General features: G+C 40.0%; 45 protein-coding genes and 1 tRNA gene (1 of these 46 running past the window's edge). 28 read left to right on the forward strand and 18 right to left on the reverse strand.

Annotated features, from left to right (window positions below; all coding sequences use genetic code 11):
* The 6 genes from Q0M21_RS10800 to mtgA form a co-directional block, all read left to right on the forward strand.
* Positions 1-5,407: choice-of-anchor J domain-containing protein (locus Q0M21_RS10800; protein WP_295338030.1), on the forward strand; the 5,407-nt coding region annotated here is incomplete at its 5' end.
* 38 nt (positions 5,408-5,445) lie between these two features.
* On the forward strand, positions 5,446-6,363 hold the full coding sequence (locus Q0M21_RS10805; RefSeq protein WP_295338032.1) for a type IX secretion system membrane protein PorP/SprF: 918 nt from the start codon (positions 5,446-5,448) through the stop codon (positions 6,361-6,363).
* 19 nt (positions 6,364-6,382) lie between these two features.
* Positions 6,383-8,251, forward strand: coding sequence for an OmpA family protein (locus Q0M21_RS10810; RefSeq protein WP_295338034.1), 1,869 nt, complete (start codon positions 6,383-6,385; stop codon positions 8,249-8,251).
* Positions 8,252-8,563: 312 nt separating this feature from the next.
* Positions 8,564-9,679: an FAD-binding oxidoreductase gene (locus Q0M21_RS10815; protein ID WP_295338036.1), complete on the forward strand. Its 1,116-nt coding sequence runs from the start codon at positions 8,564-8,566 to the stop codon at positions 9,677-9,679.
* Positions 9,680-9,681: 2 nt separating this feature from the next.
* The gene (locus Q0M21_RS10820) at positions 9,682-14,364 is read left to right on the forward strand and encodes a choice-of-anchor J domain-containing protein (RefSeq protein ID WP_295338038.1); all 4,683 of its coding nucleotides are present in this window, start codon (positions 9,682-9,684) and stop codon (positions 14,362-14,364) included.
* Positions 14,364-15,044 (forward strand): monofunctional biosynthetic peptidoglycan transglycosylase, encoded by a 681-nt coding sequence (gene mtgA / locus Q0M21_RS10825; RefSeq protein ID WP_295338040.1) that lies wholly within the window; start codon positions 14,364-14,366, stop codon positions 15,042-15,044. Before Q0M21_RS10820 ends, mtgA begins: the two co-directional genes overlap by 1 nt.
* A 49-nt stretch (positions 15,045-15,093) precedes the next feature.
* Here mtgA and Q0M21_RS10830 read toward each other — a convergent pair whose 3' ends face one another.
* Complete coding sequence (locus Q0M21_RS10830) at positions 15,094-15,468, reverse strand: DoxX protein (RefSeq protein WP_295338043.1); 375 nt, start codon at positions 15,466-15,468, stop codon at positions 15,094-15,096.
* 180 nt (positions 15,469-15,648) lie between these two features.
* Between Q0M21_RS10830 and Q0M21_RS10835 the strand changes: the two genes are divergently transcribed.
* Complete coding sequence (locus tag Q0M21_RS10835) at positions 15,649-16,449, forward strand: TIGR00266 family protein (RefSeq protein ID WP_295338045.1); 801 nt, start codon at positions 15,649-15,651, stop codon at positions 16,447-16,449.
* 47 nt (positions 16,450-16,496) lie between these two features.
* Here the strand turns inward: Q0M21_RS10835 and Q0M21_RS10840 are convergent, their stop codons facing one another.
* The 6 genes from Q0M21_RS10840 to Q0M21_RS10865 all read right to left on the reverse strand — a co-directional run bounded on the left by Q0M21_RS10840 (position 16,497) and on the right by Q0M21_RS10865 (position 24,725).
* Entirely contained in the window at positions 16,497-17,057 is a 561-nt protein-coding gene (locus Q0M21_RS10840; protein WP_295338047.1) for a type 1 periplasmic binding fold superfamily protein, read from the reverse strand.
* An 11-nt stretch (positions 17,058-17,068) separates the two neighbouring features.
* Positions 17,069-19,447 carry a TonB-dependent receptor gene (locus Q0M21_RS10845; RefSeq protein WP_295338049.1) on the reverse strand — a complete coding sequence of 793 codons (2,379 nt, stop codon included), beginning with the start codon at positions 19,445-19,447 and terminating at the stop codon, positions 17,069-17,071.
* Between the two features lie 565 nt (positions 19,448-20,012).
* A complete protein-coding gene (locus Q0M21_RS10850) occupies positions 20,013-21,002 on the reverse strand; it encodes an aspartate-semialdehyde dehydrogenase (protein WP_295338051.1) in 990 nt (329 codons plus the stop codon).
* Between the two features lie 169 nt (positions 21,003-21,171).
* A complete protein-coding gene (gene mscL / locus Q0M21_RS10855) occupies positions 21,172-21,549 on the reverse strand; it encodes a large conductance mechanosensitive channel protein MscL (protein ID WP_290876057.1) in 378 nt (125 codons plus the stop codon).
* 72 nt (positions 21,550-21,621) lie between these two features.
* On the reverse strand, positions 21,622-24,066 hold the full coding sequence (locus Q0M21_RS10860) for a bifunctional UDP-N-acetylmuramoyl-tripeptide:D-alanyl-D-alanine ligase/alanine racemase (protein ID WP_290876055.1): 2,445 nt from the start codon (positions 24,064-24,066) through the stop codon (positions 21,622-21,624).
* Between the two features lie 23 nt (positions 24,067-24,089).
* The gene (locus tag Q0M21_RS10865) at positions 24,090-24,725 is read right to left on the reverse strand and encodes a thymidine kinase (RefSeq protein ID WP_295338054.1); all 636 of its coding nucleotides are present in this window, start codon (positions 24,723-24,725) and stop codon (positions 24,090-24,092) included.
* Between the two features lie 200 nt (positions 24,726-24,925).
* Here Q0M21_RS10865 and Q0M21_RS10870 point away from each other — a divergent pair, with 200 nt between their 5' ends.
* Positions 24,926-25,846, forward strand: a complete 921-nt coding sequence (locus Q0M21_RS10870; protein ID WP_295338055.1) for a hypothetical protein — start codon at positions 24,926-24,928, stop codon at positions 25,844-25,846.
* Positions 25,847-26,548 carry a 16S rRNA (cytidine(1402)-2'-O)-methyltransferase gene (gene rsmI / locus Q0M21_RS10875; RefSeq protein ID WP_295338057.1) on the forward strand — a complete coding sequence of 234 codons (702 nt, stop codon included), beginning with the start codon at positions 25,847-25,849 and terminating at the stop codon, positions 26,546-26,548.
* A 74-nt stretch (positions 26,549-26,622) separates the two neighbouring features.
* Here the strand turns inward: rsmI and ade are convergent, their stop codons facing one another.
* Complete coding sequence (ade, locus tag Q0M21_RS10880) at positions 26,623-28,245, reverse strand: adenine deaminase (RefSeq protein ID WP_295338058.1); 1,623 nt, start codon at positions 28,243-28,245, stop codon at positions 26,623-26,625.
* Positions 28,246-28,370: 125 nt separating this feature from the next.
* On the opposite strand from ade, the gene recJ reads away from it, so the two are divergent.
* On the forward strand, positions 28,371-30,059 hold the full coding sequence (gene recJ / locus Q0M21_RS10885; RefSeq protein WP_295338060.1) for a single-stranded-DNA-specific exonuclease RecJ: 1,689 nt from the start codon (positions 28,371-28,373) through the stop codon (positions 30,057-30,059).
* A 1-nt stretch (position 30,060) separates the two neighbouring features.
* On the opposite strand, the gene Q0M21_RS10890 is transcribed toward recJ, so the two are convergent.
* The 4 genes from Q0M21_RS10890 to Q0M21_RS10905 are packed head-to-tail and all read right to left on the reverse strand — an operon-like array spanning position 30,061 to position 32,257.
* Positions 30,061-30,813, reverse strand: a complete 753-nt coding sequence (locus Q0M21_RS10890) for a UDP-2,3-diacylglucosamine diphosphatase (RefSeq protein ID WP_295338061.1) — start codon at positions 30,811-30,813, stop codon at positions 30,061-30,063.
* A 9-nt stretch (positions 30,814-30,822) separates the two neighbouring features.
* Complete coding sequence (locus Q0M21_RS10895; RefSeq protein ID WP_295338062.1) at positions 30,823-31,275, reverse strand: 6-carboxytetrahydropterin synthase; 453 nt, start codon at positions 31,273-31,275, stop codon at positions 30,823-30,825.
* Positions 31,276-31,312: 37 nt separating this feature from the next.
* Positions 31,313-31,489, reverse strand: a complete 177-nt coding sequence (locus tag Q0M21_RS10900) for a hypothetical protein (protein WP_295338064.1) — start codon at positions 31,487-31,489, stop codon at positions 31,313-31,315.
* A gap of 3 nt (positions 31,490-31,492) precedes the next feature.
* On the reverse strand, positions 31,493-32,257 hold the full coding sequence (locus Q0M21_RS10905) for an enoyl-CoA hydratase/isomerase family protein (protein ID WP_295338066.1): 765 nt from the start codon (positions 32,255-32,257) through the stop codon (positions 31,493-31,495).
* A gap of 173 nt (positions 32,258-32,430) precedes the next feature.
* Here Q0M21_RS10905 and Q0M21_RS10910 point away from each other — a divergent pair.
* A tRNA-Ala gene (locus Q0M21_RS10910) sits at positions 32,431-32,504 on the forward strand.
* Positions 32,505-32,541: 37 nt separating this feature from the next.
* Positions 32,542-32,790: a GIY-YIG nuclease family protein gene (locus Q0M21_RS12365; RefSeq protein ID WP_367273725.1), complete on the forward strand. Its 249-nt coding sequence runs from the start codon at positions 32,542-32,544 to the stop codon at positions 32,788-32,790.
* An 85-nt stretch (positions 32,791-32,875) separates the two neighbouring features.
* On the opposite strand, the gene Q0M21_RS10915 is transcribed toward Q0M21_RS12365, so the two are convergent.
* On the reverse strand, positions 32,876-33,448 hold the full coding sequence (locus Q0M21_RS10915) for a DUF3109 family protein (protein WP_295338068.1): 573 nt from the start codon (positions 33,446-33,448) through the stop codon (positions 32,876-32,878).
* A 161-nt stretch (positions 33,449-33,609) separates the two neighbouring features.
* Between Q0M21_RS10915 and Q0M21_RS10920 the strand changes: the two genes are divergently transcribed.
* From Q0M21_RS10920 to Q0M21_RS10930, 3 genes are read left to right on the forward strand one after another with little or no spacing between them, the layout of a single operon-like run.
* The gene (locus Q0M21_RS10920) at positions 33,610-34,185 is read left to right on the forward strand and encodes a MarC family protein (protein ID WP_295338070.1); all 576 of its coding nucleotides are present in this window, start codon (positions 33,610-33,612) and stop codon (positions 34,183-34,185) included.
* A 38-nt stretch (positions 34,186-34,223) separates the two neighbouring features.
* Positions 34,224-34,421 (forward strand): hypothetical protein, encoded by a 198-nt coding sequence (locus Q0M21_RS10925; RefSeq protein ID WP_290875084.1) that lies wholly within the window; start codon positions 34,224-34,226, stop codon positions 34,419-34,421.
* Positions 34,422-34,428: 7 nt separating this feature from the next.
* On the forward strand, positions 34,429-35,037 hold the full coding sequence (locus Q0M21_RS10930) for an FAD-dependent oxidoreductase (RefSeq protein WP_295338096.1): 609 nt from the start codon (positions 34,429-34,431) through the stop codon (positions 35,035-35,037).
* On the opposite strand, the gene Q0M21_RS10935 is transcribed toward Q0M21_RS10930, so the two are convergent.
* From Q0M21_RS10935 to Q0M21_RS10945, 3 genes are all read right to left on the reverse strand, one after another.
* On the reverse strand, positions 35,038-36,606 hold the full coding sequence (locus tag Q0M21_RS10935; protein WP_295338098.1) for a S41 family peptidase: 1,569 nt from the start codon (positions 36,604-36,606) through the stop codon (positions 35,038-35,040).
* A 25-nt stretch (positions 36,607-36,631) separates the two neighbouring features.
* Complete coding sequence (locus tag Q0M21_RS10940) at positions 36,632-37,060, reverse strand: dCMP deaminase family protein (RefSeq protein ID WP_295338100.1); 429 nt, start codon at positions 37,058-37,060, stop codon at positions 36,632-36,634.
* Between the two features lie 139 nt (positions 37,061-37,199).
* Entirely contained in the window at positions 37,200-37,793 is a 594-nt protein-coding gene (locus Q0M21_RS10945) for a HupE/UreJ family protein (RefSeq protein ID WP_295338102.1), read from the reverse strand.
* A gap of 150 nt (positions 37,794-37,943) precedes the next feature.
* Between Q0M21_RS10945 and Q0M21_RS10950 the strand changes: the two genes are divergently transcribed.
* On the forward strand, positions 37,944-38,375 hold the full coding sequence (locus Q0M21_RS10950) for a TerB family tellurite resistance protein (protein ID WP_295338104.1): 432 nt from the start codon (positions 37,944-37,946) through the stop codon (positions 38,373-38,375).
* A gap of 92 nt (positions 38,376-38,467) precedes the next feature.
* Here the strand turns inward: Q0M21_RS10950 and fbp are convergent, their stop codons facing one another.
* On the reverse strand, positions 38,468-39,475 hold the full coding sequence (fbp, locus tag Q0M21_RS10955) for a class 1 fructose-bisphosphatase (protein ID WP_295338106.1): 1,008 nt from the start codon (positions 39,473-39,475) through the stop codon (positions 38,468-38,470).
* A gap of 141 nt (positions 39,476-39,616) precedes the next feature.
* Here fbp and Q0M21_RS10960 point away from each other — a divergent pair, with 141 nt between their 5' ends.
* From Q0M21_RS10960 to Q0M21_RS11005, 10 genes are all read left to right on the forward strand, one after another.
* Positions 39,617-40,117: a GNAT family N-acetyltransferase gene (locus Q0M21_RS10960; RefSeq protein ID WP_295338108.1), complete on the forward strand. Its 501-nt coding sequence runs from the start codon at positions 39,617-39,619 to the stop codon at positions 40,115-40,117.
* Positions 40,117-41,370: an aspartate kinase gene (locus Q0M21_RS10965; protein ID WP_295338110.1), complete on the forward strand. Its 1,254-nt coding sequence runs from the start codon at positions 40,117-40,119 to the stop codon at positions 41,368-41,370. Before Q0M21_RS10960 ends, Q0M21_RS10965 begins: the two co-directional genes overlap by 1 nt.
* Before the next feature lie 80 nt (positions 41,371-41,450).
* Complete coding sequence (locus Q0M21_RS10970) at positions 41,451-44,849, forward strand: hypothetical protein (RefSeq protein ID WP_295338112.1); 3,399 nt, start codon at positions 41,451-41,453, stop codon at positions 44,847-44,849.
* Positions 44,850-44,911: 62 nt separating this feature from the next.
* Positions 44,912-45,394 (forward strand): hypothetical protein, encoded by a 483-nt coding sequence (locus Q0M21_RS10975; protein WP_295338114.1) that lies wholly within the window; start codon positions 44,912-44,914, stop codon positions 45,392-45,394.
* Between the two features lie 347 nt (positions 45,395-45,741).
* Positions 45,742-46,719, forward strand: a complete 978-nt coding sequence (locus Q0M21_RS10980) for a ribonucleotide-diphosphate reductase subunit beta (RefSeq protein WP_295338116.1) — start codon at positions 45,742-45,744, stop codon at positions 46,717-46,719.
* Between the two features lie 200 nt (positions 46,720-46,919).
* Complete coding sequence (locus tag Q0M21_RS10985; RefSeq protein ID WP_295338118.1) at positions 46,920-49,343, forward strand: ribonucleoside-diphosphate reductase subunit alpha; 2,424 nt, start codon at positions 46,920-46,922, stop codon at positions 49,341-49,343.
* A gap of 252 nt (positions 49,344-49,595) precedes the next feature.
* Complete coding sequence (locus tag Q0M21_RS10990; RefSeq protein WP_295338121.1) at positions 49,596-49,820, forward strand: hypothetical protein; 225 nt, start codon at positions 49,596-49,598, stop codon at positions 49,818-49,820.
* Positions 49,821-49,823: 3 nt separating this feature from the next.
* Positions 49,824-50,330 carry an RDD family protein gene (locus Q0M21_RS10995; protein WP_295338123.1) on the forward strand — a complete coding sequence of 169 codons (507 nt, stop codon included), beginning with the start codon at positions 49,824-49,826 and terminating at the stop codon, positions 50,328-50,330.
* Positions 50,330-50,782, forward strand: a complete 453-nt coding sequence (locus Q0M21_RS11000) for a GNAT family N-acetyltransferase (RefSeq protein WP_295338125.1) — start codon at positions 50,330-50,332, stop codon at positions 50,780-50,782. The genes Q0M21_RS10995 and Q0M21_RS11000 overlap by 1 nt, the downstream gene beginning before the upstream one ends.
* A gap of 81 nt (positions 50,783-50,863) precedes the next feature.
* Positions 50,864-52,198 carry a deoxyguanosinetriphosphate triphosphohydrolase gene (locus Q0M21_RS11005; RefSeq protein ID WP_295338127.1) on the forward strand — a complete coding sequence of 445 codons (1,335 nt, stop codon included), beginning with the start codon at positions 50,864-50,866 and terminating at the stop codon, positions 52,196-52,198.
* A gap of 196 nt (positions 52,199-52,394) precedes the next feature.
* On the opposite strand, the gene Q0M21_RS11010 is transcribed toward Q0M21_RS11005, so the two are convergent.
* Positions 52,395-54,182, reverse strand: a complete 1,788-nt coding sequence (locus tag Q0M21_RS11010; protein ID WP_295338129.1) for a 1-deoxy-D-xylulose-5-phosphate synthase — start codon at positions 54,180-54,182, stop codon at positions 52,395-52,397.
* Positions 54,183-54,219: 37 nt separating this feature from the next.
* Here Q0M21_RS11010 and Q0M21_RS11015 point away from each other — a divergent pair, with 37 nt between their 5' ends.
* Positions 54,220-54,663 carry a nucleoside deaminase gene (locus Q0M21_RS11015; RefSeq protein WP_295338131.1) on the forward strand — a complete coding sequence of 148 codons (444 nt, stop codon included), beginning with the start codon at positions 54,220-54,222 and terminating at the stop codon, positions 54,661-54,663.
* A 129-nt stretch (positions 54,664-54,792) separates the two neighbouring features.
* Positions 54,793-57,671, forward strand: partial view of an alpha-2-macroglobulin gene (locus Q0M21_RS11020; protein ID WP_295338133.1) — the 5' portion only. It continues 2,767 nt past the right edge of the window; only the first 2,879 of its 5,646 coding nucleotides appear in the window; it begins with the start codon at positions 54,793-54,795; its stop codon lies off the right edge, out of view.

Consider the following 57,671-nt stretch of genomic DNA (forward strand, 5'->3'; position numbering starts at 1 on the left):
CAACTGTCCGCCTCCAACAACATTGAGTGCCTCAGGAATCACTCAAACTTCTGCGAATTTAAGCTGGGGTAACCCGGGAGGAGCAACTTCTTGGGAAGTTGCTGTTCAAACAGCAGGTTCACCTATTCCTTCTGGATCAGGCGTACAAACAAACTCAAATACCAATTATCCTGCAACAGGTTTGACAGTAAATACAGCTTATCAGTTTTATGTTAGAGCTGATTGTGGTAATGGTACATTCAGTGCTTGGGCAGGTCCATTCTTGTTCAACACGCTATGTGCTCCTTTCAACGTGCCTTTCCAAGAAGGTTTCAACAGTACATCTACAACTGAAAACTGTTGGACCGTATTAAACGTTAATGGAGATACCGACTTATGGAATATGAATTACGCTACTAATCCATTTGAAGGGAATCAGTGTGCGGCTATTACTACCGACTTTAATAATGGTGCCAATAATGATTGGTTAATCTCACCTCAAATCATTTTGACAGGAAACCAAAGGTTGAAATTCCATTACAGAGTGCAATCGACCGGCGAGCCAAATGATTTCAGAGTGATGTTGTCTACCAATGGTACCAGTCCGGCAGATTTTACTACAACTTTGTTGCCGTTAGCCTCTTACAATAACACTACTTATATTCAAAGAATAGTGAGTTTAGCGGGTTATACAGGGCCGGTTAATATTGCTTGGCATGTACCTCAAGGAGGTCTTGACGGATGGAGATTGTATATTGACAATGTAATTATTGAAGATTTACCAACATGTCCAGAGCCAACTTCCATAACGTCTAGTAATGTGTTGTCGACTTCTGCCACTGTTTCATGGGTAAACGGAAACAACGAAACTTCTTGGGAAGTAATAGCTTTGCCTTGTGGTTCCCCTGCTCCAACAACAGCTTCAGTAGGGACTGTTGTAACAACAGGAAGTCCTTACACTCTAACTAATTTAAATCCTACCACTTGTTATGATGTTTATGTAAGAGCTATTTGTTCGGCCTCTGATGTTAGTCCGTGGACGGGTCCGGCTACTTTTACAACACAAGTGGCTCCGCCAGTATGTGGTGGTTTGTTTGTTGATGCAGGCGGACCTAATGGAAACTATCCCAACAGTTCAGATTCCACAGTTACTATTTGTCCTACGCCGGGTAATGTAGTTACCGTTACATTTACTTCTTTCAATACTGAAACTAACTGGGATGCTTTGTATGTTTTTGATGGAAACTCTATAGCCTCTCCGCAAATAGCCAGCACCAATGGAGCAGGAAACGTTCCGGGCGGTTTACCAGGTGGTTTTTGGGGGACTGCTATTCCAGGACCATTTACATCATCAAGTACAGACGGATGTTTAACTTTCAGATTTAGAAGTGACACTTCTGTAAATAATCCGGGATGGGTTGCCAATGTAACCTGTGATCCGGCTCCAAACTGTTCTAAACCAACAGCATTAACTGCCACTCAAATCACAACTACATCTGCTCTTTTAGGTTGGAACGAAGCTAGTGGAGATGTGACACAATGGGAAATAATTGTTTTGCCTGCAGGTTCTCCTGTTCCGCTTCCAAGTGCAACCGGAATTATAGTTTCAACCAATCCTGCTCCGTTTAGTGGATTAAATCCCGGTACACAATATACATTTTATGTTAGATCTATTTGTCCTACATCAGGGACAAGTTTATGGTCTAATGGATTTAACTTTAATACATTATTGGCTAACGACGAGTGTAGTACAGCAATCTTTGCACCGGTTAACTCTTCAGCCGTTTGTCAACAAGTAACTCCGGGTTCACTTGCAGGAGCTACTGCTTCTGCCTCTCCGGCTATTGCTCCATGTATCGGTACTGCTGATGATGATGTTTGGTATCAGTTTGTTGCTACTAACAGTTATTTGAATGTGGCTCTACAAAACGTGACCGGTTCAACAACTAACTTGAATTTTGCAGCTTACTCAGGACAATGTGGAACTTTGACACAAATCTTTTGTAGTGCAGCCAACTCTTTGTCTGGCGTTTTGAATAATTTAGTTGTAGGTAACACTTATTACATTAGAGTTTATTCAAATTCCGCGACTCCTCAAACCTCTACTTTTAACTTGTGTATTTCAACTCCGTCAACTTGTCCTACCGCATCTACGGTTTGTAATTTGACAGATTATGCTAATACAACAGGAGTTACGAGTTTGGGAACTATAGGTTGTTTGTTTTCATCGCCAAATCCGGCTTATTTTACAATTCAAGTTGGAACTACCGGAGCTATTAACTTTACTTTAACCCAATCAACTCAGCCATCTGTAAATGGGATTCCAGGTCCTCCAAATATCGATGTAGACTATGCTGCTTGGGGGCCATTTACCAGCCAAGCTGCTGCTTGTGCTTTCATTGGGTCATCAGCACCATTTGCAGCTCCGGGAATTGGAGTACCTGTTACACAACAAACAGGGTGTAGTTATTCTGCCGCTCCTACGGAAACGTTAAACATTGCTAATGCACAAGCAGGACAATTTTATATCATTCTAATTACTAACTTCTCCAATCAGGCCGGGTTTATTACTTTAACACAAACTAATTTACCTGCTAATCCTAATGACCCTATTCCTCCAGGAGTTGGTACAACAGTATGTTGTCCGGATGCTTACTTTACTTATAACCCTGTGGCTTACTGTAAAGATCCGTCTACACCAAATCCAATACCTGTTATAACAACAGGATCTATAGCAGGGGTATTCTCTTTGTCTCCTTCTTCACCAACCGGATTAGTTTTTGCTAATACAAGTACAGGAGAAATCGACTTACAAGCGAGTGCGCCGGGTAACTATGTTATTACTAATACAGTTGCTGCAACCGCAAGTTGTGATGTGAAAGAAAAATCATTTACCATCAATATTACTGCTCCTTCAACAGCAACTATAGAATACGGTGCTGCAGCTTATTGTAAAAACATAAGTACACCTCAAACCGTAACTATCAATGGAACTACTGGAGGTACTTTCTCTGCTACTCCTAACGGTGGATTAAATATTAATGCTAATACAGGAGCTATTGACCCAAGTACTAGTGCTCCGGGGATATATACTGTAACTTACTCTCTACCGGGCTCTACAGTTTGTGTTAATGCTAACCCAAGCACTCAAGTGGAAATTTTACCATTACCGAATGTAGTTCAACCGGCTTCGGTTCAAGCATGTGATTCTTATACTTTACCTGCGTTGTCTGTTGGTAACTATTTCACACAATCTCAACTAGGCGGAGCAACTACACCAATTGATATTGCTACACCGCTGACTTCATCACAAACAGTTTATGTTTATGCAATTGATGCTAACGGATGTTATAATGAGAAGTCTTTTGAGGTTACAGTTAATTCAGTGCCTACACCAACTTTCACGGCTACACAGTCTGATTGTGCTGCGGCAAATGGTACTATTACAGTGACTTCACCAACTTCTCAAGCTGGTCCTATTCCTACAGACTTGTTTATTTCTGAAGTTACAGATGAGAGTACAGGTTCGTTAACCTATATTGAAATTTTTAACGGTACAGGTGCCCCGAAAAATTTGGCTAACTATAAGATAAGAATTCATACTACTGTAACCGGAAACCCGGCTTGTGATTTGACATTATCAGGTACTCTAAACAATAATGCTACCCATGTTGTAGCTGTTGGAAGCAATGTAAACCAAGGTGGAATTGTTCCAAACCAAGTTTTTGCTTCTTGTGGAGGTGTTAATGACAATGATAACATCAGATTAACAAATTCTACTAATACATTGATAGATATTTGGGGAAGAACTGATGGGGTTTCTTTTACACCAGGTAATCAACCGGGTTACACCTACAGAAGAAATACTGATGTTGTTGCTCCAAGCACTACATTTAATTCGGCTGATTGGACTGCTTTAGATCCGCAAGACTACACTAATGTTGGAACTTACAACTACTTTGTAAGTAATTATGAATACAGTATTGATGGCGGTACAACGTATCAATCTTCAGCATCCTTTACAGCAGTAGCTCCTGGAGATTATGTTTTAGTGGTTAGAGATATTGCCACAGGCTGTACTTCTCAACCAATAGATGTATTTGTAGCACCTACAACATCAACACCGGCAGTTACTACTTTTGATTACGGAACAGGTGTTTTCTGTCAAAATGCTACTAATCCAACTCCTAACACGAGCATTACCGGATTCACGACAGGCGGAACTTTCTCTGAATTTAATACAACCGGTTTGGTGATTAATCCTTTAACCGGAGAGATTGATTTAGCAGCTTCTACTGTTGGTCAACATACCGTAAGATATGAAGTGGCTTTCAATCCGGTTACTTGTCAATTAGCTGGTTTCACTGATGTAACAATTGAAATAGTTGGCATTATTAATCCTGTGGTTGGATTTACTTACAATACAACTTCAATTTGTATTAATGCACAAGCTTCTTTGACACCTCAGTTGGATTCAGGATTTAGTTCTTTTGCTCAATTCTCTGTAACTCCTTCAACAGGATTGTCTATTAACTCCACTACAGGGGTTATCAACTTGGCGGCGTCTACTCCTGGAACTTATGACATAGTTGTTAATGTTACTGCTGATCCTGCAACTTGTAGAGTTGCTGCAACTTCAGCTACATTCACTTTAGAAATCAAGCCAGTTGTTACGCCGATTGTATCATTCAGTTACAATTCACCGGTATGTGCATTCAATGCTGATAATTTACAATCTCCTAACTTAGCGCCTAACTTTACCTTAGGTGGGGTGTTTTCTTCTACAGCCGGATTGGCAATTGATCCGGTTACAGGGGTAATCACTGTTTCAGGAAGTTCTCCAGGAACTTACATTGTTCGTTACCATATTGATGCAGTTTCTTCAACTTGTCAATTAGTAGGAGATAGTGAAACCACAATTGTTATTACACCACCTGTTGCTATTGAAGTAAGCGGAGGCTGTGAAGGCGTAAGCTATATTTTGACTGCCACCCCGGTTGATGGTTCATTTAACCCTGAAAACGTGACTTATTCTTGGCAGAATGAATTAGGAATTGAGGTGGGAACTACCCAAAGTATTACAGTTACTGAACTTGGTTCATACATTGTCACTATCAATGACAACGGATGTACCAGTGAGTCTGCTTCATTTACTGTAGATGCCATAACTTGTGTTATCCAGAAAGGTATTTCTGTTAACAATGATGGTTTAAATGATACTTTTGACTTGAGAGGATTCAATGTTAAAAAGTTAACCATTTTCAACAGACACGGAATGAAAGTTTACAGCCGTGCTAATTATACCAACCAATGGGGAGGACAATCTGATGATGGCGATGAACTACCTGACGGAACTTATTACTATGTTATTGATAGAAATAATGCCGAGACTAAAACAGGTTGGATTTACATCAACAGAGCACAATAGGACATTTAAAATTGGCATTCAAAATAAAACAAAACAAAATGAAGAAAATATATTTCATTGCAATATTAGCTTTAGGTTTAACAGAGTTAAACGCACAGCAAGACCCTCATTACACTCAGTACATGTACAACATGAGTGTAATGAATCCGGCCTACGCCGGCTCAAAAGAGGCTGTTTCAGGCGGGGTTCTTTATCGTAAACAATGGGTTGAGATTGAAGATGCTCCTACTACAGGTACATTCTTCATACATAGTCCTGTTGGAAGAAATGTAGGTTTAGGGCTTTCTGTGATTTCAGATAAAATTGGTCCTGTTGAAGAAAATAACGTTTATGCTGACTTCTCTTATACCTTAAATTTAGGAGGAGAACACCGCTTGGCTTTTGGTTTGAAAGCGGGTTTGACTATGCATAAAATCGACTTCAATACTATTTACCCAACGTTACCGGATTTAGGTGATGACGTTTTCGGTTCCGGTAATCCAAACGAAACATTCTTAAACATTGGTTCGGGGGTGTTCTACTATACTGATAAGTATTATGTAGCTTTCTCAGTTCCTAATATGTTAAAATCAAAATATTTAGATTTTGACGGAAGAGAATACGGGACAGAAGAATTACACTATTTCTTAACAGGAGGTTATGTGTTTGATATTAATCCGAATTTAAAATTTAAGCCTTTTGCTATGATTAAATCATCGCTTAATGCGCCTACCTCAGTGGATTTATCAACCAATTTTTTACTTTACGATAAGTTAGAATTAGGTGCAACTTACAGATTGGAAGACTCTTTCGGAGCCATGATCAATTTTGCAGTTACACCGTCATTGAGAATCGGATATGCTTATGACCATATCGTTTCCGACTTGAATGTAGTGACTCCGGCTTCTCACGAGGTGATGTTGTTATTTGATTTGAATTTCCCGAAAAAAGTATCACGTTCACCAAGATATTTCTAACCTATAAAGAATCTTAAAAATGAAAAATCTATATATAACCTTAAGTTTTGTTGCCCTAAGTTTTTCTCTTTCGGCTCAAAATAAAGATACTAAAGCCGCCGATAAGTTGTTTGCCAGATTCGAGTATGTTGATGCTGTCAAAGCCTATCAGAAATTGGTAGAGAATGGTAAAGGCGATGCTTATGTTTACAAGCAATTGGCCGATGCCAACTACAATATGTTCAATTCAACAGAAGCAGTAAAATGGTATGCTAAAGCTACTGAAACTAATCAGGATGCTGAAACCTACTATCGTTATGCACAAATGTTGAAAGCTAACGGTAAATACGAAGAAGCCAACAAGCAGATGCAAAAATTTGCCGCCGCCGCTCCTAATGATAACCGTGCTAAAGCATTCAAGGAGAATCCAAACTACATTCCGAGATTGTTAGATAAAACCAAATTGTACAATGTAAATGCTTCTGATATCAGCAGTGATAAATCTGATTTTGGTGCCGTATTACACGATAACAGTTTGTATTTTGCCAGCGCTCGCAACGGTGCACGTAAGAACTATGGATGGACAGACGAACCTTTCTTAGATATTTACAAAGCGGATTATAACACCGACGGTACAATTACCAATGCCGGAACAGTAACCGAATTGAATTCAAAATGGCACGACGGTCCTATCACCATTACTGCTGATGGGAATACTGCTTATTTTGCCAGCGAGAGTTACAAAGAAAAAGAATTTGAGAAAGACAAAAAGAACAATGCCCGATTCAGTCAGGTTTATTTGTTCAAAGCTACTAAAAACGGTAGCACTTGGGGAGATATCACCGAGTTGCCTTTTAACGACAAAACGTTCTCAAACAGTAACCCATGTGTAAGCCGAGATGGTAAAACGTTATATTTCTCTTCTAACAGACCGGGAAGTATTGGTGGTGTTGACATCTGGAAAGTGGCCATCAATGCCGATGGTACTTACGGTGAACCTCAAAACTTAGGAAATAAAGTCAATACCGAAGGCAACGAAAGCTTTCCGTTTATTGCCGATGACAACAAAACGTTATACTTCGCTTCAAGCGGCAAACAGGGTTTTGGTGGTTTAGACGTGTATCAAATCGATTTGTCTAACGGTTCAGAAGCGGTTAACTTAGGCAAGCCGGTTAATACAGAAAAAGACGATTTCGCTTTTACTTTTAACGAGGCTAAGAAAGTTGGTTTCTTATCGTCTAACAGAGGCGGAAACGATGATATTTTTGCTGTTAGTCCAATTTGTGGCGTAGACGTCATAATCGTGGTTACCGACGCCAAAACAGGCGCTATTTTAGCCAATGCCAGCGTATCTATTTTAGACGACAAGAAAAACGTAATCGCTACGGAAATGTCTAACGCTAATGGAGAAGTAAAATACCGTGTAGAGTGTGATCGTCCTTATGTCGTTCAAGCTTCTAAAGACGGTTACGAAGGCAATTCATTTGCTGTTACTTCAAGCAAAGGACCAACTGCTAAAGTGGATGCTGCCTTACAACCTATCGATGTAATTGTTACGGAAACAGAAATTATCTTAAAACCGATTTATTTTGAATACGACAAAAGCAACATCACTCAAGAAGGTGCTTTTGAGTTAGATAAATTAGTTCAGGTAATGAAGAATAACGACAAAATGGTCATCTTGGCTAAGTCGCATACCGATAACAGAGGTACTGATAAATACAACTTACGATTATCAGACAGAAGAGCTAAAGCGACAGCACAATACATTATCTCTAAAGGAATCGATCCTAGTCGTATTTCGGCTAAAGGTATGGGTGAATTAGAGCCTAAAGTGGATTGTGGTGCAGCTTGTACTGAAGAGCAACACGCTCAAAACAGACGCTCAGAATTCTTGATTGTGAAGTAATTTTTCAGCATTTAATAATAAAAACCCCATCTTGGACAACAAGATGGGGTTTTTATTTTATTAGTATTTAGCTTATTTCCATTTCATAGAAAGAAGATTATAAGTGGTTTTTAATGACTTCTAAAAGGTTTTCCCTTTTCAAGCTTTCAAAGTAAAATATTCAGAATTCGTCTTTTTAAAATCCTTATTCATTAAGTATCAATACTTATTCAATTTTTTTACTAATGAATAAATTAAGCCTTTTTGGAAAAAAATGTGCTTTTGATGGCAGCATATATTTGAAAAAAAGTATTTTTAATAAAAAATTTACAAATGAACTTAAGTTATTGGGAACTCAAAAATTGGTTTACCCATGTCGACTTTACCATAGTAGGAAGTGGAATTGTTGGCTTGCATTGTGCATTAGCATTGCGAGAGCGATTTCCGCAAAGTAAAATTTTGGTTTTAGAAAAAGGAATTTTGCCACAAGGTGCCAGTACTAAAAATGCCGGATTTGCCTGTTTTGGCAGTCTTTCGGAGATTTTAGATGATTTAAAAACTCATAGTGAAGAAGAGGTTATTCAGCTCATACAAAAGCGTTGGAGTGGATTGCAGTTGTTGCGCAAAAATCTAGGTGATGACGCTATCGATTTCAAACCTTATGGTGGTTATGAGTTATTTTTGAAATCAGACGAGAGCAGCTATAATGAATGTTTGCAGCTCATGTCATTTGTCAATGAAATTTTAAAACCTATTTTCAGGAATGAAGTATTTTCCAAAGAAGTGGATCGTTTCGACTTTAGCGGTGTACAAGAATACCTTATTTTTAATCCGTATGAGGCCCAAATCGATACCGGGAAAATGATGCACGCTTTGTTGAAGAAAGCTATTGCAAACGATATTTTAATTCTCAATCAAATCGAAGTCACCGCTTTCCAAGAAAAAAGCGATAGAGTGATGGTAACGGCAAACGATTTTAGTTTTTCAACACACAAGCTATTGTTTGCTACTAACGGTTTCGCTGCCGAGTTAACCAATAATCAAGTAAAGCCGGCCAGAGCTCAGGTTTTAATTACCAATCCGATATCCGATTTAGACATTAAAGGGACGTTTCATTTAGAACAAGGTTATTATTATTTCAGAAATATCGATAACCGAATTTTATTAGGCGGAGGAAGAAATTTGGATTTCAAAGGGGAAACCACCACCGAGTTAGGTCAAACGGAATTAATCCAAAATCGTTTGGACAACTTGTTAAAGGAAGTAATTTTACCACAAACCGAATTTACTGTGGCTCATCGCTGGAGCGGAGTCATGGGTATGGGTTCCAGCAAAAGACCCATAGTAGAACAGTTATCAACGCATGTTTATTGCGGGGTGCGTTTGGGCGGTATGGGTGTAGCTATTGGAAGTTTAATAGGTCAGGAGTTGGCCGATTTATTAAATTAATTATGAAGAAAAGTCTTTTAGTATTATTCTTTTTGCTGTCAATCCGTCTAAGCGCTCAAAATACATCCTTTACCATACAGCAAGAAATCACAGGTTTAGCCAAAGTGACCGTTAATGCCTTTGGTTTTACTTCAATGGAAATCAAGTGTTGGGAATCTGCTTTGGATGAGTCAACAGCTACGTTCTACAATTCAGGTACTTATAATACTTATTGGGTCAAACTTAATCCCTTCAAGAATTGGAGCTTTAGGGTTAGGGTTAATTTTGGAGCAGTTGGCGATTGGTCTCAAATAGAAACTTTAGATAACAGTTGTACACAATTCCCCAATTATGTGGGTTTAACAGAAAGTTTCAGTGTTAATCCCGTTTTGAGTTGTTGGAGAGGCTATTTTGTCGATTCTTATTCCGGTAGTGCAGACTATATACTTTATTCCACTTCAGGATTTATACAGATGGCGTCGCAAACCGGTTCCAAAGTATTAGTGTCTCCAAAATTAGAGGATTTGTCTACAGATAAAAAAGTGAAATTTAGATTCCGATCCAATACAACAATCTCAGGCTATTCCATTAAAGTAGGAACAATAGAAAACCCCTATGATTTGAGTACTTTTCACCAATTGGGTTCTTTTAACGTTTCTTCAGTAAATCAGTTTGAAACCAAAACACTTTACCTAAGCAACTATAACGGAGTTGATAAATACATTGCTTTCTTGGCAACCGGTGGCAATACCACGGTTTACAGCTTAGATGATTTTAGCTATGAGCAATCTGTGAACTGTTATGATGCTACCGCTATTGCATTCAACAACATTACTACGAATTCTGCAACAATGGATTTCAATTCAAGTGGTCAAAGCACCTGGGAATTGAAACTGAAAAATACCATTACTAATGTTACTCAAACCATTCCTGTTTCTTCGGGAAATGTCAATTTTACAGGCTTAAATCCAGGGACAACTTATGAAGTTACTTTAAGAGCCAATTGCGATGTCGGATTGTATTCCAATTGGTCACCTGTAAGCACTTTTACCACAGCATGTCAAGAAGTAAGTGTCGGATATTATACAGGATTTGATCAGTTTTCATACCTTGACCCGTGTTGGAAAAGGATTATGACCGGTAGTGATGAAATTATGGTTTATAATAATGCTACTTCTGTGTCATCACCAAACCATGTTAGTTTCAAGGGTACCAATACTTCAACCACCATTTTAGTATCGCCTTATGTGACCGATTTGGTTAATAAAAGAGTTCGCTTTAAATTACATGATAACAAAAGAGCTAATTTTTTAAAGTTTTCATTTACAGTCGGGGTATTATCAAATCCTACAGATGCTACCACTTTTATTCCGATAAAAACATTTACTAACGAAGAAATCAACCCCATAGGTTTGTTTGATTTAGGATCGTTTTGGCAACAGTATATAGTAGATTTTAATGCAGTATCTGCCAATAATCATTATATCGGATTTAAAATCGGAAATGCGTCTGTCAATTTCGGCGAGCAAAGTATTTTGTTGGATGATATTTATTTTGAAGAAATCCCGCAGTGTAAAGAACCAACCAACATACAAATCATCAATTTTGATTATGAAAAAGCCACCATTTCCTGGGATAGTGATGTTTCAGTACCATCTTGGGAAATAGAATACGGGCCTACAGGCTTTCTCGCGGGAACAGGAACCATTACTTCGGCCAATACAACACCATTTACACTTACCGGTTTGAGTTCAGATACAGGGTATGACTTTTACGTTCGTGGTGTTTGCTCAAGCGGTACCAGCCTTTGGTCGATTAAGCGCTCTTTTAAAACCCGATGCGAAGGGGTTTATGTAGGTTACACTTCCGGTTTTGAGACCGAAACATTCGATCCATATGCTACTTGTTGGCAAAGAACATCACCATTGCTTCGAAATTATTCGTATAGTCCGAATTATTTTATAAACAGATATAACAATGGTCAGTTTGGCTCACAAACGGCTCATACGGGGGCCAAATTTATAGTTATGAAAGGAGGAGCAGATTCTCCGGATACTAATGAACAAGACAAGACCATTTTAGTTAGTCCAAGATTAATTGATTTAGACAATAGTAAGCAGGTAAGTTTTTGGGTTTATTGTCCCAGCAATGGTTATTCTACCCTACAAAAAATTGTTGTTGGAACGCTTTCTAATCCCGACGATTACAATACTTTTACCCAACATGAAGTGATATCCGGACCATTTACATCAAACCAATGGAGACAATACACGATTGATTTGTCCTCTTTTTACGGAACAGACAAGTTTGTCGGTATCAAACAAATTTCTTCAAATGGAAATTATTTTCTTTACATAGATGATTTTGAATACACTGAAAATCCTTGTCAAAGACCAACCAATTTGATGGCTGTCCAATCCGGACAAAACAGCGCAACTTTATCTTGGAATTCTAATATTGCAATTGATGGAAGTACCACTTGGCAAATTGAATACGGTGAAATGGGATTTACTCCCGGGACAGGAACAGTTATAACAGTGAGCAACAGTCCGTATGTGTTGAATAATTTGATTTTAAATAAAAAGTACCAATTCAGAGTCAGAAATAATTGCGCTAACGGAGTTATAAATTGGAGTAATCTGTATTCCTTCAAAATATCTTGTACTGTCAGCGTACCTTTTTATGAAAATTTTGATCAATTCCAGCCGGTTGCAAACTCAATATTTTTACCCGCAAACTTATGTTGGAGTTCTCAAAATTCGATGTCAGCGGCGCTATATTCTTACTCATTGAACAACGTTAACAGTCCTCCTAATGTTGGCTTTGTAGAATCCAATAGTGCGGGCGAAGGTGTTTTCGTATCGCCTTATCTGTCTGATTTTGACAATACGAAAAGGATAAAATTTTGGACAAAACTTCAAGTACTTACGTCTACTCAAAACTTGAGCATAATTGTAGGAACAGTCAAGAATCCGTTAGACCTTTCAACATTTGAACCGTTTCAGGTTTTCCCGTTGAGCGGATCATATCAATCAGGACAAGAGTTTACGGTTGATTTTTCAACTTACACGGGCGATAGCAAACACATAGCGTTTAAAACTTCAGGCTATGTTAGTGACGGTGGTTACACTACCAATAGAATTTTCTTTGACGATATTTATTATACTACTATACCGGATTGTTCGGAACCCATAGATGTTACTTTTTCTCAAACCAATCACAATTCAACATTGCTGCAATGGGAGAATATAGGAACAGTACAATCAACAAGAATTGAATATGGTTTAAGCGGTTTTACACCGGGAACCGGTACGGTTTTGGATTCCAATGCCAATCAGCTATTGATAACCGGTTTGAATCCAACTTCAAATTATGAATTTTACTTAAACGCTGTTTGTGACGGTAATAATTCTGCACAAGTTGGCCCGTATGCTTTAATAACCACTTGTATTCCAAATACCGTTCCTTGGACTGAAACATTTAACAGCCTAGGTCAATATGGTCAAAATATGCTTCCTCCATGTTTCAAATTACCCGGGAATAATTCCATTTTTACCAGAAATGCACCAATTACGTTAAACAGCGATTTGTTCTCACCGGATAATACTTTAAACGGTTTCGATGATAGCTTTTATTTGCATGCAACCACTAACACTTTCCTTTTTACACCTATGTTTCATCTTGAGCAGGGCACTTCATATAAGTTCAGTTTACAAGCAAGAAAGCGGTATGAATATGATTTTTCCAATATCAAAATGGCAGCTTACAGAGGTCAGGAAACTTATGCTCATGTCGCCGATTTGAATATTACATCTTTCCTCTCGGAATTCAATTATAATGAAGGGATTTATTTCTACACACCAATTGAAACAGGAGATTACAGTTTTTTACTCTTCTATAATAATTCCGGAAGTTTAGAGATAGTTAGTGATGTGTTTGCTTTGGAGGAAGGCTATACAAGTCTTGTTAGCACCAATAGGTTTTTTGACTTTAGTCAAGGATTGGGTAACGATTTAATTACTGAAAAAACTGAAAATACAAATGTAGCTTTAGAGAATCTCAACAATAATATGGTTTTGAAATTTACAGGGTCTAATGATACTTCAGCTTTTACAGCAAACGGTAATGTATGGAGCAACAATCAAAACAGTATCTCGAAAGTTAATTTTAAAATCAATAACGATAATTTTTCAACCCTATTCTTGTCTTTTAAATTGAAACAAACCTATAGTGAACAGAGTTCTCATTCGGCCTTCAGACTCATTGTCAACGGAAATGATATTGCAGGGGTTATTTATCCAAATTCAGCCAATCAAGACGAGTACCAAACCTATGAGTATGATTTAACGAGCTTCTTGGGTGATGACTTGAAAATATCATTACAACATTTAGGTAAAAGCACTACCGATAATGCCTTTTTGGATGATTTATCAGTTAATCAAAACAGCTTGTCAAGCCCGGATTTTAATCCATTAAACGGATTAAAAGTCTATCCCAACCCTACAAATACGATTTTGAATATCAAAAGCGATTATTTGTTTAATTCTGTAAAAGTATATAGTGTAAGCGGACAGCAATTACAGGAGTTAAGCGGACAATTTTACAATCAGACCTTAGATATGTCGAATTACAGCGCAGGATTTTATTTCATAAAAGTGATTTCTGAATACGGAAGTAAAACATTTAAAATATTCAAAAGAGATTAATGATAAAAAAGATTTTACGTTGGCTAAAAAAAGCCATGCTTTGGTTTTTTGCCATATCCATTTTGCTGGTTATTGTGTTTAAATGGGTGCCGATTCCGTTTACGCCGTTAATGGCTATTCGAGCTTTAGAAAATAAATGGGATGGAAAAGACGCGGTCTTGAGTCACGATTGGGTGCCATTGGAAGAAATCTCTCCGAACCTGCAAAAAGCGGTGATTGCCAGTGAAGACGGAAATTTTTTAAACCATTATGGTTTCGATTTTCAAGCGATGCAAAAAGCGTTTAAAAACAACCAAAAGGGCAAACGTATTAAGGGCGGAAGTACTATATCACAACAAACGGCCAAAAATGTATTTCTGTGGCAAGGACGAAGTTATCTTAGAAAAGGATTGGAAGCCTATTTCACAGTGCTAATTGAACTTATTTGGGGGAAAGAACGCATTATGGAAGTATACCTAAACAGTATTGAAATGGGCAAGGGAGTTTATGGCGCCGAAGAAGCTGCCAAACATTGGTACCGAAAATCAGCGGTGAATTTAACCAAAAGAGAAGCCGCCGGAATTGCCGCCATTTTGCCCAATCCGTTAAAATATAAAGCCACCAATTCGTCTTCGTATATTGAAAGAAGGAAAGACAAAATCCTCCGCAATATGAGGCATGTTGGGAAATTAGAATATTAAAAAAACCGTCTCTTGAATAGAGACGGTTTTTTATTTTGGAGAAAAACTGCTAATAAAAAAGCGGTTTGTATTGTTGCCAATGCTTGTAAATTAAAATCACGTTAAAGGCTAAAATAGCGACTGCTACCGGTAATCCTGAAATTCCCAAAAACAAATGAAATAACAAAATATTGATGGAAATAGGCGCTAATAAAATCAAAGCAAAAGCAATCCATTTTTTTAACAACAACATGATTCCGATAATCATTTCCAAAACACCTAATACCGGGAAAATATACCCTGTGGCATTTAGCGAACTCATAAAATCACCGGCAGAACCAGTTGGAGCTTCCATAGGAAGGAAAGTAAATAATTTGTTGGCGCCAAAAACCAAGAGCGCTAATCCTAAGACGATTCTAACAATGGTGGTAAACATGGAATTCATAGGCGGATGATTTTAATTAGTAATATGGTAAAAATAACATTAAAAAATTAAATCAATTACATTGAAAAAGTTAAATTATTAACATATTTCCTCTTAAACTCCTTTTATGATGGATTTTTTTCGAATTTGTAACTTTTTTTAAAGACCACAAACTAATAGGGAAAACAAAATACATTGACTATGAAAGCACACGAAATCGATTATCATATTTATGGGGAAGAAATGCAATACGTTGAAATTGAACTCGATCCGCAAGAAATAGTAATAGCCGAAGCCGGAAGTTTTATGATGATGGACAACGGCATCACTATGGAGACAATTTTTGGCGACGGTTCTCAACAAAAATCCGGTTTGTTAGACAAATTATTGTCCGCCGGAAAGCGCGTACTAACCGGAGAAAGTCTTTTTATGACGGCTTATATCAATCAAAACAACACCAAAAGCAAGGCTTGTTTTGCCTCGCCTTATCCCGGAAAAATTGTCCCTATAGATTTATCACAATTCAACGGGAAGTTTATTTGTCAAAAAGACGCTTTCCTATGCGCTGCCAAAGGGGTTTCCGTTGGAATTGAATTTTCCAGAAAACTAGGTCGCGGATTATTCGGCGGCGAAGGTTTCATTATGCAAAAAATTGAAGGCGATGGAATGGCTTTCGTTCACAGCGGCGGCACTTTAGCCAAAAGAGAATTGGCTGCCGGCGAAATACTGAAAGTCGACACCGGCTGTATAGTTGGCTTTACCAAAGACGTGGATTACGATATAGAATTCATCGGTGGCATTAAAAATTCGTTATTTGGCGGCGAAGGTCTGTTTTACGCCACTTTACGCGGTCCCGGAACGGTTTACGTTCAATCATTACCATTTAGCCGTTTGGCGGACCGAATTATAGCTTCGGCACCTAAAGCCGGCGGAAACGGTAGAGAAGAAGGCAGTTTGCTGGGCGGATTAGGGCGAATGTTAGATGGCGATAACCGATTTTAAACAAAAACGTCCCGAATGACCGGGACGTTTTTTATGCTAATTGTGATTTAATTTACAGTTAGCGGATAAGTTACTGAAGCATCTGTAGCGCCACCCGCATTGGTGATGTCTCCAGTTGCTACGCCTGCCGCGGATTTATTAGGTAAATGTCTTAATATTACCGTTAAGTTACCCGTTCCGGCGTTTCCGGTAGTAAGTGTGAAATTAAGCCCTACGGGTTTTCCGTTCAGATCCGTATCAGTGTAGACTACAGTTCCTAAAGCGGTTGGAAGTTGGTAAAAAATTTGGTGCTCTTCACCTTCAGCTTCTACTTCTACCGTAATATTATCGGCTGGCGTTACGGTTTCGTTTAAAAAAGAAACTTCACCAACATAAGTGGTGTTTACAGCCAAATTTCCGGAGACTGTAACGGTAGGAGCGTTTGGTCCATCGCCGTCTAAATCTCTTGAAGTTAATGTAATTACTTGTCCGCCTCCGGTTAAGGTAGTAGTTACCGTAGTGATAAGCTCTTCCTCATTTACCGGGCCATTGTCGTCGCTGCTGCATGACATTACTAATAGGGAACTTACTAATAAGATGAATGATTTGGTTGGATTTAAATATTTCATAAGAGTTAATTTTAATAGTTAATTTTTAATTGAATTTGAAAGTTTCGGCCTAATTCATCGGCATAGAAACGCTGTCTGTTTAAATAATCTCTGTAGTTAGTGTCTAAAATGTTGAATACAGCAAAGCCTAGTGTAGCCATTGAGTTAGCAGCTATTTTAAACTCAAAATCAGAAGTAAAATGCAAAAGATGGTACGCTGCCGGTGGTGTGCTTATGTCTACACTAACCGGTGTTAATTCTCCGTTTACAATAATGTTTGTTGTGAAGTTGTTGTCTGGGAACTGAGTCTGTCTGAACACCATTTCACTTTGTAATTCCATCGTTAAATTCTTCCAATTCTTATGGTTGAACTGAATCCTGTTGTTAATGTTTAAAGGTGGCATATCGATTATGGCGTCGTCATTGGTTTTGTCTTTGCCATGGACATAAGACAGCAACAAACGATGTTGCCAATGCTCGTTAATCTGCCATTCGGAATTAAAATCCATACCCGTCAATAAGGCATTGGTTTGTTGGTATTCCCAAACCGGGAAAGCACCGCGAATAGTAGTTTCAAAGCCAACAGGTCTCAAAAACATATATGCTTCAATATAATTCAAGAACGGATTGAGATTGATTTTAAAACGAGACCATTTTTTTTGAATGGAAGTACTGATTTTATTTGACTTTTCTTGCTGTAATCTCAAATCGCCTAATTCAATCATACCACTTGAATGGTGTAAACCATCACTAAAAAACTCGGATGGATTCGGATTTCTGACGGCACGGCTAAGGTTGAAATACCACTCGTAATCTTTACCAAAGGAATATTGCATTCCGATACTGGCTGAAAAATTGTGGAAGGTAAAGGTAGGCTTGGTAAACCATTGCGTACCAAAATCGCCGGCAATAAAGGAATCGAATTCCGGGCTGTAATCGCGTTCTTCCCAACGCGATTTCAAATAATATTTAGTAGCTTCAATGGTCGAAAAATCATATCGAATTCCCGCTTCTACGGAGAAATTATCTGAAATATGATGATCAGCAATGGCATAAATGCCGGCGTCAAACTTATTATAACTCGGAATTAACGGGCGAACACCGGTATTAGGATTCGCCGCATTGTTTTGGTATAATCCCATCACACCAGATTTAAAATCCCAATCGTCTTTACTCAATTTATAATCGGCATTTAAAGTATGTGTTACCAAGTTTAAATCCAAAGCCGGTTTGGAATCAGCAACACCGGTGCGCAAATCAAACTCTTTTCTGTTGTTGAATTGAAAAGCATACTGCAAGCCTAACGTTTGTCCCTCTTTGAGGTAATAATTGTAATTCAGCTTGGCCAAATGGTGTTGTACTTTTTGTTTCGGATTTTGGATGGAATACGTAAAATCTTCAATCACCGAAGGGATTTCATCATTAATTGAGTAGTACAAGTCATTCATGTTTCCAATGTGGGAAGCACTCAAAATCCCAAGGGTGGCATTGTACAAGCTGTAATAAGCTGCAAAGTCAAATTTCTTACCGATATATTTCAAATCACCCGAAAAATTAGCTTCACGATTTCCCGTGTTCGACAGTACATAATCGGGGGATTCTCTGTCGCCATAATATTTGAAACTGCCTTGTGCATTCCAGCTCCAGTCACAAAAGTTTCCTTTGTGCAAACTAGACGAAATAGTGCCGCCACGACCATTAGATTCCATAGTCATAATTGTTTTCCCGAAAAGCGTGTCTTTTTTGGTGCTGAAAGGCTCGATGATTACAATCCCTCCAATGGCGTCTCCGCCGTATTGTAACCCGGAAGCACCTTTTAAAACGGTAATTTTACCGGCCGCATTCACGTCAAAATTGGGAGCATGTTCCATTCCCCATTGTTGGTCTTCTAGTTTTACATTGTTTGTATAAATCCCAACGCGGCTGCTGTGTAAACCATTAATTACCGGTTTTACTACAGTGTTGCCGCTTTTTAACACCGAAACTCCGGAGACTTCTTTTAACAGGTTTCCCAACGATTGACTGCTGAATTTTTCAATGGTTTTTTCTTTGATTTTTTGTTCGGAAACCGAATGATTGAAATAATTGTTTTTGTGTTTTACTACAATTTCTTCCAATTGTTCGTTCTTTTGTCTCATAACAAAATTGATCTCCAAATCACTGTTGACAACAATAGTAGTGTCAATAGGTTTGTAACCGACATAGGTAATTAAAACCTTTGCCGAACCATTTGGAATATTGCGAATAACGAAAGAGCCGTCTTTTTTACTGTTAGTTGATTTTGAAGAAATATGAATATGGCTTTTTTCCAATCCCATATTGTTCTCATCAACTATTTTTCCGCTTATGGTATTTTGACAGTAAACACCACCAAAATACAACAAGCCAAAAAATACAATGATTTTTTGCATTTTGCTGTTTGCTAATTTGTTAACACTAAGTTTAGGTCAAAAAAATTAAACAATCGGCGGACCGCGAAGCAGGAATGAACTTCCGTTGAAAATCGAAATATGCTCGGAAGAGTAGCTAAAAAGAGATCTTTTGAGGAAAAATTTATTGACGAATGAAATAGAATGAGACCCTGCTTTAACCGAATGACTGAAAGCAAACTCACAAGTAAAACACTTTTCTAATCCGTCATGACCATGATGTAATTCCGTTTGATGATCGTGATACACATGATGACAGTGTGACTTGGAAAACTGTTTCACTAAATGGTTGAATGAGTGTGCCGACTGAAACAATATTGCCAGCAATATCATCAGTCCCATAACTGCATTAACTAAGCGTAGTTTTCCTTTCATGTTCACAAAAGTAGCGCAAAAACAGATAAAATCAGCCCAATTTTAACAAACTTTAGGATTTGTAAAAACCCGGACATTTTTTTAATGAAAAAGCCACAAATTACTCAAATTAGCACAAATTAACTCGTGGTAATTGGTGAAATTCGTGGCTAGTATTAGTAGCTCAACTTTGTTAAACTAATTTATTCGCTACCAAATATTCGGCAATCTGAATGGTGTTGGTTGCGGCGCCTTTTCTTAAGTTGTCGGCTACAATCCACATGTTTACGGTGTTGGGCTGACTTTCATCACGGCGAATTCTACCCACAAAAACATCGTCCTTTCCTTCTGCATATAAAGGCATCGGATAAGTATAAGTGTCCGCATTGTCTTGAACAGTCACGCCATTGGTATGGTGTAATATTTTACGCAATTCGGCGATGTCAAAATCGTTGGTGAATTCAATATTTACCGTTTCACTGTGTCCGCCAACGACCGGAATACGTACTGCAGTTGCCGTCACCGCGATGCTGTTATCACTCATGATTTTCTTGGTTTCGCGTACCAATTTCATTTCTTCTTTGGTGTAATCGTTGTCTTCAAAAACATCACATTGCGGGATAGCGTTGCGGTGGATTTGGTATTTATAAGCCATTTCTCCTTGAACACCGGCGTATTCGTTTTCCAATTGTTGCACCGCTTTCACACCGGTTCCGGTGATAGATTGGTAAGTGGAAACCACCACGCGTTTGATATTGTATTTTTTATGCAAAGGCGCTAAAACCATAACCATTTGAATAGTAGAACAATTAGGATTGGCTATGATTTTATCGGCAGTCGTTAATTCGTGGGCGTTGATTTCGGGTACGATCAATTTTTTAGTCGGATCCATTCTCCATGCCGAAGAATTGTCGATTACTGTAGTGCCGGCTGCTGCAAATTTAGGAGCCCAATCCAAAGAGGTTTGTCCACCAGCCGAAAACAAAGCGATATCGGCTTTCATGTCGACTGCTGTTTGTAAGCCAACCACTTTGTACTTCTTGCCTTTGAAATCGATTTCCTTACCTACCGATTTTTCAGAGGCTACAGGAATTAATTCGGTTACCGGAAAATTTCTTTCTGCTAAAACTTGAAGCATCACTTCACCAACCATACCGGTGGCACCTACTACAGCAATTTTCATATGAATAGAATTAAGATTTTTTAAAAATTGAAATACAAAAGTAATCAGAAAACAACTGCTGTTTTTGTTTTTACGGTAAAATTTTCTGATTTCTAAATTGGCTTTTCGCTATAAAGAAAAACCGCCCCAATGACGAGGCGGATTAGTTAGAATATATAGTGTAACGGTACTACTTTTTAAGCAAATCTCTGATTTGAGTCAGCAATTCTTCTTGTGTCGGACCAGCCGGTGCTGCCGGAGCCGGTTCTTCTTTTTTCTTCATGGAGTTGATCGCTTTAACCATGATGAAGATGACAAAGGCAATAACTAAAAAGCTGATAACTGCTGCTAAAAATTTACCATACAGAATTCCGTTGTCGGTTTTTAAGTCGGCTAAATTTTCTACTTGTGCAGCTTTCAAAGCCGGATTTAACAAGGCCGGTGTAATTACATCGGCGACTAAAGAGTTAACGATGGCGCCAAACGCAGCTCCAATGATTACTCCAACGGCTAAATCCATTGCATTTCCCTTTGCAATAAAATCTTTAAATTCTGAAACCATTCCCATAATTTGTGTTTTTTTAGTTGATTAATAGTACTAAAATAGTTAAATTTTTGAAAAACCGAATAGGGTTTTGAATTATTCTCGGAAGAACACCCTTTTAACGCGTTGTGAAATTCCGGTCAGGATTTCATAAGGTATGGTGTTCAAAGCCTTAGCCATCAGGTTTACCGAAGGATTTTCTCCGAAAATAATCACCGATTGACCTTCCTTGCAATCTATTTCAGTTACGTTCACCATCAGCATGTCCATGCAAACACTTCCTACAATTTTGGCTTCTTTGCCATTGATAACCACATAGCCAACTTCATTGCCCCAACTTCTGCGAATTCCGTCGGCATAACCAATGGGAATAGTAGCGATTTTAGTTGTTTTTTCGGCCATAAATCTTCGTCCGTAACCTACGCTTTCGCCGGCTTCTATGGTTCTGATTTGCGAGATAACCGATTTTAAAGTGCCCACATTTTCCAAGAATTTTTGTTCTTCTTCATCGTTGGAAATGCCATACAATCCTATTCCCAAACGCACCATATCATACTGCGCACCGGGATAATTCGAAATGCCGGAAGTGTTTAAAATATGGCGAATCGGTTTGATTTTTAACTCGGTTATCAGTTGAGTTGATAATTGTTCGAATAATGCAATTTGTGATTGGGCAAACGCATCTTGTTTCAAATCGTCACTGGTGGCCAAATGCGATAAAATACTTTTGATTTGAACCGTCTCGTTACTTTTTAGAATCGCAATTAACTCGGATAGCTGCTCTTCTTCAAAGCCCAAACGGTGCATTCCGGTGTCGATTTTGAGGTGAATCGGGAAGTATTTGAGTTTCTTCTGCTCGGCTATTTTTAAAAAGGCTTTCAATCCTTTAATCGAATAAATTTCAGGCTCCAATTGGTGTTGGATAATCGCCGAAAAACTGGTGGTTTCCGGATTCATCACCATAATCGGCACGTTGATACCGGCACTTTTTAAGCTTATTCCTTCATCGGCAAAAGCCACGCCCAAATAATCTACTTTGTGGTGTTCGAGCAATTTGGCAATTTCAAATCCGCCGTTGCCGTAGCCAAAGGCTTTTACCATGACCATCAGTTTGGTTTTGGGTGCCAATTTCGATTTGAAGAAATTCAGGTTGTGACTAATCGCGTTGAGGTTGATTTCCAATACCGTTTCATGCGTTTTCTCTTCCAACATCGAAACAATTTGTTCAAAGTGAAAATCGCGCGCGCCTTTAATTAGTATGGTTTCGTTTTCAAAATTCAAGCGGTCGAAAGCATTCATAAATTCGGCTACATTTTTAAAAGTAGTGCCGTTAATGAACTTGTTTTTGTACTGCGAAATGGTTTCGCCTATACCAATAACGCGGTTGATTTTATTGGAGATAATCAATTGCGAGACTTGTGAGTACAACTCATCATTGTTCAATCCGCTTTGAAATATATCCGAAAGTATGATGGTTTTCTTTTTGTGTTGCTTTTGGTGCTCTAAAAAGTCGAGGGCAATTTTCAACGATTGGAAATCGGAGCTGTAACTGTCGTCGATAAGTGTACAATTGTACATTCCGTTTTTCACTTTCAAGCGCATTTCCACCGGATACAATTGTGCCATTCGGGTTTGAATCACTTTTGGATTGTAGCCGAAATACAACATCACCATCATACAATGAATAGCGTTTTCAATCGATGCTTGGTCCTGAAACGGAATCAGGATCGGGAATGTATCTTCTTTGTAAGTGACTTGCAATTCGGTTAAATCACCTAAATTTTTCTTGGTAATATAAACATCGGCACTTTTGTTATCGGAACACCAGCTAAAGGTTTTGATTTTGGGGTTGATAAAGGCCTGTATGGTTTTATTTTTGTTTAAAATCAGCACATTGACCGAAGTAAACAGCTTTAATTTTTCTTTGATTTTATCAGCCACGCTCGAAAAACCTTCATCGTGCGCCGAACCGATATTAGACAAAACACCAATGGTTGGGCGAATGATTTTCTGCAGTTTTTCCATCTCGTACATCGTCGAAATACCGGCCTCGAATATCCCGAGGTTGTGCTTTTCTTTAATGCCTAGAATGGATAATGGAACGCCGACTTGCGAATTGTAACTTTTCGGACTGCGGATGATGTTGTAATCCGGACTCAGTAAAAAGTTCAACCATTCTTTGATGATGGTTTTTCCGTTGCTTCCGGTAATCCCGATGATTGGGAAATCGAATAAACTTCGGTAGTAAGCGGCAAATTTCTGCAATGCATCCAAAGTGTTTTCCACCACTAAAAAGTTGGCTTTGCCGGCAACTGTCTCAGGAATGTGCGTCACTACAAAATGGCAAACACCTTTGTCAATCAGTTCGTTAATGTAAGTGTGTCCGTCATTGTTAGGTCCGGAAATGGCAAAAAACATCGTGTTTTCACCGTTTTGCAAAGAGCGGCTGTCGATGGATATAGAGTCGATTACCGCTACATCATTTTCACCAACCCAATGGGCTTTGAGGATGGGAATAATATTTCGTAAGGTTAGTGTCAAAGTGTTGGGGATTTATAACTGCGTCAGTTCGCTACGCTCGGGTCTTCTGAAGACAAATGTTCAGGGTCTTTAACTTCCATGTTTTCGCGCATGGCTTTAAAATAGGCGGCGCGACTCAAAGGTTCGTATTCTTCAGTTTCGCCTAACAAAACCAACTTATCACTGTCGGTTTTTCGGAAACTGTAATGGGCTAAATTTCCGGTTCGGGTACAAACCGCATGTACTTTAGTGACATATTCCGCCGTAGCCATTAGCGCTGGCATCGGTCCGAACGGATTGCCTTTAAAATCCATATCCAATCCTGCCACGATAACGCGAACACCCGAATTGGCCAAATCGTTACAAACGGCAATAATCTCATCGTCGAAAAATTGGGCTTCATCAATCCCGACTACGTCGCAACCTTGCGCCAAAATACGGATGTTGGCCGCCGCTGGTACCGGAGTAGAGCGAATTTCGTTTTTGTTGTGCGAAACCACCATTTCTTCGTCATAGCGAACATCAATGGAAGGTTTGAAAATTTCCACTTTTTGTTTGGCAAACTGAGCGCGTTTCAAGCGGCGTATCAATTCTTCGGTTTTGCCCGAAAACATGGAGCCGCAAATGACTTCAATCCACCCAAATTGTTCTTTATGATTTACTGTATTTTCGAGAAACATTTTGTATTTTTCTTGCGCTAAAAATGAATAGTTTTTATTACTTTGTAACGAAAACCAATCGACTTGAATAATTGCTATTTTTACGTCGATTCAAATGTAGAAAAATTTTAATTATGGTTCCCGCTTCCCGAAGGTAAATAAATGTTTCGGAAGTGAATTTAAAAAACAGACCAGCGTATTTCCTATAATTACAAACCATCATGAAAAAAAGAGTAGAAGCCGAATTAATCAGCATTGCCCACCGAATTTTGAAACTCAAAAACAAATCGGATGTGGATCAATTGTATAAAGAAACCCAAAAATTATACGAAACGTTATCGGTTTTAAAATTTTACCAGGACAATTACGAAGTCCTAAAATCGGAGGTTGATGCCGCCGAATTGGAAGAAAAATTAGAAACTGCTTTTGATGCTGAAACACCTCAGGCTATCGTGGCTGAAGTGAAAGCGGAACTAGTGGTTGAAACCGAAGCACCTGCTGTTGAGGTGGAAACTCTTGCAGCCGAAGACGCTCAAGAAGAACCGGTTGTAACTGAAGCCGAAACTGAAGTTGAAACGGTTGTTGAGGAAGAAGCTGAGGAAGAAGTTGCAGAAATGGCACCGGAAGTTGCAGCAGAACCAGCCGCTACCGAAGCACCGCTTTTTACGCCGATATTTGAATTGGCCCAAGAAGAAGCTGAAGAAGAAGCACCTGCAGCAGAGACGGCATCCGAACTAAAACCAGATACCAAACACATAGCTTTAGAAGATTTATTAGGCGAAAATTACGTAGATCCGATTTTCGTAAAGCCGAATGAAGTCTCCCTTTTTCCAACGGAAACTAAAGAAGAAAAGGCTTCGGAACCGGAAATAGCGCAACCTAAACCGGCAGCGTCTTTAAACAGCGCTTTTGCCAAAACCATTGAAATTGGATTGAACGACCGCATCGCTTTTGTAAACCATTTGTTTGGCGAAAGCAACGAAGATTTCAACCGCGTAATCTCGCAATTGAACACCTTTGATACCCTGGAAGAAGCCAAAACTTTCTTGAACGAGATGGTGATACCCGACTACAATTACTGGGTTGGCAAAGAGGATTATATAGAGCGTTTTATGACTGTGCTTGAGAATAAATTCAAATAAATGGGCAAACTTTACCTTGTTCCCACACCAATCGGTAATTTGGAAGACATGACTTTCCGCTCCATCAGCGTTTTAAAGGAAGTGGATTTAATTTTGGCCGAAGACACGCGCACCAGCGGCAAACTGTTGAAGCATTTCGATATTGCCACACACATGCACAGCCACCACATGCACAACGAGCACAAAACGGTGGAAAATATTATCAAGCGTTTGCAAGCCGGAGAAAACATCGCCTTAATCAGCGACGCGGGAACGCCGGCCATTTCCGACCCCGGATTTTTACTCACCCGAGCTTGTGTAGAAAATAATATCGAGGTGGAATGTCTGCCGGGAGCTACGGCTTTTGTTCCGGCTTTGGTGAATAGTGGTCTGCCTAACGACCGTTTTGTATTTGAAGGTTTTTTGCCCGAAAAAAAAGGAAGACAAACCCGTTTTTTAGCGTTGGCCGAAGAAACCAGAACCATGATTTTTTATGTTTCGCCTCACAAATTAGTGAAAACTTTGGGCGAATTTGTGCAGTATTTTGGCGCCGACCGACCGGTGTCGGTTTCACGTGAATTGTCAAAACTCCATGAGGAAACCATCCGAGGTACAGCCGCTGAGGTGTTGCAACATTTTGAAGCCAAACCACCAAAAGGTGAAATCGTCGCGGTAGTTGGCGGGAAAATCGAAACCAAGGAAAGCAAGAAAAACCAGGAGTAATATTGGGGCGTTGCCTGCGGCCGGGCTTTCCGCGCTACACGGTAGCTTGCTGCAATCCCTAACGCATTATTTCCTTACGCTACCACCAAATCCGTAAACGCAAATTGTTTTCCGCTGAACAAACCTTTATCCGACAATTTTAAATCAGGAATTACCAGTAGTGCCATAAAAGACAACGTCATAAAAGGCGCTTTCAAAGTACTGCCTAAGTCTTTGGCCATAGCATCAATTTCTTGGTACAAACGTCCGGCTTCCCAACCGTTTTGGTCGCTCATAATCCCGGCTACGGGTAAGGCCAACGATTTTTGTTCGGCACCGTTTACGGCACAAATACCGCCGGTGTTGGCAATGAGTAAATTCACCGCATTCAAAATTTCTTCATCTGAAGTACCAACCACGACTATATTGTGACAATCGTGTGCCACTGAACTGGCAATCGCTCCTTTTTTCAAACCGAAATTTTTGATAAAAGCCACAGCCACCGGCGCATTTTCATACCGATTGACTACGGCCATTTTCAAGACATCATTTTCGGTATCGGAAACTAAATGACCATCCTGAATTTTAGGCGAACAATGAACTTCATTGGTAATCAATTGTCCTTCCAAAGCCTCGATAACGCGAATGGTTTTGGCCGAACTCGCCACTTGAAAATCGGCTAAAACTTTAGGGGAAGTATTGAAATTATTGGGTTTCTCAAAGGCAACATGCTTCACAAAAGATTGCCCGTTTTCAGCCACTAATTCTCCGTTAATGTAGGTTTGTAACACTTTAAAATCCGTCAAATCTTCCACTACGATAAAATCGGCGGCATCGTTAGGTTGCAATAAACCTACGGTCATGTTGTAATGCTTCACCGGATTGATACAAGCCATTTGCAAAACTTTAAAAACGTCATGTCCTTTGGCCACTGCCCGAGCACACAATTGGTTGATGTGGCCCACAATCAAATCGTCCGGATGTTTGTCATCGGAACAAAACATTAGGTTTTCAAAATGATCCGGCAGTAAGCCGATTAACGCTTCAAAATTTTTAGCGGCACTGCCTTCTCGAATAATGACTTTCATCCCTAAGGCTAATTTTTCAGCGGCTTCGTCATAGGTAAAGCACTCGTGATCGGTTGTAATTCCGGCGGAAATATATTTTTGGACGGCTTCGCCACGTAAACCAGGCGCATGACCGTCGATGGGTTTGTTAAAGTGTTTCGCCCAAGCTATCTTTTTCAACACTTCTTCATCGTCAAACAACACACCGGGATAGTTCATCATTTCGGCCAAATAATAAATGTCGGGATGCGCCATCAGTTCCTTAATTTGCTCCGAATCGATTACCGCTCCGGCAGTTTCAAAAAAGGTGGCCGGAACACAGGATGGCGCTCCAAAATGAAACTTCAACGGGACTTTTTTGCCGTTTTCAATCATATAATACACACCGTCTTTTCCCAATACATTGGCAATTTCATGCGGATCGGAAATGGTTCCGACGGTACCGTGTAAAACCGCTATTTTGGCAAACTCGGAAGGCACCAACATCGAGCTTTCGATATGAATGTGTGCGTCGATAAAACCCGGAAGGATATAGTTTTTGTTATCGTGTTGTTTTTCAATTACCGAAACAATTTTACCGTTTTCAACCCTAACTTCGCCGGAGTAAATGCGGCGGTTTTCGATATCGACTATTTGACCTTGAATATGCATTTTGATTCAATTTGAATTTCAAAAGTAACGAATAAATACACTAAAACTGCAATCAATCTGATGTAGCTTTTGCTATTTTTGTGGTTTACGCTTCGTAATTCCTAATTCTCAATTCGTAATCTAACATGCGCTGGACACTCCAACCCAAACCATCATCCGAAAAAGTCAAAGCTTTAGCAGCCGAACTCAAAGTAGATGAGTTGATTGCGATGCTTTTGGTACAGCGAGGTATTGAAACCTTTGAAGCCGCACGCCAATTTTTTCGTCCGAGTTTGTCTGATTTACACGATCCGTATTTGATGAAAGACATGGACAAAGCTGTGGTTCGCATTGAAACAGCTATTGCCAATGCCGAAAATATTTTAGTCTTTGGTGATTACGATGTGGATGGCACAACAGCGGTTTCCCTGGTGTCGAGTTATTTGAAAAGTTTTTATCACAATGTGGCGACTTATATTCCGGATCGCTATAACGAAGGTTACGGCGTTTCGTACCAAGGGATTGATTTTGCAGACGATAATGGTTTTACCTTGATAATTGCTTTGGATTGCGGCATCAAATCTATCGATCATGTGGCCTACGCCAAAGCTAAAAACATCGATTTTATCATTTGTGATCACCATCGCCCTGGAGATACACTACCGGAAGCTGTAGCTGTTTTAGATCCTAAAAGAGCCGATTGCACGTATCCGTATGATGAATTGTGTGGCTGCGGCGTTGGGTTTAAATTGATTCAGGCGCTTGCGCAAAACAGGAATCAAACTGTTGAAGATTTAGTGCCTTATTTAGATTTGGTGGCGACTGCGATAGCCGCGGATATTGTTCCGATGACAGGAGAAAACAGGGTTTTGGCCAAGTTTGGTTTGGAAGTCATTAATAGTAATCCGCGTCCCGGAATTAAGGCTTTGGTCCAAAATGTCAAAAAGAAAACGCTCACCATAACCGATGTCGTTTTTATCATTGCGCCACGAATTAACGCCGCAGGCAGAATAAAACACGGTAACGAAGCCGTTGCTTTGCTTACGGAATACGATTTAGAACAAGCTGAATTTTTTGCTTCCGAAATAGAGCAACACAACAGCGATCGCAAAGATTTGGACAAACAAATTACCGCTGAAGCCTTATCGCAAATCACAGAAAATGAGGAAACTAAAAAATTTACGACGGTCGTTTACCAAGAAAACTGGCACAAAGGCGTTATCGGCATTGTAGCTTCGCGATTGACAGAAACGTATTATCGTCCTACGATAGTGTTCACTAAAAGTGGCGACAAACTCGCGGCCTCAGCGCGTTCGGTGAAGGATTTTGATATTTACAATGCTTTAGAATCTTGTGCCGAACACTTGGAACAATTTGGCGGCCATATGTATGCGGCAGGAATGACTTTAAAGGAAGAAAATTATGCTGCTTTCAAAGAAGCCTTTGAAAGAACGGTGGAAGCAACAATACATCCTGATTTGCTGACTCCTGAAATTGCAGTGGATGCCGAAATTAATTTGACGGATATCAACGAAAAGTTAGTCCGGATTTTAAACCAATTTGAACCTTTCGGTCCGCAAAACATGACGCCGGTTTTTATGACCAAAGGGTTAAAAGATTCGGGTTACGCTAAAGGAATCGGTGCCGACGAAGACCATTTGAAACTATACGTCAAGCAAAATAATTCCCAGGGATTTGGCGCTATTGGTTTTGGTTTAGGAAAGAAATTGGATTTGGTCAAAAACCAGCAACCTTTTGACGCCGTGTATTGCATAGACGAAAACGAATTCAACGGCAAGGTTTCGGTGCAGTTGCGGTTGAAGGATATAAGGTAGTTTAGTATTTCTTCAACTCAAAAGTTTCACCATCAAAAACGCCATACGTAAAATAGCCAATCCAATCGCCTAAGTTGATGTATTCGGCATTTTCGCCTACCGTAATTACCATCGGCAAATGACGGTGACCAAAAATCAAATAGTGGTAATGCTTGGTTTGCAGTTTTCGTTTGCAGTATTGTATCAACCATTCGTTTTCTTCGCCTAAAAATTTCACATCGGCTTCCCCCGAAATCAGTTTGTTTTTAACCGATAAATATTGGGCCAATCTCATACCGATATCCGGATGCAACCAACGGTAGAGCCATTTGGAGAATGGATTGGTGAAGACTTTCTTCATGCGTTTGTAGCCTTTATCGCCCGGACCTTTACCATCGCCGTGACCGATTAAAAACGTTTTACCGTTAAATTCATACTCTTGATTGTCGCGATAGATCGGAATGTTCAGTTCTTTCTCGAAATAATCATGCATCCACAAATCGTGATTGCCTACAAAAAAGTAAATCGGAATACCACTGTCGCGAATTTCTGCTAATTTACCCAGAACACGGACAAATCCTTTCGGAACCACGGTTTTGTATTCAAACCAAAAATCAAACAAATCGCCTAGCAAGAAAATCGCTTCGGCGTCTTGCTTTACTTCGTCCAACCAAGCCACAAATTTTTGCTCACGAGGAAAACTCGCTTCCGCAGTCGGAGCGCCAAAATGTTGGTCGGAGGCAAAATAGATTTTTTTGTTGGGTGTAATTTGCATGTAGCTTACTTATGAATTATCCGAGGCATACCATTCGGCAAAGGAAGTGTCGGTTTCTTGGAGTTTTAAAGAATGTAGTGCAATGTTTTGCGGTAAACGATTTTTTATTTTTTGCGCAAAATCAGTAACCATATTTTCGCTGGTAGGTTGGTAATCTACCAAAATCACATGATGACCGCGGTCTTTGAGTTCGTTGGCTAATTCTATATGAGGTGTGTTTTGATTGAAAACTGTCGCATGATCGAATACATCCACAATTTCTTCTTTCACAATTTTTTTCAAATCCGAAAAGTCGATGACCATTCCAAACTTCACATTCGAAGTGTCGGTTATAGGTTGACCAATTACCGTTACCGATAACTTATAGCTGTGTCCGTGCACATTCTTGCATTTACCGTCGTAGCCGTAAAGCGCGTGCCCGGTTTCGAAAGAGAATTGTTTGGTAATTCGGATGTTACTCATGAAAAAAGTTTTAATGCTGCAAATTTAGTAAATATTACTACAGCTCGTCCTGTCTTTTTTTAGCTTTGCGGTACATCAACCAAGCCAGACCGGCTAAAATTGCAAAGGGTAAAATGTAACCTATCCAAACGCCAACCAAATACCCGCTATCCGGAGCATTTTTGATTTTTTCATCAATAGTTGCTTGCTGTAAAAGAGAAATAAGGAGTAGCATGATTTACTTTTTAAATTCGTTAAGCGCATTTTTGGTAAAATCGGAGAGCGCCAATAGGCCTGAGATGGCTGCACGTTCGTATAACAGATTGTCCCAATGCTCAGTGCCTTCCCAAAACACTTTTTTCATAGCGGTCAAGGCATCCGGGTTGTAACCTGCTAGTCTTTTGGCCATTGCTAAAGTTGCATCGTTTAATTCGCTGTAACTGTCGAAAACATCTGCATAAAGTCCTTTTTCCACAGCCCAATCTGCGGTGTGCCAATGGTTGGGTTGAAGAGTCAAGACTGACATGGCCGTTTTGCCGATTTTTCGTGATAAGGCCGGTTCAATCACAAACGGTCCGATACCAATGGCGATTTCGGATAACTTGATTGAAGCGTCTTGGTAAGCATAGGCAAAATCACAAGCAGCAGCTAAACCAACACCGCCACCAACGGCTTTTCCATGTATTTTTCCGAGTATGATTTTAGAACAGTTACGCATCGCATTGATAACGTTGGCAAAACCGGAGAAGAATTTCTTTCCGTCTTCTAAGTTAGCTACAGAAAGCAGTTCGTCAAAAGAAGCACCGGCACAGAAGTTTTTTCCATCGCTTTGCAATACGATTACGTTGACCTCGGCATTGTTACTGAGTGCATTGAGTTCATCGGTGAGTTTTTGTAATAAATCACTCGGAAAAGAATTACTGGCAGGATGACTGAAAGTAAGAAAGGCAATTTTGTGGTCAATTTGGGTTTGGATAAACCCGGAGGTATTTTCGGCAGACATAAAAAATGAATATTTAGGGTAAATTTACAACAAATCTCAAAAAAAGATGCTCCTTGAGTTGTTTTTTGTTTGGATAAAATTATATATTTGTCGTCTCAAAAACCGGGATGTAGCTCAGTTAGCTAGAGTGTCCAGATAGCCATCGGGAAGGGCGGTTTTGAAATTCAAATATTGGGGATGTAGCTCAGTTGGCTAGAGTGCTTGACTGGCAGTCAAGAGGTCGTGGGTTCGAGCCCCATCTTCTCCACAAAGTCCTGAGAAATCAGGACTTTTTCTTTTTGAATATGTTTTACGTTTATATAATTTATTCCGAATTGCTTAATAAATACTATGTTGGTTCTTGTCAAAATATTGATGAGCGCCTACGTGACCATTTGAACAGTCGCAGTAAGTATACCAAATCAGCTAAGGATTGGAAATTGAAGTATTCAGAATCATTTTTCTCAAGAAGTGAGGCTTATCAACGTGAAATGCAGATTAAGAAAATGAAAAGCAGGACTTATATTGAGAAATTAATCGAAAATAGTTACTAGAGTGTCCCGATGGTAATCGGGAAGGTCGTGGGTTCGAGCCCCATCTTCTCCACAAAAAAGCCTGAATCATCGATTCAGGCTTTTTTTATTTCTCGTTCTTCAACTCTTCAGCTACTTTTTCCAATTCGGTATACCAATCTTGACCGAATTTTCGAATCAAAGCTTCTTTTACAAATTTATACACAGGAACTTGCAATTCTTTTCCTAAAGTACATGCATCGTTGCAAATGTCCCAACGGTCGTAATTTACAGCGGCAAATTCACTAAAATCTTTCACACGAATCGGATACAAATGACAAGAAACCGGTTTTTTCCAGTCGATTATCCCTTGATTGTAGGCTTGCTCAATACCGCAAAGCGCTGTTTTTCCGTCAAAAATTACATAAGCGCAATCTTTGTTGTCAATAAGTGGTGTTTCTAAATCCTGATCGGTGCCGACTACCCAAGTGCCCAATTTTTCTATGGCTTCAATGCCTTCTTTGCGCAAGAAAGGTTTCACTTTCGGATAAATGTCTTCCAATATTTTGGTTTCGGCTTCACTCAATGGCGCACCGGCATCGCCGTCTACACAACAAGCGCCGTGACAGGCCGATAGGTTGCAAACAAAATCTTTTTCGAGTATATCCTCCGATACGATGGTTTTGCCTAATTGAAACATTTGATAGTAAGAGGAGGAAGCCCAGTGGGCTTCAGATATTTTAAAATAGATTAATTTTTTTAGCTACGGCTAAAAGCCAAAGCGTGATTTTTAATGCAAAGGTAAAATCAAAAATCGTTATAAACGATTAAAAACCTAATTTTGCAAAAAAAAATAGCGTCATGAATTTAGACTTCAGAGAAATTGCTACGGCTACTATGGTTTTGTTTGCCGTTATTGACATCGTTGGGAGTATCCCGGTCATTATCGATTTGAGAACCCGCTTCGGTCATATTCAGTCTGAAAAAGCTTCTATAGTGTCAGCCGGAATTATGATTGCCTTTCTTTTTGTAGGTGAAGAAATTTTGAAGTTGATTGGCATCGATGTCAACTCTTTTGCCGTAGCCGGTTCATTTGTACTTTTCTTTTTGGCTTTGGAAATGATTTTAGGTATTCGGTTGTACCGAGATGAAGAAGCTAATTCTGCGTCTATCGTGCCAATTGCTTTCCCGTTAATTGCCGGAGCCGGAACCATGACAACGCTACTGTCTTTGCGTGCCGAATTCCAATCGATTAATATTATTATCGCCATCCTATTGAACATTATATTGGTTTACATCGTTTTGAAATCGTCTTCCAAAATTGAAAAGATGTTAAGCAAAAACGGTTTGAGTATCATTAGAAAAGTATTTGGAGTAGTTTTGTTAGCTATTGCTGTTAAATTATTTGCGGCTAATGTTAAAGGACTATTTGTCTGATTTTAAAAATTAGTATTTTTGCGCTATAAATTCAACCCATGAAAATTTTTACTACCATATTAATTGTTGTTGCTTTTGCTCTGATTGCTTTCAATGTGACCATGTTGGACTTCAGCAATTTGTTTGAAGGTGATAGTTTGGTTGCTCTAATAGGAATAGCAGCAGCTATGTGTGCCATGCTGATTCTTTTGATTTTCAGAATGTCGAAGAAAATCGAAGAGAAACTAAAAAACTAACCTTCCTATGTACGATGTTTTAATTATTGGCGGCGGTGTTTCAGGCATGTCTTGTGCTTTGATTTTAGGTTCCGCTCAAAACAAACCTTTTGTAGTCGATAAAAAAATAGGCATCATCGCGCACCAAAAAGCTTCTTCTTTGCAAGATGCTTTATTCAATAATGCTTACGGGATACCGGCAGGAAAATTGGGTTCGGATTTACTAACAGAAAGCATTACGCATTTACAACAATTGTATCCGCATATCGATCAAATTGCGGGCGAGAAAGTAATGAAGATTGAAGGCGAAGTCGGAAACTTTTCTGTAATCACCAACAAAAACACTTATGCTACCAAAATCGTAGTTATAGGTATTGGAGCTTCAAATCCGTTTACGATAGAAGGTCTTGAAGCGTATGTGATACCGCATCAAAAAGTAATTGCTGAAAAAAACCGAATCCAACTCAAAAATACCGACCACAAAGTAACCGAAGGGATCTATGTTACCGGGACCTTAGCCGGTTGGAGAAGTCAACTGGCTATAGCCGCCGGAAGTGGTGCTGCCGTAGCTACTGATATTTTAACCCTTTGGAATAATGGGGTTCATGTGCAAGTACACGATAGCATTCGGAAGTAACTATTTCAATATCGCTTTCAACATCGCATCGTCTTTCAATAGGATTTGGTAATACTGATCTTCACCAAACAGCTGACGGGCGAATTCTGCCGACAAGTATTTTTTTACCAAATTATCGTTATTCGCAACACTTATTCCTAAACCGGATTGGTCTAAGTAGGTTTGAAATCGGTTCACAATATTTTTATCTGAATAGAACTTACTTAAAAAGGCTTTAAAGTCGAGTCCTTTATAAGTGTTTCTGTTTTGGTCGATTTGTTCAAAAACAAAATAACCAATCAAGCCGGAATTGAGTACGTAACCTAAATTTTCTTCGCCTTTTTTCACTTCCAATGGTACAAAAATATCCGGAACGATACCGCCGCCGCCGTAAACAATGCGGCCTTTTTTGGTTTTGAATTTTAGGGAATCCGCCACTTTAATTTTGTCTTTGGCGTACAATTCACCACTTTCAAAGCGCTTTTCGAAATCGTGTACGTAGGCTTCACTATCGCCTTTGGTGTAAGGTTTTTGGATAGAGCGACCGCTTGGAGTATAATAGCGAGAGGTAGTTAATCGAACTGCAGAGCCGTCTTCAAAGCCCATTTCACGTTGTACTAAACCTTTCCCAAACGAACGTCGGCCAACGATAGTTCCGCGATCGTTATCTTGAATGGCGCCGGCCAGAATTTCACTCGCAGAAGCTGAGTTTTCATCAATTAAAACATACACTCTTCCGGTTTCAAAAATGCCTTCTTCGGTGGCAAACGTTTTGTTGATGGTGCCTTTTTTGTTTTTGGTAAATACGATAAGTTCTTGGTCTTTTAACAACTCGTCTGCAATTTCAACAGCTTTTTCCAAATAACCGCCGCCATTGTTGCGCAAATCGATGACCAAAGTGCTGATGCCTTGCTTTTTGAGTTGTTCCAAACCGTATCGGAATTCGGAATAAGTATTTTCAGCGAAGCGATTGATTTTAATATAACCGGTAGTTTTATTCAGTTTTAAATACGTGTCAACACTTTTAATCGGAACCACGTCGCGTATTACTGGGATTTTTAGTTTTTTGCCCGTGCTCTTTCTGTACACAGTCAGCAATACGGTCGAACCCTCTTCGCCTTTGAGTTTATTGAACAAGCTGTCGGTGGGCAGTTTCCGTCCAAAGAGTTTCGATTTATCGGCATATAAAATACGATCGCCTGCCAATATTCCTGCTTTTTCGGCAGGGCCGTTTGCCAGTGGACGAACAACTGTTACGGTGTCTTTGTACATGTAGAAATTTACGCCAATCCCAACAAAATCTCCGCGCATGAGTTCGGCTTCGGTGGATTGTTCGCTGGGCGGAATATAAACCGAATGCGGATCGAGATTGGCCAAAATGCTGTTCACCGTTAAGTCGACTATCGAATCCGAATTCACATGGTCAACATATTCATCGTCTATAAAGTCGATTAGTTTGTCTATTTTGGCTTTTCGGGCGTTGGCTTTGGATAAAGAGCGTTCCGGAAAATTGAGCATACCGCCAATCACGATGCCCAAAGCAACGCAAGAGAACAATAAAAGCGGCAAGTATTTTTCCTTTGATTTCATTTACGAGAAGAAATGGTACATTTGGTTATTCCAGCTCATCAATTTTGGTGACTTCCACACCGGCTTTTCTCAGGAAATCCAAACCCGATTCATCGCGGTAACCGTTGTGATAGACTACGCGTTTGATGCCCGATTGGTGGATTAATTTACTGCATTCTTTGCAAGGCGAAAGCGTGATGTACAGTGTAGCGTTTTCACAACTTTGTGTAGAACGGGCTACTTTGGAAATGGCATTGGCTTCGGCGTGTAAAACGTACCATTTGGTTAAACCTTCGTCGTCTTCGCAGCAGTTTTCAAAGCCTGAAGGCGTTCCGTTATAGCCATCGGAAATAATCATACGGTTGCGAACAATAATGGCGCCTACTTGTTTGCGTTTGCAGTAGGAGAGTTTGCTCCATTCGGCGGCAATTCTGAGGTAAGCGATATCGTATTTTTCTTGTTTCTTTTCTTTCATTTCCAAAAGTTCAAATGGTTTTTCGTTTAGCCCCGATAAACGTGGAAATCCTTTTTAAATGGGAACCATTTGAAAAGATTGGAACAGCTAGCGGGAAAACGGATAGCAAATATACCCAAACCTTTAGCTCCAAAACAATTTATTTAACCCAAATTTCACTTTGCATAATCATGGGAATTACTACGCCGGCAATGAAAGCGGAAACTATCAAAATCCAGTCGCGTTTAGAGAATTTGAGTAAGGTTTGCACCACATAAGCCAACAGCAACGCTGCTAGTACTACAATGATTTGCGCGACTTCAATTCCTAAAGCGAATTCGAAGAGCGGTAACAATTTATCGGTTGGTTTACCGGTTAAGATGCTGTTGAAGTAGTTGGAAAAACCTAATCCGTGGATGATTCCGAAGAAAAACGTAATCATGCCGGTAACGGAAACGCTGTCTTTTTTAGCGGGTTTGCCGGTAGCTATGATGTTGTACAAAGCGGTAGCTAAAATGGTAATCGGAATTAGAAATTCGACAATTTCAGGTTTGATGGTCAAAATGTTGAACACCGATAAAAAGAGTGCTACAGTATGGCCTAAAGTAAAAAGTGAAACAAGAATTAGAATGCGTTTCCACGATTTGAATTCGTAAGGAACGGTTAGTGCCAAAAGAAACAGTACATGGTCGTAGGCATTGATGTCGAGCACATGTTGTAATCCGATATTAAAGTATATCCAGAAATCTGACATGGTAATTATAGGTTGTTAGTGAGGTAAACTTACGATTAATTTTAATTGTCGTTTCAAAATAAATCCAAAAATCGATAAAAAACATTTGTAGAATTGATTTTCAGAAACAGGAATTTGGCTTATATTTGCCATATTAAAACCTATACCATTATGTCTATTTCAGATTTATTTGACAACGAGTTTAAGAGCAGAAATAAGGGTCATTTTTCAGCGATTGTTCGTGTGGCTACAGCCGATGGCGATTTGACCAAAGAAGAAAAAGAATTCTTGGATAAATTAGCGGTTCGTTTAGAAATATCGCCGGCTGAGTATGAAGAGATCTTGGAAAATCCATTGAAATACCCAATCAATCCGCCTTATTTGCATGTACAGCGTTTAGAGCGTTTATACGACTTGTCACGTATGGTTTATGCTGATCACGTACTCGGACCAAAACAAAAAGAAATCTTAACCAAGTTTGCTTTGGCTTTAGGATTTACGCCGGGGAATGTGCCTTATATTGTTGACAAAGCTTTGTCTTTATTAGTGATGAATGTGGATTCAGATACTTTTGTATATGAAATGACACATATGAATAAATAACAGCTTAAAAATATAAAAGAGAAGCCTGAATTAATTATTCAGGCTTCTCTTTTTTTTTACTCAGTCACTCAGTTGCTTAGCTGCTTAGTTACTTAAACATGTTTAGCCATAAACTCTTCGGCTTTTTTGACCATGTTATAGCTGCCGCAAAAGAACGGTACGCGTTGGTGTAATTCGGTGGGCTGAATTTCCATGATTCTGCCGAAACCGTCCGAGGCTTTTCCGCCGGCTTGTTCTGCTATAAAAGCCATTGGGTTGCATTCGTACAACAAACGCAGCTTTCCGTTAGGCGATTTGGAACTGGTAGGATAAATATAAATACCGCCTTTGATCATGTTGCGGTGAATGTCGGATACTAAACTTCCTATGTAGCGGGATGTGTAAGGGCGATCGCCTTCCTCCAACTGGCAGTATTTAATGTAATCTTTTACGCCTTGCGGAAAATGGACATAATTCCCTTCGTTGATAGAGTAAATATTACCGTCTTTGGCAAATTGCATATTGGGATGCGATAAGTAAAATGTACCAATGGCCGGATTCAAAGTAAAACCATTCACGCCGTGTCCGGTAGTATAAACCAACATGGTTGAGGTGCCGTAAATAACATAACCTGCCGCTACTTGTTGGGTTCCGGGTTGTAAAAAATCTTGAATACTAACCGGAGTCCCCACAGGAGTTACCCTACGGTAAACTGAAAAAATTGTTCCTACCGAAACATTCACATCGATATTGGAGGAACCATCGAGCGGATCCATCAACACTACATATTTGTTGCTGTGACTGTTGTCGGAACCGGCTACGGTGATGAAATCGTCGTTTTCTTCTGAAGCAATACCGCAAACAATTTCGCGGTTGATTAAGGTTTGAATGAACACTTCATTGGCGTAAACGTCCAGCTTTTGTTGGTCTTCGCCTTGAATGTTTTGGTCGCCTGCAGCGCCCACGATATCCACCAATCCGGCTTTGTTGACTTTGTAATTGACTACTTTGGCAGCCAAACGGATGGAATTGATAATTCGGGACAATTCGCCCGAGGAATACTTGAATTCCTCTTGTTTTTCGATGATAAATTCACCTAAGGTTTTGTTGCGTTCTTCCATTACGAAATCGTTGTAGTTGTGGGTGCAAATATCGCTAAAATTGTCTAAGAAAAAATCTATTCTGAAAAGAAATTATAAGTTGTATTTTTGTGGTCGCGAGACTTTTAAATTGAAGGGTTTCGAACTTAAAATTAACACCCGATGAACATCCGAAAAGGAACCAAAGCCGACATGCCGGCGGTACTCGAGTTGATTCGAGAACTGGCTATTTTTGAAAAAGAACCCGATGCGGTTGTGGTAACCGTGGCCGATTTGGAGCGCGATGGTTTTGGTGAAAATCCACTCTTTTACACCTTTGTGGCCGAAGTAGAAGGTGACTCGAGCGATAGCGAACAGGCGAAGCAAATTGTTGGCATGGCATTATACTACTACCGTTATTCTACTTGGAAAGGCAGAACCATTCACTTGGAAGATTTAATTGTGAAAGAGAAAATGCGTGGTAGCGGAATCGGCAAGGCTTTGTATACCAAAATTATCGAGCAAGGCAAAGCAGACAACGTTAGAAGAATCGAGTGGAATGTGTTGGATTGGAACACGCCGGCCATCGAATTCTATAAAAAATCGGGCGCCAAAATCCTGGCCGATTGGGATGTGGTGCAAATGGACGAACAAGGAATCAATGACTTTTTAACTAATTTATAATGAGAATTTTCAAATTTGGTGGTGCGTCAGTTAAAGACGCTGATGGGATTAAAAACGTATTCAGTGTATTGGAAAAAGTAGGTCACGAAGACACACTTTTGGTGATTTCCGCTATGGGAAAGACCACCAATGCATTGGAAGTTGTGATTAAGAACTATTTCGAAAAATCGAACGAATTGCATTCTTCTTTACAAGAAGTCAAGAAATACCACTACCAAATTTTGATGGATTTATTTGAAGACGAAGAGCACGATGTGTACTTTGCCGTGAATAGTCTTTTTGCCGATTTGGAGTATTTTATCCGAAGCAACAAATCACCAAACTATAACTTTGTATACGATCAAGTGGTGAGTTTCGGAGAACTTATTTCAACTACGATTGTCAGTCATTATTTCGCCCAAGCCGGTTTGAAAAACAATTGGATTGATGTGCGCAATTTTATCAAAACCGACAATACCTATCGCGATGCCAATGTAGATTGGGAAAAAACCCAGCAACTCATTGCTAAAGGCGTTAAGAAAAAAGCGTTAAACATTACCCAAGGATTTTTAGGTTCTGATGAAAACAATTTCACCACTACTTTGGGTCGTGAAGGTTCTGATTATACTGCGGCTATTTTTGCCTATTGTTTGAATGCCGAAAGCGTAACCATCTGGAAAGATGTTCCGGGTGTGATGAATGCTGATCCGCGCTACTTTGAAAACGCCATATTATTGAATCAAATTTCCTATCGCGAAGCTATAGAATTGGCGTTTTACGGTGCCACAGTTATTCACCCGAAAACTTTGCAACCATTACAAAGAAAGGAAATTCCGTTGCACGTCAAATCTTTTGTCAATCCGCTTTTGCCGGGAACCAGTGTTTCCAAAGGCAAAGATTTAGAGCCGCAAACACCGTGTTATATTGTTAAAAGAGATCAATTGTTAATTTCGTTGTCGTCTATCGATTTTTCCTTTATCATGGAAGAAAACATCAGCGAAATTTTTGCGCTGTTCCACCAATACAAAATGAAGGTAAGTTTGATCCAAAACTCGGCCATCAGTTTTTCAGTTTGTGTGGAAGACAAATTCGGCAACTTCAATGATTTGAAAAATATCTTGGCCAAAAAATTCAAAGTAGCCTACAACGAAAACGTTTCTTTGTACACCATTCGCCACTTCAATAAAGAAGCCGCTGAAATGGTGGAAAAAGGCAAAACCGTGCTACTAAAGCAAATTTCCCGTGAAACTTTACAAGTAGTCACCAAAGAATAATTATACCAACCGCGAAGACCAAAATAATAAGTGTTCGCGGTTTTTTATATTAAAAAAGCCTATTTTTACGTTATTAAGATATGCTGAAAAAAGGGCTTTTATTGTTGATACTATTCACTTTTTCCGGGCTTTCGGCTCAGGAAATCAATTCGCTGTACCGAACCAAAAAAGTCCTGCCTTCCAAAGATACCATCGCCATTGAAAAAGTCAGCATCAGCCCGAGTTTCTTCAAACTGCTCACTCGTGAAGGCAAAGAAGTCGATACGTCATTCTACAAAGTCGATTTTAAAACCGGAAAGTTAGTTTTTAAAAGTAATTTCACGGTCACCGACACCATTACCATTCGCTATTTTAACTATCCGGAATTTTTAACCAAAACCTACAGCATTTACGACCAAGACAAAGTGGTGCCCAACGAAGCGGGCTTTTTAGTAAAAACCAATCGCTCCGTAAAAAAGTTTGTGCCGTTTGAAGGCTTAAATACGTCCGGTAGCATTACGCGTGGCGTAACCATCGGGAACAATCAAAATGCTTCGGTTACTTCGAATTTAGATTTACAAATCACCGGGAAAATCTCCGATAAAGTCTCACTTCGGGCTTCGATTCAGGATTCTAACATTCCGTTGCAGGAAAACGGTTATTCCCAAAAGTTGGATGAATTCGACCAAATTTTCATCGAATTGTTTACCGATAAATGGAGCATACGCGCCGGCGATTTATTCTTGGAAAACCGGCAATCGCGTTTCCTTAATTTCAACAAAAAAGTGCAAGGTTTGGCTACTCGCTTTACCTTAGGCGACGAAGATAATAAAACTGAAATTTTTGCTTCTGCCGCGTTGGTGCGCGGACAATATGCCAGAAGTACTTTTACCGGTCAGGAAGGCAATCAAGGACCATACAAATTGCGCGGCAATAACGGCGAGTTGTATGTGTTAGTGATTTCGGGTTCGGAAAGGGTTTATGTGAACGGAATTCTTAAAAAACGTGGCGAAAATAACGATTATATCATCGACTATAACGCCGGAGAAATCACGTTTACGTCTTTGTTTCCCATCAATTCCGAAATGCGAATTGTAATCGAATACCAATATTCGGATAGAAATTACACGCGTTTTGTGACCTACGGTGGTGTAAATCATACGGCTAAAAAATGGAGTTTGGGCGGCTATTTGTATTCTGAAAACGATGTCAAAAACCAGCCGTTGCAACAAAGTTTGTCGCCGGAACAAGTCGACATACTCAACAACGCCGGAGATGACATCAACCAAATGAACGCACCATCGGCTTACCTCGATACGTATTCTGACAATAAAATTTTGTACAAAAAAGTCATTGTAAACGGCGTTGAGGTTTTTGAATATTCGAACAACCCGAACGACGAATTGTACAATGTGCGCTTTACTTTAGTCGGCAATAACTTAGGGAACTACATCCTAACCAATACTGCGGCTATCGGAAAAATTTACCAGTACGTTGAACCGGTAGCCGGCATTCCGCAAGGCAATTACGAGCCGGTAGTGCGATTGGTAGCACCGACGAAAATCCAAATCGCCACTGTTTTAGGGAAATACAATCCGAATGAAAAAACCGTAGTTGATTTTGAATTGGGCGTGAGCAACAACGACCAAAATTTGTTTTCTGCTTTAGACGATGAAGACAATAAAGGTGTAGCCGGAAAGCTCAATTTCAAACAACGATTGCTAACCAAAAAATGGCAAGTGGATGCGTTTGGGAATTACCAATTGGTGCAGGAAAATTTCAGAACCATTGAGCGTTTGTTTAATATCGAATTCAACCGCGACTGGAACTTGACCACTTTCTCCGGAAATCAGAGTTTAATTGTGAACGGCTTGGATTTTATCCTGCCGCAAAAAGGGAAGTTGACCTATCAATTCGAGAAATTGGATTTTTCCAAAAGCTTTAGCGGTAATTGCCATTCGGTAAATGGATTTTTCAAACTCAACCAATGGAGTTTACAACAAAATACCAGCGTATTGAACAGTGACGGGAATTTTGCCAAATCAACTTTCATCCGAAATCAATCGCAAGCGCGCTATCATTTTAAAAAGAATTGGATTGGCGGAACGTTACGTTTGGAAGATAATAAAGAGCGTTTGGCGGCGACCAACCAGTTGTCTACTTTAAGCCAGAAGTTTACCGAATACGGTGCTTTTGTCGGCCGAGGAGATAGTACCAAAGTCTTTGTAGAGCTAGGCTATTTGCAAAGGGTAAACGACAGTTTGCAAAACGGCTCGGTAAAAAGAGTCAACACTTCGCAATCGTATTACTTAAAATCACGTCTGATTCAAAACGACAAAACCAATCTATCTTTGTTTGTCAATTACCGCAATCTGAAATTTGAAGCCGCCGACCGCGAAAACGAACCGTCGCTCAACTCCAGATTGTTGTACAACGATCAGTTTTTTAAGCAAAAGATGCAAGTTAGCACCGCTTACGAAAACACTTCGGGAACCATTGCGCAACAGGAATTTACCTATTTGGAAGTCGAACCCGGGCAAGGTGTTTTCACTTGGATTGATTACAACAACAACGGGATTCAGGAGTTGCAGGAGTTTGAAGTCGCGCCTTTTCCCGACCAAGCCAAATATGTTCGGGTGTTTTTGCCGAACCAAGTTTTTGTAAAAACGCATCAAAATAAATTCTCGCAGTCGCTCACTTTAAATCCGGCGCAGTGGCAAAACGCCAAAGGATTTAAAAAGTTCCTCTCGCATTTTTACAATCAAACATCCTATTTAATCGAACGCAAAATAAGGAGAGAAGGCGGCAATTTCGATTTGAATCCGCTACCTAATAATGCAGACAACCAATTAGGATTGAATACCAGTTTCCGAAACAGTTTCTTTTACAATCGCGGGAAGCAAAAGCATTCGGTTACCTATAATTATACCCAAAACGAACTCCGCGCCTTGCTTACAGTAGGTTCACAATCCAGTCAAAATCAATCGCATCAGTTGCAGTATACGCATTTACTTAAGAATGTTTGGTTGTTTAATTTCGGAACAAAAATCAACCAAAGCGGATTGACCTCGGAGAATTATGAAAGTAAGAATTTTAAAGTCGAGGGCTATCAAATCAACCCGAAGATTTCCTATTTATTCAGCAAAAATGCGAGCTGGGATATTTTTTACGAATACCAAAACAAAGAAAATCTACAAGGAAACAGGGAAACCTTGGCGCAGCAACGATTTGGAACTTCATTTTCTTATGCGGGCGAAAAGAAGATCACAGCCAACGGCGAATTCTCTCTTTATCAAAATACGTTTGAAGGTGATGCCTCTCAGCCGGTAGCTTTTCAAATGTTGGAAGGCTTGCGTCCGGGCCGAAACCTTACCTGGCGTTTGTTGTTGCAAAAGAATTTAACGCAATATCTCGATATTAATATCAATTACCAAGGGCGAAAATCCGAGACTAGCCAAACCATTCATACCGGAAATGTACAATTGAGAGCGTATTTTTAGGTGGAATGATTTTTGGAAGTGTTTTTTTAGTAATTTTAATCACCAACTAAAAAGTTAACATTATGAGAAAAGTATTTTTATTGTGCTTTTTGTTTGCCTTTATCGCAAACGCCACGGCACAGGAAACCAAAGCTAAAAAAGCAAAAGCTAAAACAGAGCAAGCCGCTAAAGACAAAGCTGAAAAAGAAACCAAGTCTGCCACGCCTTTGAAAAAAGACGGAACGCCCGACAAGCGTTTCAAAAAAAGCAATGTGCCTTTGAAAAAGGACGGTACTCCGGACAAGCGTTTCAAATCGAAAGACAATAATGCTTCAGTAAAAGGCGAAATGAAATCGGCGGAAGGCAAAGCTAAATCGGAGGCCAATAAAGCAGAAGCTAAAGCCAAAAAAGAAGTCAAAGAAAGAGAGTCGAAAGAAAAAGCGCCAAAAAACAACAAAGACAAAGTAACGGGTTCTTATAAAGGTAAAAAAGTGTACACCGGACCTAGAGGCGGTAAATATTACATCAATAAAAACGGAAACAAAACCTATATTTCCGAAGACTAAAAGAGGCTGATTCCTCAATTATATGCTTAAGTGGTTTTCCCATTCGGAAAGCCACTTTTTTTTGGCCGAAAATCCCATTTTCAGAAGTCGCCGAAATGTTAAAATTTCCCCATCAGTAAATTCTTAACTCCCTTTATTTTAGGGCTTTTTGTCGATTTTTAAAAAAATAAATTATTGAAAATCAATTAGTTAAAAATTCAATAAAAAGATTGAACAAAGTCCGGTTTTGTTAAAAACTAAAGCCGATTGTGAATAAGTTTGGCTTTCATTTTACGTTTGGTTTGACAATCTTTGTAACAGACAGATTGAAGAAAAAATCTCCCAAATAATCCAAAAAAAGAATCAAAATGGCCGCTATCGAACCAATTTTACAAGAGAACAAAAACCGCTTCGTGATTTTCCCTATCAAACATCATGATATTTGGGATTGGTACAAAAAAATGGAAGCCAGTTTTTGGACCGCCGAAGAAATCGATTTACACCAAGATTTATCGGACTGGAACAACAAGTTGAATGCTGATGAGAAGTATTTTATCAAGCACATTTTAGCTTTTTTTGCGGCTTCTGACGGTATTGTAAACGAAAACTTAGCCGAAAACTTTGTAAACGAAGTACAATATCCCGAAGCCAAATTTTTCTACGGTTTCCAAATTATGATGGAAAACATCCACAGCGAAACCTATTCGTTGTTGATTGATACCTACGTAAAAGACGAAGCCGAAAAGAACGAGCTTTTTCATGCCATTGAGGTGTTTCCGGCGATTATGAAAAAAGCACAATGGGCTTTGCGTTGGATCAAGTCGGATTCGTTTGCCGAAAGATTGATTGCTTTTGCTGCGGTAGAAGGCATTTTCTTCTCAGGTGCGTTCTGTTCGATTTATTGGTTGAAAAAACGCGGATTGATGCCGGGATTAACCTTCTCTAACGAGTTGATTTCTCGTGACGAAGGTGTTCACTGCGACTTTGCCGTACACTTACACAACCATCATTTGGTTAACAAAGTGTCTAAAGAAAGAATTACCGAAATCATTACTGATGCATTGAATATTGAGCGCGAATTCATCACCGAATCTTTACCGGTAAGTTTGATCGGTATGAATGCTACTTTAATGACGCAATATTTGGAGTTTGTAGCCGATAGATTGTTAGTGGAATTAGGCTGTAAAAAAGTCTACAACTCAACCAATCCTTTCGATTTCATGGATATGATTTCACTACAAGGAAAAACCAATTTCTTCGAAAAGCGCGTGGCCGAATACCAAAAAGCCGGTGTAATGTCGAAAGATACCGAAGATCAAAAAATCAGCTTCGACGCTGACTTCTAAAATATGCAGTAGCCTAGCCCGGATGGCAGCGGCATCCTTTTATTTTTGTTGTCAAACAAGAATAAAAGATATAGCGTACAGCCGGAACAGCTTCTCATAAAACCGCATAAGCATCTTCTGCAAGTTAAGGGATTAACAAAAAACAAAACAAGTAACTCGAAGTAGCGAAGGGATTCTCTATTTCACAAAACCTAACAAATATGTACGTAGTAAAAAGAGACGGTCACAAGGAACCGGTAATGTTTGACAAAATCACGGATAGAATTAAAAAACTATGCTATGGTTTAAATGAATTGGTAGACGCTGTAAAAGTAGCGATGAAAGTTATCGAAGGATTGTATGACGGCGTAACCACTTCCGAACTCGACAACCTGGCTGCTGAAACTGCCGCATCGATGACAGTTACGCACCCGGATTATGCCCAATTAGCCGCTCGTATTGCTATTTCCAATTTGCATAAAAACACCAACAAATCGTTCTCGGAAACCATGAACGAAATGTACCACTATGTTAATCCAAGAACCAACCAAGCGGCACCGCTACTGTCTGAAGAAGTGCACAAGGTAATTCAAGAAAATGCCGAGTTCTTAAACTCACACATCATATACAACCGCGATTTCAATTACGATTATTTCGGTTTCAAAACCTTAGAGCGTTCGTATTTGCTCAAAATCAACGGCAAAATCGTAGAGCGTCCGCAACACATGTTAATGCGTGTTTCTGTTGGGATTCACTTAAACGATTTGGATGCGGTAATTGAAACGTACGACTTAATGTCGAAGAAGTTCTTTACCCACGCTACGCCAACTTTATTCAACGCCGGTACGCCAAAACCGCAAATGTCGTCTTGTTTCTTGTTGTCGATGAAAGACGATAGCATCGATGGCATTTATGATACGCTAAAAAACACCGCTAAAATCTCGCAATCAGCTGGAGGAATCGGTTTGTCTATCCACAATGTTCGTGCGACAGGTTCGTACATCCGCGGTACCAACGGAACGTCTAACGGAATTGTGCCAATGTTGCGTGTATTCAACGATACCGCGCGTTACGTAGACCAAGGTGGCGGGAAAAGAAAAGGAAGTTTCGCCATTTACTTAGAAACTTGGCATGCGGATATCTTTGAATTCCTCGACTTGAAAAAGAACACCGGAAAAGAAGAGATGCGTGCGCGTGACTTATTCTTTGCCATGTGGACGTCGGATTTGTTCATGAAACGCGTGGAAGAAGACTCGCATTGGACCTTAATGTGTCCCAACGAATGTCCGGGCTTGTACGATGTTTACGGCGACGAATTTGAGGCGTTGTACACTTCTTACGAAGCACAAGGTAAAGGCAGAAAAACAGTAAAAGCGCGTGAACTTTGGGAGAAAATCTTAGAGTCGCAAATCGAAACCGGAACGCCATACATGTTGTACAAAGATGCTGCGAACCGCAAATCCAATCAAAAGAATTTGGGAACCATTCGCTCTTCTAACTTGTGTACCGAAATTATGGAGTACACTTCCGAAGATGAGATTGCCGTGTGTAACTTGGCTTCTATTTCCTTACCAATGTTTGTGGAAAACGGTCAGTTCAACCACGAATTGCTATACAATGTAACCAAGCGCGTAACCCGCAACTTAAATAAAGTAATCGACCGCAATTACTATCCTGTTAAAGAAGCCGAAAACTCCAATATGCGTCACCGTCCGGTAGGATTGGGCGTACAAGGTTTGGCCGATGCCTTCATCTTGTTGCGCATGCCGTTCACCAGCGACGAAGCCAAACAATTAAACCAAGACATCTTCGAAACCATGTACTTTGCAGCCGTAACGGCGTCGATGGAAATGGCCAAAGAAGAAGGTCCATACTCAAGCTTTAAAGGTTCGCCAATTTCAGAAGGTTTGTTCCAACACAACCTCTGGAACATCAAAGACGAAGAATTGTCCGGCCGTTGGGATTGGGCAAGTTTGCGCAAAGAAGTAATGCAACACGGCGTAAGAAACTCTTTGTTGATGGCACCAATGCCAACCGCTTCAACGTCGCAAATCTTAGGCAACAACGAAGCGTTCGAACCATACACCTCTAACATTTACACGCGTCGCGTATTGTCGGGTGAGTTTATTGTAGTCAACAAACACTTGTTGGAAGACTTAGTAAAACGCGGTTTGTGGAACGAAGAATTGAAACAGGAAATCATGCGTCACAACGGTTCGGTACAAAATATTGAGCGCATTCCGGCCGACTTAAAAGAACTTTACAAAACCGTTTGGGAAATGTCAATGAAAGACATCATCGACATGTCGCGTCACCGTGGGTATTTCATCGATCAATCGCAATCGTTAAACTTGTTCATGCAAGACGCCAACTATGCGAAACTGACATCGATGCACTTCTATGCTTGGAAAAGCGGCTTAAAAACCGGTATGTACTACCTCAGAACCAAAGCCGCGGTAGACGCTATCAAGTTCACCTTAAGCAACGATAAAAAAGCAGAACCAATCGCCGAACCGGTAGCTGTAGAAGTAGTAGCACCAACCGAAAACGGAGAAATGACCGCCGAAGATTTTGCCGCTATGGTAGAACGCGCTCGTGCCGCCGCCGCCAATGGTGGTGACGACTGCGAAATGTGCGGATCGTAATTAAAAAATAAAACAACAATTTAGAAAAACAGCTGTCGTTAGATGGCTGTTTTTTGATTAATTTTAGGAGCTATTTCCCGCTTTCCGCAGTATCTTTTTTGTCACATCGAGCGCAGTCGAGATGCTGGGTTGTCAAAAAAGGATACTTGCTCTAAATGCAAAGCATTCACTGAACATCAATGAAATGTTTTTAATTTAGTGAAGTAATCGGGGCTAGGGCCAATCCCGTTAGGGATTTAATATCGGTAAACCATGTCAAAACAAAAAAAAGGAGTCTACACCGGCATCATCCAAAAAGATGAAAACGGTAATTATTATTGCGGCGAGTATTTATTGGATTACCAATATACCGAAGCAAATTTTAAAGTTGGAGACGAAATCAATATCAAATCCGTCGTTGCCAATCCCAGCGATAAAAGCTACAACCAATACCCAAAGAAATCCCGACATTTCTTCTTGGCCAACGAAAAAGAGTAACGCATGAGCAATCGTCAATATACCATACCCGACGAAATTATCGCCTCTAACGGAAAGCGATTTGCAAACGTTGTTATCGATTATGTGGCCCGTTTGGGACTAACATTCGTTATCGGGATGATAGCTGCTATGATTGGTGTTTTAACCGGAAATGAAGAAATACTGATCTTTTTCCAAAATATCACACGCATTCAAGAACTTACCATTGGTTTGGTAGTATTGCTGGTATATTATAATATTTTCGAAATCTTTTTCGGTACTACAGTTGGCAAACTCATGACCAAAACCGTAGTGGTAGACGAATACGGCGAAAAACCAGTGGCCAATGCAATCTTAATTCGCAGTTTGTGCCGCTTGATTCCGTTCGAATTCTTCTCCTTTTTCGGAACGCCTTGTGTAGGTTGGCACGATAGTTTGTCTAAAACCTATGTGGTTAACAAAGAGGAATTGCGCATCAGCAAAGAGTTGTTCCATTCGTTTGAAGAAATTGGAGAAAACCAGGAAGCCTAATGATACAACTGATTCGTACTACTTCAGACCGTCCCGACTTCGGACAGTTAGTAGCCGAGTTAGATGCTTATTTGCGTGTTTTAGATGGTGACGACCACGAGTTTTACGCCCAATTCAATAAAAGCAGTTTGCTTAAAAATGCGCTGATTGTTTATGACAATGAGTTTCCGGTTGGCATTGGAGCTTACAAAGAATACGACTCGAAAACCGCCGAAATCAAACGCATGTATACTCGTCCGGATTATCGTGGCAAAGGCATCGCCAAAGCCATTATAACCGAATTAGAACTTTGGGCCAAAGAGGAAGGCTATACAATGGCCATACTCGAAACCGGTCACCTGCAAAAAGACGCCATCGGGTTGTACCAAAAGCTAGGCTATGAAATCACTGAAAATTTCGGGCAATACATAGGCGTGGAAAACAGCGTTTGTATGAAGAAAATTCTAAATTAAAACGTATTTTTGGTTACAACTATATTGTCACCCTGAGCGCAGTCGAAGGGCTTATATTTAAAATCTAAAATTTAATATTGTATGACCTGGGAACAATTGCTCTCTCTAAAACGCCAAGGCGATACCGGTAAACGTTTACGCATCGAACAAGACGACACCCGTCTCGGCTTTGAAGTGGATTACGATCGTATTATTTTCTCTTCAGCCTTTCGCAGTTTGCAAGACAAAACCCAAGTCATTCCGCTATCGAAAACTGATTTTGTGCACACGCGTTTGACGCACAGTTTGGAAGTTTCCGTCGTTGGACGTTCCATCGGAAGACTGGTCGGCAAAAAAATCATAGAAAAGTATCCGTATCTGAAAGAAGTACACGGCTATCATATGAACGATTTCGGAGCGATAGTCGCTGCCGCGGCTTTGGCTCATGATATCGGCAATCCGCCATTCGGCCATTCGGGAGAAAAAGCCATAGGCGAGTATTTTTCGATAGGAAAAGGCCAACAATACAAAGACCAATTAATGCCAAAACAATGGCAGGATTTAGTCGATTTTGAAGGCAACGCCAATGGTTTTTCCATCTTAACGGGTTCGCGTCCCGGGATTGAAGGCGGTTTGCGATTGTCCTATGCCACCCTTGGCGCTTTCACCAAATACCCGAAGGAAAGTCTGCCCAAAAAACCCACCAAAAACATCGCAGATAAAAAGTACGGTTTCTTCCAATCGGATGTGGCTTTCTTCAAGGAAGTCGCTGAAGAATTGGGCATGATTCCCAACAAAACCGGTGAAGATGTTGGTTACGAACGCCATCCGTTGGCTTTTTTAGTCGAAGCGGCTGATGATATTTGCTACACCATTATCGATTTTGAAGACGGCATCAATCTCGGCTTGGTTTCCGAAGATTACGCTTTGGAATACCTAATCAAATTGGTCAAAGACACTATCGATGCGGCGAAATACCAATCGTTGACTACCAAAGAAGACCGAATTAGCTACTTGCGCGCTTTGGCTATCGGGAATTTGATTAACGATGCCGTTCGCGTGTTTATCGAAAATGAAGAAGCGATTTTACAAGGAAAATTCCACTTCGCCTTAACCGACAAAAGCAAGTACAAAGCGCAAATGGACGACATCATCAAATTGAGCGTCAAAAACATTTACCAAAGTCGGGAAGTGATTGAAAAGGAACTCTCGGGCTACCAAATCATCAATAATTTACTCGATAAATTCATTACAGCCTACAACAATACTTATGATGGTAAAGCCACGAATTACGATAAGTTGTTAATGAAGATTTTACCCGAGAAACACCATTTGGAAAAAGAAAGTCTTTACGATCGATTGCTGCACATTTGCCACTTCATCTCGATGCTCACCGATGGGAAAGCGGTGGAGTTGAACAAGATTGTGACGGCTTAATTTCACTTTTTGTCTTGACACAAAAAGTGACAAAAAAGTCAAGGCTCAGAATCTTCGGCGGTCAAATTTTTTCTCGAATCCTAAATAAAAAGAACTCGCTTTGCTCAGACAGCTTTTTATTTCACGGATTCTTCGAATATTTGACACTCGCCTGCCAGATTCTGAGGCCAAAAACCGCTTTATAGAATCAGCGTAGTTATTCGTCTTCTTCTAATACAGTGGAGAAAAGCGATTTCAATCCATCCACATCGATATTGCAGAATTGTTGCAACTCATCTACTGTGCCGTGTTCGATAAAATAATCGGGAACGCCACAAAGGAAAACTTCGTTCACGTAATCGTTTTTCGCTGCAAATTCAAGTATAGCGCTACCAAATCCGCCGGTGGTTACACCATCTTCTACAGTGATAATTGTTGAGAATTTATCGCAAATCTTATGGAGTTTCTTTTCGTCTAAAGGCTTGACAAACCCAAAATGATAGTGCGCAAAATGGCCGGCGTCTTCTATCTCAGCCAAAGCCGCTGCTACATTAGTCGCAATCGTTCCGGTGGATAAAATGGCGACTTTTTTGCCTTTTTTGAGTTTTTGCGCTTTTCTCATTTCAATTTTTTGGAAATTGCTCGGGAATTTCCAGTCGGCATTTTTACCTCTGCCTCGCGGATACCGAATGGCAATCGGATGTTTCAATCCTAAAGAAGCCGTATATAGGATGTTTTGCAAATCGATTTCATCTTTAGGCGCATAAATCATTAGGTTCGGAATACAACGCAAATAGGCGATGTCAAAAACCCCGTGATGGGTGGCTCCGTCTTCTCCCACTAAACCGGCGCGGTCTAGACAAAAAATTACCGGTAGGTTTTGCAAGGCTACATCGTGTATCACTTGGTCATAAGCACGTTGCAGGAACGTCGAATAAATGTTGCAAAAAACCACCATGCCTTGCGTAGCCATTCCGGCAGCTAAGGTTACGGCGTGTTGTTCAGCAATCCCAACATCAAAAGCGCGATTTGGGAATGCTTCCATCATAAACTTCATCGAACTTCCGCTGGGCATAGCCGGCGTAATCCCAATTATTTTAGGGTTGTTTTTAGCCAGTTCAACCAAAGTCAACCCAAAAACATCTTGGAATTTCGGTGGTAAATGTTCCTCGGATTTTTTGATAATTTCTCCGGTAGCGGCATCAAATTTACCCGGTGCGTGGTATTTCACTTGGTCTTCTTCGGCTTGTTGTAAGCCTTTGCCTTTGGTGGTTATGATGTGTAAAAACTTCGGTCCTTTGACTTTTTTGAGTCGCTCCAACTCTTTGATTAGCGTTGGCAAATCGTGACCGTCAATCGGACCCGAATAGTCGAAGTTTAACGATTTAATCATGTTGTTTTGCTTCGGGTTTTTACCTTCTTTGACTGCGGTTAAGTAGTTCTTTAAGGCGCCAACGCTCGGGTCAATGCCGATAGCATTGTCGTTTAAAATTACCAGCAAATCTGCATCGGTCACGCCGGCATGATTTAATCCTTCAAAGGCCATTCCGCTGGCAATTGATGCGTCACCTATTACGGCTATATGGTGTTTGTTTTCACCTTTAAGCTGGGACGCAATCGCCATGCCCAAAGCCGCCGAAATGGAAGTAGAAGAATGGCCCACACCAAAAGTATCATATACGCTTTCGCTTCGTTTCGGAAAACCTGAAAGACCGCCGAGTTGACGGTTGGTGTCGAATTTTGTTCGTCTTTCGGTTAAAATTTTATGACCGTAAGCTTGATGTCCAACGTCCCAAACCAACAAATCTTCGGGTGTGTTGAACACGTAATGCAAGGCAATGGTCAATTCGACTACGCCCAAACTAGCACCAAGATGGCCTTCTTTTACGGCAACAATATCAATGATAAATTCGCGTAACTCCTTGGCCAGTTGTGGCAATTGTGTTACATCGAGTTTTCTTAAATCCGATGGATTATTGATTTTTTCAAGCAATTCTTTCGACATGCCACAAAGGTACGAATTGAAATTGTATTTTTGTTTTATGGAAAATCCTTTCACCGACGAGTATTTTATGAAGAAAGCCTTGCAGGAAGCCGAAATGGCTTTTGAAAAAGGCGAAATTCCCGTGGGTGCCGTTATTGTAATCGATAACAAAGTGATTGCCCGCAGCCACAATCTTACCGAAATGCTACACGATGTAACCGCTCATGCCGAGATGCAAGCCATTACTTCAGCGGCTAATTTTATCGGCGGCAAATACCTCAAAGGCTGCACCTTGTATGTTACTTTAGAACCTTGCCAGATGTGTGCCGGTGCTTTGTATTGGAGCCAAATTTCCAAAGTGGTTTTCGGCGCTTCTGATGAGCAACGCGGTTTTCAAAAATTAGGCACCCAATTGCATCCCAAAACCCAGGTCGTTAAAGGCGTTTTAGCCCAAGAGGCAGCCGATTTGATGGTCAGATTTTTTGCATCCAAACGCAACTAAAAAATTCAGAAAAATATTCTTAAAAAATTATTCATAACGTAAATACTATTTTAATAACTTTAGCGTTATGATGCTAATTGGAGCAAAATTCCAAGGCAAAAGTTCTAACAAATAATTCCTTTTAAAACGATGAAAACCAGCAAGATTCTAGGTTTGCTTGTTGCCATGTTACTGTGGCAATCCTGTTCTAAAAAATCGGCTTCCGATTTTGATTCAGATCCCTCTCTTTACAAAGATTACATTACAGGATTTTCATCGGGCTTTGTCTCGGTCAACTCCGACTTCAGGGTACAGTTGGCCTTCAACAAAAGCGATTGGAAACCCAATCAGGAATTAGACAGCGATTTGTTTGACGTTTCTCCAAGTGTGAGTGGTAAAGTGGTTGCCTTGTCACCCAACACTATTGCTTTTATTCCCAACGAAAAATTAGAGCAAAATACGCTCTATCAAATTACGTTACGCCTTTCGGACATTACCAATAAAGTGCCGAAGGATTTAGCCAATTTCAATTTTTCTGTCAAAACCATTAAGCAAGATTTTATCGTCAACACCCAAGATTTGCAATCGTACAGCAAAGATTGGTACTACTTGAACGGTAATTTAAAAACCGCCGATAACCTTACGTTAGAAGAAGCCCAAAAAATTATTGAGGTTACACAAAACGATAAAAAACTCAAAATCAAATTCGACAAAGCTTTGAGTACGAGTACCGATTTTAAATTTATGATCGACAGTATTCAGCGTTTTGATGACGACAGTGAGATTTTTATCAACTGGGATGGCGATGCGGTTGACATTGACCAAAAAGGCGTGACCAAATTTCCAATTCCGGGTAAAAACCAGTTTAAAGTCTTGAAGATTGAAGTAGGCGATGCCAACAACCAATCGGTGCTGATTAATTTTTCCGATCCGCTAAAAAAAGACCAAGATTTCAAAGGATTAGTGGCCATCGAAAACACCAACAACCTCAAGTTTGCCACGATGGGGAATGTTTTAAAAGTGTTTTACAACAAAGAACCCGATTCCAAAGTCGACCGCGGTACTACTACCGCAACTGTCGATACGGCTATGGCTGCTGTTGACACTGCTGCTGTTGCTGTGGAAGAAATTGTGGAAGCCGTTGCTGCCGCTGAAACCGGATTTTCCGGAAGTAAATTAGTTGAAGTATTTCAGGGCATTGAAAACATCGACGGTTACAAGATGAAGCAAAACTACTCCGAAAAGTTGCTGTTTGAACAAGTAAAACCCGGCGTAAAATTGCTCAAAAGCGGTACGATTTTACCGAGTTCTAACAATTTGAAAATCAATTTTGAAGCGGCGAATCTGAATGCTGTTGACGTGAAAGTCTTTAAAATTTACAAAAATAACATCCTACAATTTTTGCAAGACAACAATCTCAACGGCACCGAAAACTTGCGCAGAGTGGGGCAATCGGTAGCCAAAACCAAAATCGAACTCAAGCAAAATAACCTTATCGATTACACCAAGTGGAATACTTACGCTTTGGATTTGTCCAAGATTATCAAACCCGAACCGGGCGCCATTTATCGCGTTGAGTTTTCCTTTAAAAAAGAGTACTCGATGTACAAATGTACTTCGGTAAGTGCTGAAGACGACGAAGATTACAACAACGAAGAAGAGGATGAACCGGTAGCGGAAGACGATATCAATTACAGCAACAGTGGTTACGACTATTATTACGAACAAGACTACGAATGGCGCGAGCGACAAGATCCTTGCACTAACTATTATTTCTACAATACCAGAGTCGGAACCAATATTTTGGCCTCCGATTTGGGTGTCATTGCTAAAAGGGGCACCGACAAATCTGTGGTGGTAGCTGTTAGTGATATTGTGACTACTGCTGCGGTTTCAGGCGCTACGGTGGATTTGTACAATTACCAACAACAACAAATTGCCGGTTCACAAACTGATGGCGATGGTTTGGCTTCTTTCCAATTGGAAAAATACGCCTACTTTGCTATAGTAACCAAAGGCGATCAAAGTACTTATGTCAAGTTAGACGATGAGCTGTCATTGTCGTTGAGTAATTTTGATGTGTCAGGCGAAACCCTGCAAAAAGGCATCAAAGGTTATATCTACGGAGAAAGAGGTGTTTGGCGTCCGGGCGATACCGTGTATCTGTCTTTTATCTTAAACGATAACGCGAACAAATTGCCGGCTTCGCATCCGATTAAATTAAAACTGAACGATCCTAAAGGCAAGACGGTTTACGAAGCAGTACAAAAACTGAACGATTTAAACCATTACAAATTCGTCATTCCAACTGAAACCAGCGACATCACCGGAAATTGGGAAGCCGTGGTAAGTGTCGGCGGCGCGCGATTTTACAAAAGCATCAAAATCGAAACCATCAAACCGAATCGATTAAAAATTAAAAACAGTTTTAACGAGTCGGTGCTTTCGGCCAATAAAGAAAACATCAACAACATGCAGGTTTTGTGGTTACACGGCGCTGTGGCTAAGGATTTAAAAACCGAAGTGCAAGCGAAGTTTTCACAACAACTCACCACTTTTAAAGGATTTGCCAACTATGTTTTCGACGATCCGACACGTAGATTTTATACCGAAGAAATCAACATTTTCTCCGGCAAAGTCGATGGTAACGGACGTGCTTCTATTCCGATTAAACCGAACATTGAAGGCCAAGCGCCGGGAATGTTGCGCGCCGCTTTCATTACCAAAGTATATGAAAACGGCGGCGATGTGAGTACCGATGTAGCTTCCACCAACTATTCGCCTTACACTACTTATGTCGGTATCAAATCGCCCGAACCCAACAAATACGGGATGATTGAAACCGGGAGGGCTAACCGATTTGACATAGTTACGCTAAGTGAAACCGGTCGTCCGCGTGCTGTGAGAAATTTACAAGTTAGTGTGTACCGAATGGAATCGCGTTGGTGGTGGGATGCCTCTAACGATGATTTGTCCAGTTACAATACTTCTAATGCCACTATTGCTTACAAAAACTTTTTTATCAATAC

The organism is Flavobacterium sp., from assembly GCF_024710485.1.
GTDB lineage: Bacteria > Bacteroidota > Bacteroidia > Flavobacteriales > Flavobacteriaceae > Flavobacterium.

What these genes read in the sequence shown, in the direction of transcription:
- Q0M21_RS10950 (WP_295338104.1), top strand. Translation starts at nt 37,944, where the DNA reads ATGTCTATTTCAGATTTATTTGACAACGAGTTTAAGAGCAGAAATAAG.
- Q0M21_RS10990 (WP_295338121.1), top strand. Translation starts at nt 49,596, where the DNA reads ATGTCAAAACAAAAAAAAGGAGTCTACACCGGCATCATCCAAAAAGAT.
- Q0M21_RS10870 (WP_295338055.1), top strand. Translation starts at nt 24,926, where the DNA reads ATGAAAAAAAGAGTAGAAGCCGAATTAATCAGCATTGCCCACCGAATT.
- Q0M21_RS10905 (WP_295338066.1), bottom strand. Translation starts at nt 32,257, where the DNA reads ATGTCTGCCGAAAATACCTCCGGGTTTATCCAAACCCAAATTGACCAC.
- Q0M21_RS10840 (WP_295338047.1), bottom strand. Translation starts at nt 17,057, where the DNA reads ATGAAATATTTAAATCCAACCAAATCATTCATCTTATTAGTAAGTTCC.
- Q0M21_RS10830 (WP_295338043.1), bottom strand. Translation starts at nt 15,468, where the DNA reads ATGAATTCCATGTTTACCACCATTGTTAGAATCGTCTTAGGATTAGCG.
- Q0M21_RS10900 (WP_295338064.1), bottom strand. Translation starts at nt 31,489, where the DNA reads ATGCTACTCCTTATTTCTCTTTTACAGCAAGCAACTATTGATGAAAAA.
- Q0M21_RS10815 (WP_295338036.1), top strand. Translation starts at nt 8,564, where the DNA reads ATGAACTTAAGTTATTGGGAACTCAAAAATTGGTTTACCCATGTCGAC.
- Q0M21_RS11000 (WP_295338125.1), top strand. Translation starts at nt 50,330, where the DNA reads ATGATACAACTGATTCGTACTACTTCAGACCGTCCCGACTTCGGACAG.
- mscL (WP_290876057.1), bottom strand. Translation starts at nt 21,549, where the DNA reads ATGGGAATGGTTTCAGAATTTAAAGATTTTATTGCAAAGGGAAATGCA.
- Q0M21_RS10890 (WP_295338061.1), bottom strand. Translation starts at nt 30,813, where the DNA reads ATGCAAATTACACCCAACAAAAAAATCTATTTTGCCTCCGACCAACAT.
- rsmI (WP_295338057.1), top strand. Translation starts at nt 25,847, where the DNA reads ATGGGCAAACTTTACCTTGTTCCCACACCAATCGGTAATTTGGAAGAC.
- Q0M21_RS10845 (WP_295338049.1), bottom strand. Translation starts at nt 19,447, where the DNA reads ATGCAAAAAATCATTGTATTTTTTGGCTTGTTGTATTTTGGTGGTGTT.
- recJ (WP_295338060.1), top strand. Translation starts at nt 28,371, where the DNA reads ATGCGCTGGACACTCCAACCCAAACCATCATCCGAAAAAGTCAAAGCT.
- Q0M21_RS12365 (WP_367273725.1), top strand. Translation starts at nt 32,542, where the DNA reads ATGTTTTACGTTTATATAATTTATTCCGAATTGCTTAATAAATACTAT.
- Q0M21_RS10975 (WP_295338114.1), top strand. Translation starts at nt 44,912, where the DNA reads ATGAGAAAAGTATTTTTATTGTGCTTTTTGTTTGCCTTTATCGCAAAC.
- Q0M21_RS10865 (WP_295338054.1), bottom strand. Translation starts at nt 24,725, where the DNA reads ATGTTTCTCGAAAATACAGTAAATCATAAAGAACAATTTGGGTGGATT.
- Q0M21_RS10835 (WP_295338045.1), top strand. Translation starts at nt 15,649, where the DNA reads ATGAAAGCACACGAAATCGATTATCATATTTATGGGGAAGAAATGCAA.
- Q0M21_RS11010 (WP_295338129.1), bottom strand. Translation starts at nt 54,182, where the DNA reads ATGTCGAAAGAATTGCTTGAAAAAATCAATAATCCATCGGATTTAAGA.
- Q0M21_RS10820 (WP_295338038.1), top strand. Translation starts at nt 9,682, where the DNA reads ATGAAGAAAAGTCTTTTAGTATTATTCTTTTTGCTGTCAATCCGTCTA.
- Q0M21_RS11005 (WP_295338127.1), top strand. Translation starts at nt 50,864, where the DNA reads ATGACCTGGGAACAATTGCTCTCTCTAAAACGCCAAGGCGATACCGGT.
- Q0M21_RS10995 (WP_295338123.1), top strand. Translation starts at nt 49,824, where the DNA reads ATGAGCAATCGTCAATATACCATACCCGACGAAATTATCGCCTCTAAC.
- fbp (WP_295338106.1), bottom strand. Translation starts at nt 39,475, where the DNA reads ATGGAAGAACGCAACAAAACCTTAGGTGAATTTATCATCGAAAAACAA.
- Q0M21_RS10985 (WP_295338118.1), top strand. Translation starts at nt 46,920, where the DNA reads ATGTACGTAGTAAAAAGAGACGGTCACAAGGAACCGGTAATGTTTGAC.
- Q0M21_RS10965 (WP_295338110.1), top strand. Translation starts at nt 40,117, where the DNA reads ATGAGAATTTTCAAATTTGGTGGTGCGTCAGTTAAAGACGCTGATGGG.
- Q0M21_RS10805 (WP_295338032.1), top strand. Translation starts at nt 5,446, where the DNA reads ATGAAGAAAATATATTTCATTGCAATATTAGCTTTAGGTTTAACAGAG.
- Q0M21_RS10970 (WP_295338112.1), top strand. Translation starts at nt 41,451, where the DNA reads ATGCTGAAAAAAGGGCTTTTATTGTTGATACTATTCACTTTTTCCGGG.
- Q0M21_RS10915 (WP_295338068.1), bottom strand. Translation starts at nt 33,448, where the DNA reads ATGTTTCAATTAGGCAAAACCATCGTATCGGAGGATATACTCGAAAAA.
- Q0M21_RS10960 (WP_295338108.1), top strand. Translation starts at nt 39,617, where the DNA reads ATGAACATCCGAAAAGGAACCAAAGCCGACATGCCGGCGGTACTCGAG.
- Q0M21_RS10980 (WP_295338116.1), top strand. Translation starts at nt 45,742, where the DNA reads ATGGCCGCTATCGAACCAATTTTACAAGAGAACAAAAACCGCTTCGTG.
- Q0M21_RS10935 (WP_295338098.1), bottom strand. Translation starts at nt 36,606, where the DNA reads ATGAAATCAAAGGAAAAATACTTGCCGCTTTTATTGTTCTCTTGCGTT.
- Q0M21_RS10920 (WP_295338070.1), top strand. Translation starts at nt 33,610, where the DNA reads ATGAATTTAGACTTCAGAGAAATTGCTACGGCTACTATGGTTTTGTTT.
- Q0M21_RS10925 (WP_290875084.1), top strand. Translation starts at nt 34,224, where the DNA reads ATGAAAATTTTTACTACCATATTAATTGTTGTTGCTTTTGCTCTGATT.
- Q0M21_RS10930 (WP_295338096.1), top strand. Translation starts at nt 34,429, where the DNA reads ATGTACGATGTTTTAATTATTGGCGGCGGTGTTTCAGGCATGTCTTGT.
- Q0M21_RS10945 (WP_295338102.1), bottom strand. Translation starts at nt 37,793, where the DNA reads ATGTCAGATTTCTGGATATACTTTAATATCGGATTACAACATGTGCTC.
- Q0M21_RS11015 (WP_295338131.1), top strand. Translation starts at nt 54,220, where the DNA reads ATGGAAAATCCTTTCACCGACGAGTATTTTATGAAGAAAGCCTTGCAG.
- Q0M21_RS10810 (WP_295338034.1), top strand. Translation starts at nt 6,383, where the DNA reads ATGAAAAATCTATATATAACCTTAAGTTTTGTTGCCCTAAGTTTTTCT.
- Q0M21_RS10895 (WP_295338062.1), bottom strand. Translation starts at nt 31,275, where the DNA reads ATGAGTAACATCCGAATTACCAAACAATTCTCTTTCGAAACCGGGCAC.
- mtgA (WP_295338040.1), top strand. Translation starts at nt 14,364, where the DNA reads ATGATAAAAAAGATTTTACGTTGGCTAAAAAAAGCCATGCTTTGGTTT.
- Q0M21_RS10850 (WP_295338051.1), bottom strand. Translation starts at nt 21,002, where the DNA reads ATGAAAATTGCTGTAGTAGGTGCCACCGGTATGGTTGGTGAAGTGATG.
- ade (WP_295338058.1), bottom strand. Translation starts at nt 28,245, where the DNA reads ATGCATATTCAAGGTCAAATAGTCGATATCGAAAACCGCCGCATTTAC.
- Q0M21_RS10940 (WP_295338100.1), bottom strand. Translation starts at nt 37,060, where the DNA reads ATGAAAGAAAAGAAACAAGAAAAATACGATATCGCTTACCTCAGAATT.